General features: G+C 53.1%; 51 protein-coding genes and 1 pseudogene (2 of these 52 only partly in view). 22 read left to right on the plus strand and 30 right to left on the minus strand.

Annotation, left to right across the window (positions count from 1 at the left end; genetic code table 11):
• Nucleotides 1–1270: the 5' portion of a MocR-like pyridoxine biosynthesis transcription factor PdxR gene (gene pdxR / locus AAIG39_RS12705; protein ID WP_343194007.1), read on the minus strand. Its footprint begins 209 nt before the window's first position; the window shows 1270 of its 1479 coding nt (coding positions 1–1270); it begins with the start codon at nt 1268–1270; its stop codon lies beyond the left edge, outside the window.
• 398 nt (nt 1271–1668) lie between these two features.
• Between pdxR and AAIG39_RS12710 the strand changes: the two genes are divergently transcribed.
• The gene (locus AAIG39_RS12710; protein ID WP_343194008.1) at nt 1669–2124 is read left to right on the plus strand and encodes a GNAT family N-acetyltransferase; all 456 of its coding nucleotides are present in this window, start codon (nt 1669–1671) and stop codon (nt 2122–2124) included.
• Nucleotides 2125–2250: 126 nt separating this feature from the next.
• On the opposite strand, the gene AAIG39_RS12715 is transcribed toward AAIG39_RS12710, so the two are convergent.
• The gene (locus AAIG39_RS12715; RefSeq protein WP_343194009.1) at nt 2251–3174 is read right to left on the minus strand and encodes an AraC family transcriptional regulator; all 924 of its coding nucleotides are present in this window, start codon (nt 3172–3174) and stop codon (nt 2251–2253) included.
• A gap of 94 nt (nt 3175–3268) precedes the next feature.
• On the opposite strand from AAIG39_RS12715, the gene AAIG39_RS12720 reads away from it, so the two are divergent.
• From AAIG39_RS12720 to AAIG39_RS12730, 3 genes are all read left to right on the plus strand, one after another.
• Complete coding sequence (locus AAIG39_RS12720) at nt 3269–4039, plus strand: SDR family oxidoreductase (RefSeq protein WP_090084985.1); 771 nt, start codon at nt 3269–3271, stop codon at nt 4037–4039.
• Nucleotides 4040–4178: 139 nt separating this feature from the next.
• A complete protein-coding gene (locus tag AAIG39_RS12725; RefSeq protein WP_343194010.1) occupies nt 4179–4625 on the plus strand; it encodes an SMI1/KNR4 family protein in 447 nt (148 codons plus the stop codon).
• 133 nt (nt 4626–4758) lie between these two features.
• Complete coding sequence (locus tag AAIG39_RS12730; RefSeq protein ID WP_343194011.1) at nt 4759–5145, plus strand: hypothetical protein; 387 nt, start codon at nt 4759–4761, stop codon at nt 5143–5145.
• Nucleotides 5146–5326: 181 nt separating this feature from the next.
• Here the strand turns inward: AAIG39_RS12730 and AAIG39_RS12735 are convergent, their stop codons facing one another.
• The 4 genes from AAIG39_RS12735 to AAIG39_RS12750 form a co-directional block, all read right to left on the minus strand.
• Nucleotides 5327–6283, minus strand: coding sequence for a glutathione S-transferase family protein (locus tag AAIG39_RS12735; RefSeq protein ID WP_343194012.1), 957 nt, complete (start codon nt 6281–6283; stop codon nt 5327–5329).
• Nucleotides 6284–6293: 10 nt separating this feature from the next.
• Entirely contained in the window at nt 6294–6701 is a 408-nt protein-coding gene (locus AAIG39_RS12740; RefSeq protein WP_047370717.1) for a DoxX family protein, read from the minus strand.
• Between the two features lie 108 nt (nt 6702–6809).
• Nucleotides 6810–7703 (minus strand): LysR family transcriptional regulator, encoded by an 894-nt coding sequence (locus tag AAIG39_RS12745; RefSeq protein ID WP_090084976.1) that lies wholly within the window; start codon nt 7701–7703, stop codon nt 6810–6812.
• A 75-nt stretch (nt 7704–7778) separates the two neighbouring features.
• Complete coding sequence (locus tag AAIG39_RS12750; protein ID WP_343194014.1) at nt 7779–8702, minus strand: LysR substrate-binding domain-containing protein; 924 nt, start codon at nt 8700–8702, stop codon at nt 7779–7781.
• Nucleotides 8703–8830: 128 nt separating this feature from the next.
• Here AAIG39_RS12750 and AAIG39_RS12755 point away from each other — a divergent pair, with 128 nt between their 5' ends.
• Complete coding sequence (locus tag AAIG39_RS12755) at nt 8831–10186, plus strand: MFS transporter (RefSeq protein ID WP_343194015.1); 1356 nt, start codon at nt 8831–8833, stop codon at nt 10184–10186.
• Between the two features lie 42 nt (nt 10187–10228).
• On the opposite strand, the gene AAIG39_RS12760 is transcribed toward AAIG39_RS12755, so the two are convergent.
• A complete protein-coding gene (locus AAIG39_RS12760) occupies nt 10229–12982 on the minus strand; it encodes a winged helix-turn-helix domain-containing protein (RefSeq protein ID WP_343194016.1) in 2754 nt (917 codons plus the stop codon).
• 207 nt (nt 12983–13189) lie between these two features.
• On the opposite strand from AAIG39_RS12760, the gene AAIG39_RS12765 reads away from it, so the two are divergent.
• Nucleotides 13190–13969: an acetoin reductase gene (locus AAIG39_RS12765; protein ID WP_090084968.1), complete on the plus strand. Its 780-nt coding sequence runs from the start codon at nt 13190–13192 to the stop codon at nt 13967–13969.
• 60 nt (nt 13970–14029) lie between these two features.
• Here the strand turns inward: AAIG39_RS12765 and AAIG39_RS12770 are convergent, their stop codons facing one another.
• Entirely contained in the window at nt 14030–14578 is a 549-nt protein-coding gene (locus tag AAIG39_RS12770; protein ID WP_090084967.1) for a flavodoxin family protein, read from the minus strand.
• A 415-nt stretch (nt 14579–14993) separates the two neighbouring features.
• Here AAIG39_RS12770 and AAIG39_RS12775 point away from each other — a divergent pair, with 415 nt between their 5' ends.
• Entirely contained in the window at nt 14994–15374 is a 381-nt protein-coding gene (locus AAIG39_RS12775; RefSeq protein WP_090084965.1) for a winged helix-turn-helix transcriptional regulator, read from the plus strand.
• Between the two features lie 159 nt (nt 15375–15533).
• Here the strand turns inward: AAIG39_RS12775 and dhaM are convergent, their stop codons facing one another.
• The 3 genes from dhaM to dhaK are packed head-to-tail and all read right to left on the minus strand — an operon-like array spanning nt 15534 to nt 18678.
• On the minus strand, nt 15534–16949 hold the full coding sequence (dhaM, locus tag AAIG39_RS12780; protein ID WP_343194017.1) for a dihydroxyacetone kinase phosphoryl donor subunit DhaM: 1416 nt from the start codon (nt 16947–16949) through the stop codon (nt 15534–15536).
• Nucleotides 16950–16964: 15 nt separating this feature from the next.
• Nucleotides 16965–17597 carry a dihydroxyacetone kinase subunit DhaL gene (gene dhaL, locus AAIG39_RS12785; protein ID WP_343194018.1) on the minus strand — a complete coding sequence of 211 codons (633 nt, stop codon included), beginning with the start codon at nt 17595–17597 and terminating at the stop codon, nt 16965–16967.
• A gap of 10 nt (nt 17598–17607) precedes the next feature.
• Nucleotides 17608–18678, minus strand: coding sequence for a dihydroxyacetone kinase subunit DhaK (gene dhaK / locus AAIG39_RS12790; RefSeq protein ID WP_343194019.1), 1071 nt, complete (start codon nt 18676–18678; stop codon nt 17608–17610).
• Between the two features lie 459 nt (nt 18679–19137).
• Here dhaK and dhaR point away from each other — a divergent pair, with 459 nt between their 5' ends.
• Nucleotides 19138–21063 (plus strand): dihydroxyacetone kinase operon transcriptional regulator DhaR, encoded by a 1926-nt coding sequence (gene dhaR, locus AAIG39_RS12795; RefSeq protein ID WP_249569023.1) that lies wholly within the window; start codon nt 19138–19140, stop codon nt 21061–21063.
• Here dhaR and AAIG39_RS12800 read toward each other — a convergent pair whose 3' ends face one another.
• The 5 genes from AAIG39_RS12800 to AAIG39_RS12820 all read right to left on the minus strand — a co-directional run bounded on the left by AAIG39_RS12800 (nt 21064) and on the right by AAIG39_RS12820 (nt 28275).
• Nucleotides 21064–21816 carry an alpha/beta fold hydrolase gene (locus AAIG39_RS12800; protein WP_343194020.1) on the minus strand — a complete coding sequence of 251 codons (753 nt, stop codon included), beginning with the start codon at nt 21814–21816 and terminating at the stop codon, nt 21064–21066.
• Between the two features lie 181 nt (nt 21817–21997).
• The gene (locus AAIG39_RS12805) at nt 21998–23683 is read right to left on the minus strand and encodes an NAD-dependent malic enzyme (protein WP_090084955.1); all 1686 of its coding nucleotides are present in this window, start codon (nt 23681–23683) and stop codon (nt 21998–22000) included.
• 185 nt (nt 23684–23868) lie between these two features.
• Complete coding sequence (locus AAIG39_RS12810; protein WP_090084953.1) at nt 23869–24807, minus strand: AEC family transporter; 939 nt, start codon at nt 24805–24807, stop codon at nt 23869–23871.
• Nucleotides 24808–25023: 216 nt separating this feature from the next.
• Nucleotides 25024–26673: a class I fumarate hydratase FumA gene (fumA, locus tag AAIG39_RS12815; protein ID WP_343194021.1), complete on the minus strand. Its 1650-nt coding sequence runs from the start codon at nt 26671–26673 to the stop codon at nt 25024–25026.
• A 90-nt stretch (nt 26674–26763) separates the two neighbouring features.
• Nucleotides 26764–28275 carry an anion permease gene (locus tag AAIG39_RS12820; RefSeq protein WP_090084951.1) on the minus strand — a complete coding sequence of 504 codons (1512 nt, stop codon included), beginning with the start codon at nt 28273–28275 and terminating at the stop codon, nt 26764–26766.
• A gap of 635 nt (nt 28276–28910) precedes the next feature.
• Between AAIG39_RS12820 and AAIG39_RS12825 the strand changes: the two genes are divergently transcribed.
• A complete protein-coding gene (locus AAIG39_RS12825; protein WP_090084949.1) occupies nt 28911–31694 on the plus strand; it encodes a flavocytochrome c in 2784 nt (927 codons plus the stop codon).
• Nucleotides 31695–31738: 44 nt separating this feature from the next.
• A complete protein-coding gene (locus tag AAIG39_RS12830) occupies nt 31739–32707 on the plus strand; it encodes an FAD:protein FMN transferase (protein WP_343194022.1) in 969 nt (322 codons plus the stop codon).
• On the opposite strand, the gene dcuR is transcribed toward AAIG39_RS12830, so the two are convergent.
• Both dcuR and AAIG39_RS12840 read right to left on the minus strand, forming a co-directional pair.
• On the minus strand, nt 32688–33407 hold the full coding sequence (dcuR, locus tag AAIG39_RS12835) for a two-component system response regulator DcuR (protein ID WP_090084945.1): 720 nt from the start codon (nt 33405–33407) through the stop codon (nt 32688–32690). The genes AAIG39_RS12830 and dcuR overlap by 20 nt on opposite strands.
• Nucleotides 33404–34981 (minus strand): sensor histidine kinase, encoded by a 1578-nt coding sequence (locus tag AAIG39_RS12840; RefSeq protein ID WP_090084943.1) that lies wholly within the window; start codon nt 34979–34981, stop codon nt 33404–33406. The genes dcuR and AAIG39_RS12840 overlap by 4 nt, the downstream gene beginning before the upstream one ends.
• 218 nt (nt 34982–35199) lie before the next feature.
• On the opposite strand from AAIG39_RS12840, the gene AAIG39_RS12845 reads away from it, so the two are divergent.
• Nucleotides 35200–36072 carry an N-acetylmuramic acid 6-phosphate etherase gene (locus AAIG39_RS12845; protein WP_343194023.1) on the plus strand — a complete coding sequence of 291 codons (873 nt, stop codon included), beginning with the start codon at nt 35200–35202 and terminating at the stop codon, nt 36070–36072.
• A gap of 122 nt (nt 36073–36194) precedes the next feature.
• On the opposite strand, the gene AAIG39_RS12850 is transcribed toward AAIG39_RS12845, so the two are convergent.
• From AAIG39_RS12850 to AAIG39_RS12865, 4 genes are all read right to left on the minus strand, one after another.
• Nucleotides 36195–37103, minus strand: a complete 909-nt coding sequence (locus AAIG39_RS12850) for an NADP-dependent oxidoreductase (protein WP_343194079.1) — start codon at nt 37101–37103, stop codon at nt 36195–36197.
• A gap of 136 nt (nt 37104–37239) precedes the next feature.
• The gene (locus tag AAIG39_RS12855; protein ID WP_249569013.1) at nt 37240–37380 is read right to left on the minus strand and encodes a hypothetical protein; all 141 of its coding nucleotides are present in this window, start codon (nt 37378–37380) and stop codon (nt 37240–37242) included.
• 63 nt (nt 37381–37443) lie between these two features.
• Nucleotides 37444–37926, minus strand: a complete 483-nt coding sequence (locus tag AAIG39_RS12860; protein ID WP_343194024.1) for an RES family NAD+ phosphorylase — start codon at nt 37924–37926, stop codon at nt 37444–37446.
• A 226-nt stretch (nt 37927–38152) separates the two neighbouring features.
• Nucleotides 38153–38683, minus strand: a complete 531-nt coding sequence (locus AAIG39_RS12865) for a glyoxalase superfamily protein (RefSeq protein WP_343194025.1) — start codon at nt 38681–38683, stop codon at nt 38153–38155.
• A 390-nt stretch (nt 38684–39073) separates the two neighbouring features.
• Here AAIG39_RS12865 and AAIG39_RS12870 point away from each other — a divergent pair, with 390 nt between their 5' ends.
• Nucleotides 39074–39589, plus strand: a complete 516-nt coding sequence (locus AAIG39_RS12870) for a GNAT family N-acetyltransferase (RefSeq protein ID WP_343194026.1) — start codon at nt 39074–39076, stop codon at nt 39587–39589.
• Between the two features lie 154 nt (nt 39590–39743).
• Here the strand turns inward: AAIG39_RS12870 and AAIG39_RS12875 are convergent, their stop codons facing one another.
• Nucleotides 39744–40628 carry a LysR family transcriptional regulator gene (locus AAIG39_RS12875; RefSeq protein ID WP_090084932.1) on the minus strand — a complete coding sequence of 295 codons (885 nt, stop codon included), beginning with the start codon at nt 40626–40628 and terminating at the stop codon, nt 39744–39746.
• Nucleotides 40629–40786: 158 nt separating this feature from the next.
• On the opposite strand from AAIG39_RS12875, the gene attM reads away from it, so the two are divergent.
• Nucleotides 40787–41581: an AttM family quorum-quenching N-acyl homoserine lactonase gene (attM, locus tag AAIG39_RS12880; RefSeq protein ID WP_343194080.1), complete on the plus strand. Its 795-nt coding sequence runs from the start codon at nt 40787–40789 to the stop codon at nt 41579–41581.
• A 237-nt stretch (nt 41582–41818) separates the two neighbouring features.
• Here attM and AAIG39_RS12885 read toward each other — a convergent pair whose 3' ends face one another.
• Nucleotides 41819–42817, minus strand: coding sequence for an NAD-dependent epimerase/dehydratase family protein (locus AAIG39_RS12885; RefSeq protein WP_343194027.1), 999 nt, complete (start codon nt 42815–42817; stop codon nt 41819–41821).
• 93 nt (nt 42818–42910) lie between these two features.
• On the opposite strand from AAIG39_RS12885, the pseudogene AAIG39_RS12890 reads away from it, so the two are divergent.
• Both AAIG39_RS12890 and AAIG39_RS12895 read left to right on the plus strand, forming a co-directional pair.
• A pseudogene (locus AAIG39_RS12890) lies at nt 42911–43801 on the plus strand (LysR family transcriptional regulator); the annotation flags it as partial.
• Between the two features lie 234 nt (nt 43802–44035).
• Nucleotides 44036–45214 (plus strand): CocE/NonD family hydrolase, encoded by a 1179-nt coding sequence (locus AAIG39_RS12895; protein WP_343194028.1) that lies wholly within the window; start codon nt 44036–44038, stop codon nt 45212–45214.
• 118 nt (nt 45215–45332) lie between these two features.
• Here AAIG39_RS12895 and AAIG39_RS12900 read toward each other — a convergent pair whose 3' ends face one another.
• On the minus strand, nt 45333–45806 hold the full coding sequence (locus AAIG39_RS12900; RefSeq protein ID WP_425503309.1) for a GNAT family N-acetyltransferase: 474 nt from the start codon (nt 45804–45806) through the stop codon (nt 45333–45335).
• A gap of 140 nt (nt 45807–45946) precedes the next feature.
• Entirely contained in the window at nt 45947–46372 is a 426-nt protein-coding gene (locus tag AAIG39_RS12905; RefSeq protein WP_090084925.1) for a winged helix-turn-helix transcriptional regulator, read from the minus strand.
• A 128-nt stretch (nt 46373–46500) separates the two neighbouring features.
• On the opposite strand from AAIG39_RS12905, the gene AAIG39_RS12910 reads away from it, so the two are divergent.
• Nucleotides 46501–47412: an NmrA/HSCARG family protein gene (locus tag AAIG39_RS12910; RefSeq protein ID WP_343194030.1), complete on the plus strand. Its 912-nt coding sequence runs from the start codon at nt 46501–46503 to the stop codon at nt 47410–47412.
• A 126-nt stretch (nt 47413–47538) separates the two neighbouring features.
• Here AAIG39_RS12910 and AAIG39_RS12915 read toward each other — a convergent pair whose 3' ends face one another.
• Nucleotides 47539–48375: a MipA/OmpV family protein gene (locus tag AAIG39_RS12915; protein WP_343194031.1), complete on the minus strand. Its 837-nt coding sequence runs from the start codon at nt 48373–48375 to the stop codon at nt 47539–47541.
• A gap of 203 nt (nt 48376–48578) precedes the next feature.
• Between AAIG39_RS12915 and AAIG39_RS12920 the strand changes: the two genes are divergently transcribed.
• From AAIG39_RS12920 to AAIG39_RS12930, 3 genes are read left to right on the plus strand one after another with little or no spacing between them, the layout of a single operon-like run.
• A complete protein-coding gene (locus tag AAIG39_RS12920; RefSeq protein ID WP_090084922.1) occupies nt 48579–49256 on the plus strand; it encodes a response regulator in 678 nt (225 codons plus the stop codon).
• Nucleotides 49256–50644, plus strand: coding sequence for a sensor histidine kinase (locus tag AAIG39_RS12925; RefSeq protein ID WP_343194032.1), 1389 nt, complete (start codon nt 49256–49258; stop codon nt 50642–50644). Before AAIG39_RS12920 ends, AAIG39_RS12925 begins: the two co-directional genes overlap by 1 nt.
• Before the next feature lie 45 nt (nt 50645–50689).
• Nucleotides 50690–51127, plus strand: coding sequence for a hypothetical protein (locus AAIG39_RS12930; RefSeq protein WP_343194081.1), 438 nt, complete (start codon nt 50690–50692; stop codon nt 51125–51127).
• 164 nt (nt 51128–51291) lie between these two features.
• Here the strand turns inward: AAIG39_RS12930 and catA are convergent, their stop codons facing one another.
• Together catA and AAIG39_RS12940 are read right to left on the minus strand one after the other, a co-directional pair.
• Nucleotides 51292–51969, minus strand: a complete 678-nt coding sequence (catA, locus tag AAIG39_RS12935; RefSeq protein WP_343194033.1) for a type A chloramphenicol O-acetyltransferase — start codon at nt 51967–51969, stop codon at nt 51292–51294.
• 229 nt (nt 51970–52198) lie between these two features.
• Nucleotides 52199–52915 (minus strand): class I SAM-dependent methyltransferase, encoded by a 717-nt coding sequence (locus AAIG39_RS12940; protein ID WP_343194034.1) that lies wholly within the window; start codon nt 52913–52915, stop codon nt 52199–52201.
• Between the two features lie 89 nt (nt 52916–53004).
• On the opposite strand from AAIG39_RS12940, the gene AAIG39_RS12945 reads away from it, so the two are divergent.
• Nucleotides 53005–53772, plus strand: a complete 768-nt coding sequence (locus AAIG39_RS12945; protein ID WP_343194035.1) for a helix-turn-helix transcriptional regulator — start codon at nt 53005–53007, stop codon at nt 53770–53772.
• 109 nt (nt 53773–53881) lie between these two features.
• Here the strand turns inward: AAIG39_RS12945 and AAIG39_RS12950 are convergent, their stop codons facing one another.
• On the minus strand, nt 53882–54784 hold the full coding sequence (locus AAIG39_RS12950; protein WP_090084912.1) for a LysR family transcriptional regulator: 903 nt from the start codon (nt 54782–54784) through the stop codon (nt 53882–53884).
• A gap of 90 nt (nt 54785–54874) precedes the next feature.
• Here AAIG39_RS12950 and AAIG39_RS12955 point away from each other — a divergent pair, with 90 nt between their 5' ends.
• Together AAIG39_RS12955 and AAIG39_RS12960 are read left to right on the plus strand one after the other, a co-directional pair.
• The gene (locus AAIG39_RS12955) at nt 54875–55891 is read left to right on the plus strand and encodes an NADP-dependent oxidoreductase (RefSeq protein WP_343194036.1); all 1017 of its coding nucleotides are present in this window, start codon (nt 54875–54877) and stop codon (nt 55889–55891) included.
• 232 nt (nt 55892–56123) lie between these two features.
• Nucleotides 56124–57671: the 5' portion of an ATP-binding protein gene (locus AAIG39_RS12960; RefSeq protein WP_343194037.1), read on the plus strand. Its footprint extends 1200 nt past the window's final position; only the first 1548 of its 2748 coding nucleotides appear in the window; it begins with the start codon at nt 56124–56126; its stop codon lies off the right edge, out of view.

Below are 57671 nucleotides of genomic sequence, written 5' to 3' on the forward strand. Positions count from 1 at the left end.
TTCCCCCCGATGGCGTTATGCCCACGACAAAATCAGCAAGGTACTGTTCTATCAGGCTGGCCAGTTTATCGCGGCGCGCGACATAAACACCGCGCATCATCCGGACATAGGAATTAAAATGGCCGCCCTCCAGAAATTTGGCCACAGTGAGCTGGGTGATGGAGGCGGTATGACCATCCATTAATGTCCTTGCCATTGTAAGCGGCTCTGCAAGTTCTTCGGGAACGATCATATACGCAATACGCAGGCCCGGGAAAAGAGACTTGGTAAAGGTCCCGATATAAATTGTCCGGTTAAAGGCGTCCAGACCCTGCACACAGGCCATCGGTTTGCCTTCATAGTGAAACTCGCTGTCATAATCATCCTCAATGATCCAGGCCTGGTGCTGGTTTGCCCAGTTGATGACAGCCAGCCGTCGGTCGAGAGAGAGTGTGACGCCGGTAGGATACTGATGGGAAGGGGTGAGATAGATAGCTTTCGCCGGCTCTGTCAGAGCATTAAGCGACTCAATACTCAGCCCTTTCTCATCAAGAGGAACCGCAAGGGTGTTCAGCCCGGCCGCCTTAAACGCTTTTTGCGCCCCCTGATAGGTAGGATCTTCAACCACGATGGCGTCCCCGCTGTCCATCAGGACATGCGAACAGAGGGCGAGCGCCTGCTGGGAACTGGTCAAAATAATGATACGTTCTGGCGTGGCATGCGCACCGCGCTCCAGATTGACATATTCAGCGATTGCCCGCCGTAAACGCTCAGTCCCCTGCGGAGGGCTTTGCTCCAGCGCATGGTGGCGATATTCCTTTAGCACCTGTCGCTCGAGCCGCTCCCAGGTGTGAACCGGGAACAGACGTGTCTCGGGGATCCCCGGTGCCAGCGGGCGGGGCAGTGAAAACTCGCGTATCCCCCCGCTTTTATAAATCACATTTCCCCGTTCGCTGAGCGTTGGTTCACGTACCTCTGCGGCTGACTGCCGTTGCCGGGAATGTGATTTCAGAAATCGGGTGCTGGCAGAGACGAAGCTACCCTTACCCGTGTGCCTCTCAATAAACCCCTCCGCGTGCAGACGCGTATAGGCGGCTTCAATGGTATCCCGGGAAACATTGAGTGACGCGGCTAACGCGCGTGAGGCGGGAAGGGGTTTGCCGTGAGATAATACCCCCTCCAGTATCAGTGAGCGTAGCGCTCTCTGGATCCTTTCATGAAGTGGCAGTGAGCCGTTTGCGGGATCAATCATCCATGCCTTTACCGTTTCAAGCTGTGCATGCTTAAACATCCTTTTCTCCATCCTGACGCACCTTATCACCCATTCTATAACAGTCTTGCCTGCTGGCAGAACAAAATTGGTCTGCGCTATTTTGCAAAATTGGTGGGGCTAAACCTGCCATTTAAACCTTATTATTGCTCCCGGAAAAACAGATAACGGATAGGGGGTTATTCACCTGGCTGCAATAAGCGCAACCGCAGGGGCATACCATTCCGCTACCGCGGCATAGCAAAAAAAGATCTGTCTGGGCAGGTCGCTTTAAATCGCGAACGTTGTTCTTGCGGCTATCGGTGTATTAATGGCAGCACCCTCTGCGCTTTCGCGTTTTAAAAAAGCGGGAAGTCAGTAAATCCGCCAGCGTTCTTTGATTATTTACTTACCCCAATACAACAAATAAAGAGGTTATTATGAATACAGTGGCTATTACAATTGAAGCTGCCAGTGAAATGGATTATGAAAACTGGTTGCCATTGTGGAAAAACTATCAAATTTTTTATAACGTCGATATTTCCGACGCTGTCACAAAGCGGACCTGGGAACGTTTTGCCAGCCCTATTGAACCCATATTTTGTGCCGTCGCAAAAAATAATGGTGAGGTCGTCGGCTTCGCACATTATCTTTTTCACCGTTCAACCTGGGCTGAGAACGATTACTGCTATCTTGAGGATTTATATGTCAGTGAAAATATTCGCGGCAAACACATTGGCAAACAGTTAATTGAATATGTTCAGAAAGAGGCCAGAAAACGTCATGCCAGCCATCTTTACTGGCATACCCATGAAGCAAACTATCGTGGACAAAGATTATATGACTGGATTGCCAAAAAAAGCGGCATGATTGAATACCGGATGCAGATAAGATAATTCGCTTTTAACTGACTATCGCCCCCTTAAACAGACACGGTATCAGATGCTTTATTTGAGGGGGATGGATGCTCAAAAAAAAGGCAGTACTTATTTACAGAACGCGTGTTTAAAACGGGCTTTGCATTAGTGAGGCGACTCCAGGGAGAGACCATGGGATTTCTGGCGTCGAAATACCCCCGGCGGCATACCGACATATTTCGTGAAGGCAACGCTGAATGCACTCGCTGACTGATATCCCATTCGAAATGCGATCTGTTCAATTTTATCCGTACTACTTAATAGTGCTTTTCTGGCCAACGACATTCGCCAGAAGAGCAGATATTGCATTGGCGCCATACCGACCGTCTCGTTGAAGATGGCAAAAAAAGAGGAACGGGACATAGCGCAGTGGCGAGCCAGGTGCGCTATTTGCCAGTCAATGTCGGGTTTTTCATGAATGAGATGCAGCGCGATGGCGATCTTTTCGTGTTGTAACCCTTGCAGGATACCTGCCGTTTTCGACAGATCATGGTGACTGCGCAACGACTCAACCAGTAATAGCTGCAAAAGGCGCATCAATACGACTTCACGTCCTGGTCGCCGGGCCTTGCTTTCATCCAACAGGAGCTCAAGCAGCGTGACAAACCTGCGTTGTCCTTTGATCAGAATCTCACCGGGAAGGAGAGCAACAATTAGTTGTTTGTCCGGCGTGTCGAATTCACAGTGTCCCACATTCATCAGAAATTCAGCCGGCCCCGCTGTTGAACCAATTCTTACATGCCCGTCGCCAATAATGGTTGGCGCGGTAATATCAGCTGGTGTTGACGCGCCCGCATTGGTGTTTTCAAAGCTATAGGCTGCGGGTATCAGCACGAAATCGCCGGAAACGAGCAATTTTGGCGCTTTGCCGTTAATACTGATCATGCATTCGCCCTGTAATACCGCGCAGTAAAAAGCCTCTCCGCAAGATTCCCGGACAATACGCCACTGGCCGGCCCCTTCGACGAGTTTGGTATGGGTTGGCCTGGGATTGAGCAGGGTAACAATATCGGTTAACGGATCTGACATTGGACGCTCTCTAAATTTTACTGGATTTTTGATTATATATTGTCCAGACAGCGGCGACTATGATCGTTGCTCTTGCCAACAGAGAGGATTAACCATGTCGACTGCACTGATTACCGGATGCTCATCAGGTTTTGGGCTTGCAACAGCAAAACTCTTTTTAGACAAAGGCTGGAATGTGATTGCCACCATGAGAACGCCAGATCCGAGGCTGTTACCTGAAAGTGACAAACTGACCATTCTGCCGCTGGATATCACGTCCGCGGATAGCATTGAGAATGTGGTGAAAAAGGCAGGGGCGATTGACCTGCTGGTGAACAATGCCGGGGTTGGTGCCCCAGTGCCCGTGGAACTCACGCCCCTGGCAACCGCACAGCAATTAATGAATACGAATGTGCTGGGAACACTGGCATTAACCCAGGCGTTTCTCCCGCTGATGAGAGAGAAAAAATCAGGGATTATCATCAATGTTTCATCGTCAGTGACAACCAAAGCGATGCCGCTGATTGGGCTTTACCGCGCCAGTAAAGCGGCGCTAAATGCATGGAGCGAGTCATTAGCTATCGAAGCCAGGCCCTTTGGTATTCGCGTTCATGTGGTCTTGCCGGGGCGTTCGCCTGAGACAAAGTTTGGCGAAAATGCACGGGCATATTTTGGCGGGCAAGACGATCCGGCGTATGGGGATATGGTGAATGCGTTTATTCAGATGGCGCGCGATACCGACTCGCCGGTGACGCACGCCGGGGATGTCGCGACGGCTATTTTTGCCGTTGCGGACGATCAAAACGCGCCGCTATATACCGCCGCTGGTGAAGATGCCACCCATTTTTTAAAAGAGGCACAGCATCGTTCTCCCTTTTCTTACTGATCTGCGGGGGCGAAAACGTTAATAAATCTACGAGGAGATCATTGTGGCGGGGAGTATAAAACAAGAGAAGCTGTTACTCTTTCTCGCTATTAAGGATGGCTGAGTGGCCATATTCCTGCTTATTGCCAACAGGTAACAAATGATGATTAAACTCGTAGATCCTTCACCTGTCGTCACTGCTGATGAACTTAGCGATATTGAAGCCGCTTTGGGCATCACTCTTCCTGATGTTCTGAAATCGTTATGGCTCGTCAGTAACGGTGGCATGCTGGAGGAGGGGCGACGCGTTTATCAAAGTGAGCAATACGAGAACGATATAAAATACTTCCTGCCAGTTTTGCGTGCTAAAAAGCCAGGTTTGTTAACAGCCGATGATTATTACAGAACGCTGGTTCTCGAAAAGAAGATTCTGTCAGCAAATCTTCTTCCCTTTGCCATTGACGGCGGCGGGTTCCCCTTTTGTATGAAGATGGAAGACGGGGCGGTCTATTTTGCCAGTCTGGAAAGCCAGAAGAATATTTTCCTGGAACAGGACCTTCATAGTTTCATCAGCAATGTTATAACCGAAGATGAAGCCTGGGGATGATAAAACAACCTGCGAGAAATTCGCTTCCCTCGTTTACCTCCATCTATTTCGTTAGAGTACAGGGCTGGCGCGTATTAACCGAAGACAGTAAAACAATTACTCTCCTGAGGTCCCAATAAAAGGAAAGAAAAAGATGTCCACTGAACTGGAATTCTATACCGATGACGAAGGCGCTGCGGTTGAGTTGGTTTTACCGGCATTCGGCTCGAAACCCATCCATTGCATAAATCTGGAGGCGTATTCGGCGGATGACAAAATGAGAACCGATATTCAGTTTCTTATGGAAAAGCAGAACGATTTCTTACAGAAAATCGCAGCCGAAACAGAGGCATACTGCAAACGCCTGTACGGCGCTGAGGCGACAGATCTTGTTCTGGTAAAAATTTATCTTTCACCTGATGAAAAAGATAAATTCGGATTTATGTTTGCAACCGATTTAGACAGTGAACATGCAATAGGGCTTAAATTTGTGGGCCTTGAGCTGAAAAAAGTGGGGAGCAGCGAAACCGCTTTTTTATAAAACGCGACCTGCCGGCAAGGGTAACCTTTGCGCGCTGGCATTGTGAGCTTACAGGGAAAGTTAGTCAGCGCCGGGTAGATAGCGTGAATGGCTGACCAGATTTACCGGGCTTGCCAGCCATTCAGGATATGCGCTTTCAGATAATAAATAACGGGTGATGATCCCGGTTTTGGCGGTTTATTTATAAGCCATATGCGCTGAGATCCGGTCCTTTCGGGACAATCCTGTTCGGGTTGAGCGCCTTGATGGAATAGTAACCCTGCTTGATATGGTCAATATTGACCGTTTCGCGAATGCCCGGAACAGCCAGCATTGTGCGCAGATAGCGGCCCAGGTTCGGGTACTGCGCAAGCTTACGCAGATTGCATTTGAATATGCCATGGTAGGCGGCATCAAAACGCACCAGGGTCACAAACAGGCGAATATCGGCTTCGGTTAACTGCCCGCCGCAGAGAAACTCCCGCGTTGCCAGACGCGCTTCCAGCGTATCAAGCATAGCGAACACATCGCTGACGGCCTCTTCATAACTCACCTGGGTAGTGGCAAAACCGGCCCGATACACACCGTTATTCAGCGTCGGATAGATCGCGGCGTTGAGCTGATCAATCTCTTCACGCAGATCGGCAGGGTAAAGATCAATGTTGCCGCGCGCCAGTTCACCAAAGCCGCTGTTGAACATGCGCACGATATCAGCCGACTCATTATTGACGATGGTGTGGGTTTTCTTATCCCACAGCACCGGGACTGTAGCGCGGCCGGTAAACGTCGGGTCCGCGCGGGTATAAAGCTGATGCAACCACTCGGCGTTATTTACCGTGTCTTTGTCAGCTCCGGGGTAATCGCCAAAATGCCAGCCTTCTTCCAGCAGCCAGGGTTCAACCACGCTGACAGTAATAACCTCTTCCAGCCCCTTTAGCTTACGGGCAATCAGGGTACGGGAGGCCCACGGGCAAATCAGTGCGACATACAGATGGTAGCGACCCGGTTCGGCGATAAAACCGCCTTCGCCCGTGACGCCGGGCGCCCCGTCAGGGGTCACCCAGTGGCGAAAACTGGATGTCTGGCGCACAAATCCGCCTTTTTCATCGGTGGCCTGCACCGGATGCCAGTCCGCCGTCCATTTTCCGTCAATCAGCATGTGTACTCCTTTAACCTTTGAAAGGGGTCGGTTTGAGCGCGTATTTTCCGTCACCGGTCAGCGCCAGAGCCAGCAGGCCAACTATCCAGAATGCCGGGAATTCCCAGCCGCCGTTCGGATTAGTGAAGAAAAACCCAGCCGGACCGTGAACCGTGAAGATGGCACCCAGAAGAATCGGAATCAGCACGATGGCAACAATACGGCTATAGATACCGAGGATCAGCGCAATCGCCCCCACCAGTTCAACCGCCATGGTGAGATACGCCAGCCCGCCGGGCAAACCGAGGGAGGCAAAAAACTTCGCTGTACCTGCCGGCGTAAAAACAAAAAATTTCAGGCTAAAGTGCGCCAGAAACAGAATGCCCAGCGTCAGGCGCAGCAACAGAGATGCATAGGGAGCAGTGCGTGAATCAGTCATGATGATGTCCTCTCAAATAAGTTGATGAGAGGACTATAGAGTGTTTCCAGCGCAATGATTATTGGGTCGAAAAGAGGATGTTTATTTCCATAATGGAAACAATATTCCTCAGGAAAGTGAGGCGTAGGTGGCCGCCAGAAAATCAATTAACACTCGCGATTTCTGCGCCAGGTAGCGGGCAGGGGGATAGACTGCGTATAGCGCCAGCGGCGGCGCTTCAAAGGCGGCAAGAACGGGCACCACGCGCTGTGCATTCAGGGCTTTTTCAGCGATAAACATCGGTACTCTGGCGATCCCAAGTCCGGCGCAGGCGGCTTCAATGCAGGCTTCCGCATTGGAAAATTTGATTCGCCCGCGAACTGGCTGCAAATGCATTTGCTGCCCGGCGTCGCGAAACGGCCAGTGCCAGGGATCGCGAAAATTGGTATCGACAATCAGGGCGTGTTGTTCCAGCTCTGACCAGTGTGCGGGTTCGCCGTGGCGTTCGAGATAGCGTTGCGCGGCGACGACCACGTTGCGAATCGGGCATAAACGGCGGGCAATAAGGCTGCTGTCAGTCAGGCTGCCGATACGCAGGGCCAGATCAAAACCTTCATCCACCACGTTGACCAGCCTGTCGGAGAAGCTGACATCCAGTTCGATATCCGGGTAGCGGCGGGCAAATTCCACCAGATGTGGCGCCAGTTGAGAGACGCCAAATGTAACCGGCGCTGAGATACGCAGCAGCCCGGACGGGGCGTTGGCGCTATTGCGCACTGAATCATTAAGCGCGTCGTATTCGGCCAGTAGCTGACGGATACGTTCGTAGTAGGCCAGTCCCACCTCGGTGGGGGTCAGTGACCGGGTGCTACGGCGCAGCAGGTTAACGCCCAGTTCGCTTTCCAGCCGGGAGATCAATTTCGATGCCTGACCGTGGCTGGTACCACAGCGTTGTGCCGCCGCCGTAAAACTTCCCGTTTCCATCACCGCGACAAACATACGGTCACAATCCAGCCGCTCCATTCGTCCTACCCGCTTCTCATCAGCAAAAAAACACCATAACAAAACCCGGGGGCTACCGCTTACGTTTTCAGTCTGTCACTGTGCAGGTTGAGTGTCTTTTTGTGACAACGTCACGTCATTGAAAGCCTGAAGAAGCCACTGTCTGAACTGTTGCACATCGCGGCGGGTAGCTTTTTCTGCGCTGGTGACAAAATAGTAATTGCCGCCGGGTAGCGCGCCCGGCAGGGCAATCTGTAGCAGCCCCTGTGCCAGCGGATACTGGATAAGCAGCTCGCTCGCCAGCAAAACCCCTTGTCCGGCAATCGCCGCCTGAATCGCATGTGTCTCATCATCAAAACGAATACCTGCCTGCACGGCTAAATCTGCCGGGCCAAAGGCCTCCTTCCAGTGCAGCCAGTCCGGTTCGGGTGTCGGCACATGGCGATTTTCGATATGAAAAAGCGTGAGTCCGGCCAGGTCCTGCGGGCTTTGAAGCCGCAGAGCAGGGCTGGCAACCAGTACAAAACGGTCACGCCAGAGCAACGTGCTTTCCAGCGACTCGTCCGCCTGCATGTTGTAGCGAATGGCACAGTCGGCCATCGCGCCGCGCACATCCACCAGGCTGGTGCTGCTGTGAAAGCGCAGCTCTAAGTCCGGGAGCTGGCGGTGCAAAAGAGGCAGGCGCGGCACCAGCCAGTTAGTCAGGAAGTTCGAGGTGGTGCTGAGCGTCAGCGCATCGGGCGGGGCAGCGGCCTCGATAAGCGTTACTGCCTCACGCAGAGTGGCGAACATATTCTCCGACGCGCGAAAGAGGATCTCTCCACTTGCTGTCAGCGTCACCGCCCGTGCGGAGCGAATGAACAGGCGCTGGCCGAGAGTCTCTTCCAGTTGACGAATCTGGTGGCTGATAGCCGTGGAGGTGACGCCAATTTCTTCGGCGGCCAGTTTAAAACTGGCGTGGCGGGCGACGGCATCAAAAGCGCGGATAGCGCCAAGCGGTGGCAGACGGCGTAATTTCATGGATGAATTTAACTCATCTTTGGCTGAAAACTATGACTTTGATTGCGTCATTCAATGAGGCGTAGCCTGTATGAAGAGCAAGTAATCCGTGAGGATTATTCATCATTACTCAACGAACAGGAAGCCTGATGACGCACATTAATCTGACAACAACGCCACTCTCTTCGCGTTCTCGTCCTCTGCTGGTGCCGGGTATTGCACAAGCGCTGATTGCGTTGGACTACGCCATTGTTTATGTGGCGCTGCCCACGCTGGCGCAGGATTTGGCGCTCACGCCTGGTGAGATGCAATGGGTCGTTTCCCTCTACGGGCTGATCTTTGCCGGGTTGCTGCTGTTGGGCGGAAGCCTCTGCGATCGTCTGGGCGCCCGACGGATATTCACTCTCGGGATGGGACTGTTTTTATTCTCATCCATCATCGGTGGGCTGGCGCACAACGCTGCGCTGCTGTTAATCGCCCGTGGCGGTCAGGGTATGGCGGCGGCGCTGCTACAACCGGCGGTACTGGCGCTGATGGCGCAGCGTTTTCAGGGCGAAGCGCATCGCCGGGCGCTGGCTGTCTGGAGCGCGACTGGCGCACTGGGGCTGGTAGCCGGGGTGATGCTGGGCGGTCTGCTGGCGGAGTTAAGCTGGCGGGCCATCTTCTTTATCAATCTGCCGCCCGGGCTGCTGGCGCTGTGGGCGGTTAGCCGTGACTTTCCGCTGTTACGAACCGAAAAAGAGAACCAGCGAACAGGGCTGGGGGCGCTGGCAGGCTGTGCCACCGCCGGGGCGATAGTCTGGGCGCTGATGCGCTATGCCGAAACCGGGCAGCCTGATTTTCTGGCAAATCGCCTGGCGCTGGGCATGCTGGTGCTCTTTATCGTGCATGAGCGCTTTGCCGCCACGCCGCTGTTGTCGGAACGGCTTCGCACGTTGCCGGGGCTGCAAAGCGGCTGGATCAGTAGTGCCTGCTACATGGCAAGCGTAGGCAGCCAGTTCTATGCCATGACGCTGCTCTGGCAACAGACATTCGGGCTGGGGGCGGTGGTGACCGGGCTGCTGTTTACCCCGCTGGCATTGTTGATTGTGGTCGGCAATGCACTCTTTACCCGTCTGAGCGCACGCTTTAGCGGCGCAGGGGTGTTAACCGTTGGGTTTGCCGCCGCGGCGCTGGGGCTGTGGTTGCTGTCGACGGCGCTCAATATGCCGTTTTCGCTCGCCTTCATGCTGGGCATCGCGCTGAGTGGTTTGGGGCACGGGCTGATTTTTCCGGCGATGTTTGCCATCGGGCTGACGGCGACACCGGTGACGCTTCAGGGGCGGGCCAGTGCGTTGATGGTCACCAGCCAGTACACCGCCGGAGCGATGATGCTGGCCATTATCACCGTGCTGTTGGGGGCGCACCCGTCTCTGGAGACGTGGCGTACTGTATTTCAGTGGCTGACCGGGGCCGCGCTGGTGGGGATGTGCGTGGCATTTTGCGCCCGGCGGCCGATGTGTTGATCATGCATTTTTCGCCTGTCATGGAGGGCAGGCGACAATACGTTAACCTAATAAACCCAATCTTCTCGCCCGGTTCACCGCCTGAATCCGTCCGCTTACCGCAAGCTTTTCATACAACTGCTTAAGGTGCCATTTCACGGTCTCGACTGAGATCCCAAGCGTGCGGGCGATGCCTTTATTGGAGTGTCCCTCGGCGATGAGTTGTAAGGTCTGCTGCTCGCGCTCGGTCAACCGTAGCCCCTCTGACGCCGCTTCGTGTGTCGGCAGGGGTAAAATCCCCTGAGACATCATCATCGCGCCGGCGCTGGCGATAACAGCGTTAAATGTCGTATCGGAATGGGGCTGCTCACGCAACCGGCTGAGCAGGGCCAGTAGCTCCGGCCCGCCATCAAGCAGCGTGCGCTGCATTTTTTGCGCGACGGCGCGCGGGAGGGCGGGAATGCAGGCGGCGATGGCCTGTTTCTCGTCACCGGCTCGCCAGAAGGCAACGGCCTGCTGAATGCGTGAGCGCGTTGCTGCCAGCCATTCGCCACAGCGCTCCTGTTCGTTTATCAGAGACGTGAGTTTTGTCGCGGCCGTCAGCGCATCGCCTTCGGCAAGTAACAAGCGACTCTCGCAGATCCCCCGGTGCCAGCCAACGAACCTATTTTCCACCGCCCTCGGCTCGCTCGCCAGTTGCTGTAATAAGGCGAACTGTCTGCGGGCGTTATCCCGTTTGCCGGTATGAAGGTGGAGGGTTATCTCTTCGGCAAGCAGCGCGATGCGCGCACGCCACCAGCCTCGCTGTATGCACAATTGCCCGGCATGGCGCAAAAGTGCCATAGCCTCATCAGGCTGCGCATTCAGTTGCGCCTGACGCGCAAGAACCACGTAGCACAGGCTAAGACCATCCGGCGGGCAAAAATCGTCAATCATGCCCGGACGCAGATTCAGCAGACTGTTGACCTGCCCGATATCACCGCGCTCCCAGGCAATATCAGCCAGTAACGGAGCCAGCGTTGCGCCACTACTGGAATTTTGTCCGGTATGTTGTTCCGCATGATGCAAGACCCGGGTGGCCTGGCATTCGGCTTCTTGCAGGTTCCCCTGACGCAGTTGGCCGAGTGCCAGTACAAACCCCCGGTAGACCTCAACAAACAGGTTGCGGTTGGTGGCCTGGTTGCCGGAAACGGATTGCTGAACCTCCAGCGCCTGCTGCGGGCGCGCAAGGGCGAGATGGCAATAACTGAGGATGTTGCAGACCAGCCCATCCACCCAGATATCGCCACAGGGAACTTCGCTTAGTAATGGCTCAACAAGCAGCAGACTGGCGGAGATGTTATCGGCGAAGGCTTCACAAATGGCGCGCACCACCCGCAGCTTTACCCCCGTTGAACGTGTCAGATGTTCTGAGCGATTCGCCACCATCGTCTCTATGGCATCAAGCAACTGGCGGGCGTCCGAAAAGCGGAAGTGGTGCGCCAGCGCCCAGGCCAGATTGAGCTGTAGTTCAATGCGCGAAGGGTCCGGTGTGGCAGGCAGATAGTGGATCCAACGCACCATGGTGTCGATGTCACCCTCTTCCGCCAGCGACTGTGCCCCGGCTTCCGCATGTCGGGTGACCGACTTTCCGGCCGCCAGCGCATGTCGTATCGCCTCTGCCCAGAGTTGCTGGGCGGCAAACCAGTTACCCGCGCGCTCGTGAAGCTGACTGATATCAATGGTTGAATCCTGTTGCAGGCGATGGGAGAGGGCATCGCGCATCAGGGGATGGTAGCGAAACCAGAATCCGCCATCATCCAGAGCGCTCAGAAACAAATTGTGTTGTTCAATCCAGGTGAGCATCGCTCTGCCGTTATTTAACCCCGTCACCGCATCACACAGGGCCGGATGCAGGCGATTCAGCACAGAGGTCAACATCAGGAAGTGGAGCGTGCTTGTGGGTAGCGGTGCGAAGATGACCTCTTCAAGATAGCGGCTGATTGAGCGCGAACCGCCGCTGAGCGCTCCTGTAATCCCTGGGGGCGCGTCATGTTTGCGCACAGAGAGGGCGGCAATTTTCATCCCCGCGACCCAGCCTTCCGTCAGGGTCATCAGTTGCGGAACATCGCGCTTGTTGACCGGCGGCGTGACCGTTCGGGCGAAGTAGGCCTGGGCTTCGGCATCGTTAAAGCGCAGTTCGCTGTCTTCGATTTCCGTGTACTGATCCCAAAGCCGCAGGCGGCTGAGTACCAGAGGCAGACGGTTGCGGCTGCCGATAACCAGATGCAATGAGGCCGGGGCATGGTGGAGCAGCCATGTCAGCCCGTCATGGATCTCGCGGTTTTGGATGCTCTGATAATCATCGAGGATCAGATAGAGCGGATGCGAACAGTGGTGGAGTTGATTGACCAGTTCTGCCAGAAACAGCGAAAAGTCGCCAGGATGCGCCCCTTCCGGGTAATCCTGAAAGGTATCGCTCCACCCCGGATAGAGCGGGATCAGAGCGGCCAGCAGGTAGCGCATAAAGAGCAATGGCGTGCTGTCTTCTTCTTCCAGACTAATCCAGGCCAGCGAATCGCCCTGCGCCTGACGATGTTGATACCACTGGGAAAGCAGCGTGGTTTTGCCGAACCCGGCTGCCGCGCAGACCAGCGTCAGGCTACCGCAGGCGGCGTTATCCAGCCGCGTAAGCAAACGGTCGCGTTGCAGCAATATGCCAGGGGTACGCGGCGGCGTAAGTTTTGTGAGGATCAGCGGGAGTTTACGTGTAAAGCGGAAAGGTTCTTCGTCAACGTTCTCTGTGGGCAGGTGACCTGTGGGGGACAAAAATGCCATACAACCGCGACCTCGTTCTGTTCTCTTTCCCCCGAGTGTACTCAATGAGGCAGAGCGGAACCAGCGTTACGCCTGCACGACGCCTGGCTTCGCGTGCTCACCCCCCCATCAGAGGGGGTAGGCCCTGCCTCGGGCGGGCGGTAGTGTAAGGCCTGTCTGCTGCCGTGCTAAGGCAGTGTTTTTTGTCAGGATGAGGTAAATAAAAATATGGCTATCGAAAATAAAGTCGCGCTGGTAACCGGTGCCGGTCAAGGGATTGGGCGAGGCATTGCGTTGCGTCTGGCAAAAGATGGCGCGGCAATCATGCTGGTGGATATGAAGGCAGAAGCGCTTGACGCGGTCGCCGCTGAGGTGCGGGCGTTAGGGCGCAAAGCCGCCACCTTTGTGGCTGATATCTCCGATCGCGAACAGGTCTATGCGGCTATCGCCCAGGCGGAACGCGAACTGGGCGGTTTTGACATCATCGTGAACAACGCCGGTATCGCGCAGGTACAACCGCTCTCCGATGTCACCCCGCAAGAGGTGGACCGCATTATGCGGATTAACGTGCAGGGCACCCTGTGGGGGATTCAGGCCGCGGCGAAGAAATTCGAAGAGCGTAAGCAGAAAGGCAAAATTATTAACGCCTGTTCCATTGCCGGTCATGACGGTTTTGCGATGCTGGGCATTTATTCGGCCACTAAATTTGCCGTCCGCGCGCTGACGCAGGCGGCGGCGAAAGAGTATGCCAGCCGCGGTATTACGGTGAATGCTTATTGTCCGGGTATTGTGGGTACCGGGATGTGGACCGAAATCGACCAGCGTTTCGCGGAGATAACCGGCGCCCCGGTGGGGGAAACGTATAAGAAATATGTGGAAGGGATTGCGCTGGGGCGTGCGGAAACTCCCGACGATGTGGCAAGCCTGGTCTCTTACCTGGCAGGCCCGGATTCAGATTATATAACCGGTCAGTCGATTCTGATTGATGGTGGTATTGTTTACCGTTAAGCCGGTTCTTGCATATAAAAAGGGTCAGCCAGGCTGACCCTTTTTTATGCGTGCAACAACTCAGTTGAAGCGTGCGGTAATGGCCGCAACACGTTCGCCAAATTTCGTCGCTGTTGCGAGGTCGCCGGAAGGAATTTTATCAGCGCCCGCATCGGAAGGAGACTGCACCAGCAGGCCCACAGAACCGCCCAGGTTATTAAGATCCTGACGTGAAGAGGCCAGCGTATTCGCCGGCGGCAAACCAAGGCTCACCCACACACCGCCGTGCTGCGACGCCAGGGTTTGCAGATATTGTAATGTCACCTGTTTGTCACCGTTCAGACTGGCGCTATTGCTGAAACCGGCGAAAATTTTATCCTGCCAGCTACGGGTAAACCACGCCTTAGATGTGGCATCAGCAAACTTTTTAAATTGCCACGGTACGCCGCCCATGTAAGTGGGCGCACCAAAGATAATCGCCTTCGCGTCGTTTAATTTTTGCCAGTCGCTCTCTGTGATTTCGCCATTTTCATTGATAGCAATCAGCTCAGCGTGGGCGCCGGCCGCGACATTTTCTGCAACCAGGGAAGTGTGGCCGTAGCCAGAAAAATAGACAACAACGATACTCATAGGTAATCCCCCAATGATGAATGATTATTCTTTATTACCAGACAGACTCTATTTCCCGGCGACAGGAAACATAATGTACAGGCCTTCGGGGAAATAGAGTGCTTCACGTGCAAGTCTCCATGTCCCGACTGTATCTGCTAAACGCTTCATCAAATTTATTCAACACGATGTCATCGCTTATTTCATCAGTGCCACTGACTGTCGCTTTATTGTGCTAAAGGTGGCCGAATGATCGCAGGTTTATTTTATCGACACAGGGATGAGCAAAGTATGTATAAATACTTTGTCATTCAGAGTGCCTTAGTATCCAATAGATACCTGAAGCGATTTATACACATTATCCTGTGGTCGTGAAAGAAGGCACCTGAAGGCCACTAAGTTTCCCTGAGGAAACCTTGTAAGAGAAACTATCGTTATGAATAAACTGCAATTACCTTACGATGTTTACGACGATCGCTGCCCGACGCGTGATGTGCTCTCAAGGCTGGCCGATAAATGGGCGTTACTGGTTCTGGGCTGTCTGGAAAAAGAGCCGCAGCGTTTTAACAGTTTGCGGCGACATATTCGCGGGATAACACAGAAGATGTTGACGCAGACGCTGCGAAAGCTGGAGCGTGACGGGCTTATCTCGCGGAAAATTTTCCCCACGGTTCCTGTCACGGTGGAATACAGTTTGTCGCCGTTAGGCAAAACGCTAACACATACCATGTCATTTCTGACTCTGTGGGTAGAAGACAATATGGATGCCATGCTGGCAGCCCAGGCAGCATTTGATAAGGCTAATGCCACCAGCTAGCGAGACAGCGGGTGCCGGACACGGGCTTGTGGTCGCTCAGCATATACGCGATGGTGGGTGAATGAGGCGCGGTAAACCCGTCTTGTGCATCGCAGTGAAAACGTCAGGTCATACAGGCGATATAAAAAAACACTCCCCGCCAGGGGGAGTGTCGTCAGTTTATTCAGGCCGGTCGGCATTGAGGGTGAGAGCGTCACCGTTGCGTACTTTTGCCAGGGCGCTGCTTTGTTGATACAGCACGGGGATGCCGGCTTCCCTGGCGATAATCGCGCTGTGTGAGTGCGGACTACCCTGCAACAGAACAATCCCGGCGATATTTTTCTTCTCCAGTTGCAGCATGACGGACGGGTAAAGATCGTTGGCGATAAGAATACTCGGGCGCAGCGGCGTCGGGATGTTTTCCAGCGCCTGCGCCAGATGCAGATGCGTGCGGTGCAGTAAATCTTCAATATCGATATAGCGTGCCTGCAAATAGGCATCATCAAGGTGGCGATACTGACTGCTGAGTTCCATTAATATTTTGTGCCAGGCCCATTCCGCCGTGCATTTTCTCTGGCGCAGCATCTCCCAGGCGCTGTCCATCAGATCCTGATCGTCAATCAGGGTCTGATGACCGGCGAAAATAGCGGCGATATCGGGTGAGAACTTCGCTTGCGCCAGGCCAATCAGGTCACTCAGATCGTCCAGCGTATCCTTGACGGCGCTGTGCAGACGGGCCATTTCCTCTTGCGGTGTTCGCACAGTGGCCTGGGCCAGCGGCAGTTCGACAGGGGTATAGCGCAACGCCTGACCCTTTATCTGTAACGGAACGTCTGGCGGCGGCTCAGGCTGTTGCGCCGCGAGCGCTTCGCCGAAATTCTCCTGTGCCAGCCGTTCAAAGGCGGCCAGTGCCAGTTCAGCCTCCGGGCCACGGGCAATCAGACGCAGGGTGTCATGACAGCGTACCTGTAAAAGCGCTATCTGGTTAATGCTGTCCGGCCTGACGCATTTTCCCTCTTTTTCCAGCAACAGCCGGGCGTCAAAACCGGCCAGCGCAGCGACCAGGCGAGAAGCCGGGCGAACATGCAGACCGTTAGGGTTGTTCACGGTCACCGTGATGGTGCGCGCATCATCTTGTATATCATCGTCCGTTTGCGGTTCCGGGAGCGTCTCCTGTTGCGCGTCGAGACCGAGCTGAAGACGCTTTGCCTGGAGGGCGTTTTGCGCATCGGCAATCACCTTGTCAATGTCAGATCCCGTGGCGGCGCTAACCGTGGCGGCCAGAGTGCCTTCTACCAGTGGCGCGGCGCACAGACGAACTTTTCCGGCAATATCCGGATCAAGCAATTCCAGCGCGGTTTCCGCGCTTAACAGGGCGCTACCGATATCCATCATCACCAGCACATGATCGGTGTCGGCCACCGACTCAATGGCCTCCATCACTTTAATCGGATCGGTGCCGATCGGATTATCGGGATCGTCAATTCCTGCGGCGATGGCTAACTTGCAGCCATCTCCCGTTAACATCTGCCGGGCCAGTTCCCCGACACCCTGGCCCAGTTGGGCGCTATGAGAAACAATTACCAGGTTAACCATCGCCGTTTCCTTCATTTACGCTTTCGCGGCTGCCGCCAGCATCTGCACCATAAACATCACCGAGGTCGCGCCAGGGTCCTGATGACCAACACTGCGCTCGCCCAGATAGCTGGCGCGGCCTTTGCGGGCCTGCATAGTGATGGTCGACTGAACGGCCTGTTCCGCTACCTGACTTGCGGCTTCCAGAGCGGCGGGAATCGACAGGTTTTGCGTGATCGCCTGTTCCAGCGATTCCGCGACGGGCAGCCAGACATCACACATGGTCTTGTCGCCGGGCTCTGCTTTACCACGGCTGATGACCCCTTCGGCGCCTTCACGGATCATCTGATGCAGCTCAACGAGCGTCAGGCTTTGATGGGCCTGTGTCGCCTGCGCCGCGCGCAGAAAAAAGGTGCCGAATAACGGACCGCTGGCCCCCCCGACGTTCGAGAGCAACACCATGCCTGTGTTTTTGAGAATAAAGCCGATGTCTTTGTCTGCAATGGCGGGCAGTTTTTCCACCACTTTGCTAAAGCCGCGATGCATGTTCAGGCCGTGGTCCGCATCACCAATGGCCCTGTCCAGACCGGTGAGGAAATCACTCTCTTTCGTGAAGACCTCGCCGCAGCGGTAGAGCCAGTCAACAATTTGGTTTCTGTTCAGCGACATAAAAATTTCCTTAGTTACCCCAGGTCATAGCAGGTGTGTGGACCGGCGCATCCCACAGCGCGAGGATCTCATCGTCGGCTTTGAGCAAGGTAATGGAGAAGCCGGCCATATCCAGTGAGGTACACCAGCTGCCGACCAGGTTGCGTTCAATGACAATACCGGCTTCCTGACAGCGTGTTTCCAGCCGGTTGTAGACGCCGTACAGTTCAGAAAGCGGCGTTGCACCCAGATTGTTGACCATCGCAATGACGCGATCGCCTCGCTGCAGGGCCTGTTTGCTCTGTTTGACTTCCTGCCAGCTTCCGCTGGTGTGATCCCATTCGCGCAGAGTGCGGCTGTAGTTACCGTTTTCCAGCAGAACGTTAAACATCTCATCGACAGTCGTATCAAGGGAGCTAAACGGGCGGCGGTCGATCCCCGGTTCGCCGTGGATACCGACGCCGAATTCCATCTCGTTATCCGCAAGCGTAAATGAAGGCTGACCGGCCGCAGGAACCGTACAGGCGCTCAAGGCGATACCGATGGAGTGTCCCTGATTGTTGAGTTTGCGGCCCAGTTGCGCGCAGACATCCAGTGAATCTCCGCGCTCGGCGGCAGCACCGACCAGTTTTTCAATCAGTACGGTATTCGCCACCCCACGGCGACCGGCGGTATAGAGACTGTCTTTGACCGCCACGTCGTCATCCACCACTACGGTTGTGACCTTCACGCCGCTGTCGTGCAGCAGCTCAGCGGCGGTTTCGAAATTGAGAATATCGCCCGTGTAGTTTTTGATGATCAGCAGTACGCCTTCACCACCATCAATGGTCATGGCGCACTCGAACATTTTATCCGGCGTGGGAGAGGTAAAGATCTCGCCCGGGCAGGCACCGCTTAACATGCCTTTACCGATATAGCCGCAGTGCATTGGTTCGTGACCGCTGCCACCGCCGGATAACAGGGCTACTTTCCCGGCGACCGGGGCGTCGGCGCGGGTCATATACACCGGGTCCTGGTGCAGCGTCAGTTCAGGGTGCGCTTTTGCCAGGCCAGTTAATTGTTCGCTTAATACATCTTCCACACGGTTAATCAGTTTTTTCATTATGCATACTCCGCAGGAGGTGAATCAGGCCATCCGCAACGCGCAGACCTGATGGTGTAGGGTATCAGCGGCGGATAACCGACATCCGGGTTTCCCTGGCCGATATGCAGATTCTCCACTGACGAGAGAAAAAGAAAATGCCTGAAAATTGAGTTTCATTGTGAAACGCTTCTGTAAAGAAACGTTCCATAGTGGAACGCTTTTGCCGGGAAAAGGGTGAAAATGCGAGCGGTGATCGCCTTTTGAGCCTCTGTGTCAGTGCAGGATATATTTTGTACACGGCGTCAGCGCACCCGGGCAGCGATCTCTGCCAGCCGGTCGGTACGGCGGCCGCTGCGGGGTGGATTGCATTGCGGTTTATCATTGTTGATGCAGGTTCCATAATGGAACGTTTACGTTGATTTCTTTGTCTGGCTGTAGCGACAATAACGTTCTTCACAGGCCCCGACGGAACCGCGCATGACCCAGTATCAGATGACAGAACAGGATGTCGCCTCCTTCATCGCTCACTCCTGGCAGCGTTGCGAAAAGATCATGCAGCGTGAAACCTGGGGAACGCCGCACCAGGCGCAGGGGCTGACCTTTGAAACGATAAGCCGCCGTAAAACCGGGCTGCTGACGATTGGTCAGGCGGCGCTGGAGGATGCCCTGGAATATATGGAAGGGCGTCCCTGCGCGCTGCTTATCCTTGATGAGTCTGCCTGTATTTTGAGTCGCTGCGGTCATCCCGACACGCTCGATGCGCTGGCCCGGCTGGGGTTTCTGCCCGGCAGCTATTGTGCGGAAAGTATTATCGGCAGTTGTGCGCTGTCGCTGGCCGCGATGATGGGCCAGCCGGTAAAAACGCTGGGCAAGCAGCATTTCAAACAGGCGCTGTTCCCGTGGGCCTTTTGTTCAACGCCGGTTTTTGATAACCACGGCCGCCTGTCCGGGTCTATCGCGCTGTGCTGCCGGGCGGAGCATGCGTCATCTGCGGATCTGTCGCTGACGCTGGCAACGGCCAGGGAGATTGGCAACTCACTGCTGACAGACAATTTGCTGGCAGAATCTAACCGCCATCTGAACCAGATGTACGGCCTGCTGGAGAGTATGGATGACGGAGTGATGGCCTGGAACGAGCAGGGGGTGCTGCAGTTTCTCAACGTGCAGGCGGCGCGCATGCTTCATCTCGACGCGCAGGTTAGTCAGGGAAAGAACATTAGCGATCTGGTGACACTTCCCGCACTGCTTCGACGGGCGATCAAGCATGCCCAGGCGGTCAACCATGCAGAGGTGACGTTCGAAAGTCAGCACCAGTTTATTGATGCGGTGGTGACCCTCAAGCCGATAGTCGAAGAGCAGGGCAACAGCTTTATTTTGCTGCTACACCCGGTCGAACAGATGCGTCAGTTAATGACCAGCCAGTTGGGTAAAGTCAGCCACACCTTCGAACAGATGCCCGCTGACGATCCGCAAACCCGCCGTCTGATCCAGTCTGGTCGGCAGGCGGCGCGCGGAGCGTTTCCTGTTCTGCTGTACGGGGAAGAGGGGGTGGGGAAGGAGTTAATGTCTCAGGCCATTCACAATGAAAGCGAACGTGCCGGGGGGCCGTACATCGCCGTTAACTGCCAGTTATATGCCGACAGTGCGCTGGGGCTGGATTTTATGGGCAGCGCGGCGACGGAAAATGAGAAAGGGCGTCTCAGCCGTCTGGAGCTGGCCAACGGCGGTACGCTGTTTCTGGAAAAGATCGAGTATCTGGCCCCCGAGTTGCAATCAACGTTATTGCAGGTGATTAAGCAAGGGGTGTTAACGCGGCTTGAGGCCAGGCGTCTGGTGCCGGTGGATGTCAAAGTCATTGCGGCAACTACGGTCGATTTGGGAAATCTGGTCGAGCAAAACCGCTTTAGCCGCCAGCTTTACTATGCCCTGCGCGCCTTTGAGATAGTCATTCCTCCCCTGCGTGAACGTCGCGACAGTATTCCTTCCCTGGTACAAAACCGTCTGCGTGGGCTTGAGCGCCGTTTTTCTTCGCGTCTTCGCCTGGATGACGATGTGCTGACCCGGCTGGTGGCTTACTCCTGGCCGGGGAATGATTTTGAACTCAATAGCATTATTGAAAATATCGCCATCAGCAGCGAGCAGGGCCATATTCGCCTGAGTCACCTGCCGGACTGGTTGTTTAACGAAGGGGGGGCAGCCCAGGAGCCGGGAGCCAGGCTATCGGCAAATCTCACCTTTTCCGCCGTTGAAAAAGAGGCCATTATCCAGGCCGCGCGGGTGACCAACGGACGAATACAGGAGATGTCGCAGTTGCTCAATATAGGTCGCACCACCCTGTGGCGTAAAATGAAGCAATACGATATCGACGCCCGTCAGTTTAAGCGCCAACTGCCGGGCAAATGATTAACTGTTATCGGCACAAAACGCAGCCAACGCAGCAGCGAAAGCCGAAGGGTTTTCCCACGACATATTGTGCCCGCAGTCGGCAAGTTCCACGGTGCCGATACCCATGGCGCGCAGTTGCGTAAAATCAGCATCAGGAAGGGATTTCTCGCCGAACAGCAGGCAGGTGGGTTTAGTGAGTTCAATAAACATCTCAAGCCAGTGATTGCCGATAATCAGGCTGGATGCCCCACGCCAGACGGCCCAGGGAGCGGCGATCGATAAACTCCCGGTCCATGGGTTGTTATGATTGTGCATCATGAGCGCATGTACACGTGCGATATAGGTCTCTTCATCAAACCGACAGATCTGACGGCTAAAAAATCCGCCATCAGGACGGAAGTTAGGCTCGGAGACTATCAGACCCCGTAAACCGTCCAGTTGAGTTGCGGCTTCAATTGCGATACTCCCGCCCATGCTGTGTCCATACAGAAAGAAATCTTTAAGCTGTAAATGGGCAAGCAGTTCGACGACTACACGGGCTTGTTCACTGATGGAATAGCTAAACGCTTTCGGTTTTTCACTGTAGCCGTAACCCGGCAGGTCAATCAGGATAGCGCGTCGGCCCTGGAAATTTTTATCGCAGACCACGCGCGGATATTCGTAGGAAGAGGCACAGCCAAGTCCGTGCACAAAGACCAGCGGCACACCGTCGCCGGGAAGATCTAACCAGCGGACAACACAACCTGCCTGGGTAGAGAAAAATGCGTTCATCTGTTTTTCCTTGCGATGAAGGTTTTGGCGCGAGCCGACAGCATCCACGCAATAGCGAAAAAAAGCTACCCTCACTCCCCATTTTGGGTATGTCAAAAATTATAAGCGCCTCATCAGGAAAGCCTTTTTTCACGGTTTCCCGTCCTGAAACAGGGGAGATCCTTTCCCCTGTCGGCGCGGGCTAGAATGACGCGCGTTTATAGGAGGCGTATTGCGCTTCCCAGAAGGTGTTCCCGATCGCCGTATTCAGTTCATCGTCGCTGGCCTGCGGAGCCACGCCATCCTGCTGAGCGGCACGTGCAGTGGCCAACGCAATGGCGCGAGAAATCTCACCAATATCTTCTACTGCCGGTAACAGGCCGCCGCGCTCCAGGGTAGCCTGCGGTGAATGTGCGGCCAGCGCCTGGCTTGCGGCCATCAGCATGTTTTCCGTTACCCGCCGGGCTTTGCCAGCGAGGATCCCAAGCCCCAGCCCCGGGAAGATATAGGCGTTGTTACACTGGGCAATCTCGTAGACGGCCCCATCGTAATGCACCGGCGCGAACGGGCTGCCGGTGGCAATCAGCGCCGCACCCTGGGTCCATTCAATCAGGTCGCGTGGCTGCGCTTCCGCCCGTGAGGTCGGGTTGGAGAGCGGCATAATGATCGGGCGCGGACAGTGGCTGTACATCTCTTTTACGATCTCTTCGCTGAACAGCCCCGGCTGACCGGAAACACCGATCATCACCGTTGGGTGGGCGTTACGCACCACATCCAGCAGAGAGAGATTGTCCTGAACCACATCCCAGTGGGCGATAGCCTCGCGCGAGGTGACCAGCTTTTGCTGGAAATCAAGCAGGTTTGGCATGTCGTCCGTCAGCAAGCCAAAGCGGTCGACCATAAAGACGCGGCTGCGAGCCTGTTGTTCGCTAAGACCTGTAGAGACCATATAAGCAATGATTTTTTCCGCTATGCCGCAGCCTGCGGAGCCGCCGCCTAAAAAGACGATCCGCTGATCCTGCAAATTCACGCCTGCGGCACGCGAGGCGGCGATCAGGGTACCCAGCGTCACGGCGGCAGTACCCTGAATGTCATCGTTGAAGCAGCACAGTTTATCCCGGTAACGGTTGAGTAGTTTCGTCGCATTCTTCTGGGCAAAATCTTCGAACTGCAGCAGGACGTCCGGCCAGCGGGCTTTGACCGCATCAATGAACATGTCCATAAATTCCATGTACTGATCATCTGTGATACGCGGGTGGCGCCAGCCCATGTACAGCGGGTCTTCCAGACGTTGGGTATTATTGGTCCCGACGTCAAGCATGATAGGCAGCGTGGTGGCCGGGTTGATCCCGCCGCAGGCGGTATAGAGTGAGAGTTTGCCAATGGGAATGCCCATTCCCCCCACGCCCTGGTCGCCAAGCCCCAGGATGCGCTCACCGTCGGTGACCACAATGACGCGGATATCGTTACGCGAAAATTGTTGCAGCATCTCATCTATCTGGTGACGGTTCGGCCAGGAGATAAACAGACCACGGGCCCGGCGATAGATATCGGAGAAATGCTCGCAGGCTTCGCCCACTGTCGGAGTATAAATGACAGGCAGCATTTCACTTAAATGGGTGCGTACCAGGTTGTAAAATAACGTCTCGTTGGTGTCCTGAATATTTCGTAAATAAACATGTCTGGAAATGTCGCGTTTGAAATGGCAAAACTGTGCCCATGCCCGGTCAGTTTGTTCTTTAATGGTTTCTACCGTGTCAGGGAGCAATCCATTCAAATTCAGCGCCTGGCGTTCTTCCTGGGTAAACGCGAGACCTTTATTTAATAATGGGTTTTCCAGCAATACCGCGCCAGTATAGGGCGTGTACAGCGTCTCTTTTTTTAACATGTTACGACTCCTGAATAAACATATACCTTGCCTGCAAAAACGGCAACGTATTGCCGCTATTAATGAGGTCGCCTGGTGTTGATTAAAGTTACGCCATGCCATTCTAATCGTACATGGCGTTGATTTTGGGTTTGTTTAATTTAAAAAAGATTTAATTAGTTAAATAACATCTGTTGATACTTGATTTATGAAACCAGATAAATCATGAAACCTTCGGTAATTACGCCCAGCGCCGTGCCTAATAATATGGACGATGACGCTGATTCGACATAGGTATCACTACGCAGGGCAAACATCCCGGCGGCAATAGCCGATGGGGTCGCGCCAATAATGACGACTTGCTGCATCAGCGTATGATTAAGGCCGAACGCTAATCCGGCAACGGCCATCATGATAGGCTGAATTAAATTTTTAATACCAATATTGGTACAGGTCTGAATATTGAAAGAAGGACGCTCACCGTAAAACAGCAGACCGAGTGCGAAGAGCGATAAGCCACCGGCGATTTTGCCTACCATCTCAATGGGCGAACTGAGCAGATGCGGCAACTTCACGCCAGCCAGGCTCAGCAGAATGCCGGTTACCGGGATCCAGACGATAGGGTTGCGTGCCGCTTTCCACAGATTTTGCAACACCATTTTCACCGGATTCAGCTCTTCGGTGTGGTTTTTATCGCCCATACGGATAAGGACAATGGTCAGTGGGATCATAAATACGCTGGTCACCACGTTGCCAATCAGCACGCCCAGAAACCCTTCTGGCCCGATTAATACCGCCAGTACCGGCGCGCCAAAATAGGCCATATCCGGGAAGGCACAGACCAGGGACTGAATGGCGCTGGTCTTAATATCGTGGCGAAACACAAAACGGGAAACAAGCAACGTAAATAAATAAGAACCCATCAGGCCAATAACCAGCACTGCCATAAATGACAGGTTTTGTATTTTCTCCGGGTCAGTATTTAATGCGCCAATAAACAGATGAAAAGGCAGAGCGAAGCGGATAACCACCGATGCCATAACATTGGCATCTTCACGTTTGGTATAACCTAATTTTCCACTCAGCCAGCCTAATACCATGATAAAAACTAAAGGGAACAAAGATTGAAGTAAAATTGATTGCATAAATTATCCTGTGCCAATGTTTTATTATATGGGGTACTGACAGTGGATAATTTAGCGATCTCTTCTGTAATAGTGAGTGACGGTAGTCACACTCACTCTGCTTTAAATAATTACAGAATGCTTACTTTAGTTTAATTAGTAAGGGGAGGGGATGTGCTAATAATATTGTTTTTGCAGAAAATCGCAAGCCGGAAAATACCGGCTTGCGTAAGATAATTATTTCATTGCGCAGTTAGCGCATTGTTTATTCTGGATCTGCTGGAAAAAGTCATTGCCTTTGTCATCCACAAGAATGAAAGCCGGGAAATCTTCTACTTCAATTTTCCAGATAGCTTCCATACCCAGTTCAGGATACGCCACACACTCAAGGCTTTTTATACTCTGCTGCGCCAGGACCGCCGCCGGGCCGCCAATACTGCCGAGATAGAAGCCGCCGTGTTTATGGCAGGCATCGGTTACCTGCTGGCTACGGTTGCCTTTCGCCAGCATCACCATGCTTGCGCCCCGGGCCTGTAATTGATCGACATAAGAGTCCATCCGCCCGGCGGTCGTCGGGCCGAGTGAGCCAGAGGCATAGCCTTCCGGTGTTTTCGCCGGACCTGCGTAATAAATCGGATGGTCTTTAACATACTGCGGCAGGGCTTCGTCACGGTCGATAATCTCCTGCAATTTCGCATGGGCGATATCACGGGCAACGATGATCGTACCGGAAAGGGAAAGACGGGTGGAGACCGGGTGTTGCGAGAGCTGTTTAAGGATGTCGGCCATGGGTTGATTGAGGTCGACTTTTACCGCATCGCCTTCACCAGCTTCGCGCAGTGCCTGCGGAATGAATTTGCCCGGATTCGATTCCAGTTTTTCAATCCAGATACCGTCGCGATTAATTTTGGCTTTGATATTGCGGTCTGCTGAGCAGGAGACACCCATGCCCACCGGGCAGGAGGCGCCGTGGCGCGGCAGGCGAATCACCCGGATGTCATGAGCAAAGTATTTCCCGCCAAACTGCGCCCCGAGGCCAAGATTTTGCGCCTCGATCATCAATTCTGCTTCCAGTTGAGTATCGCGGAACGCCTGACCATGTTCATTGCCTTCGGTCGGCAGACCGTCATAGTAATGAGTGGAGGCGAGCTTGACCGTTTTCAGGGTGGATTCGGCAGACGTGCCGCCGATCACAAAGGCGATATGGTACGGCGGGCAGGCGGCAGTACCGAGGGTACGCATTTTTTCCACCAGGTATTTTTTCAGCTTCGCCGGGGTGATCAGCGCTTTGGTTTCCTGGTAAAGGTAAGTTTTGTTCGCAGAACCGCCGCCTTTTGCCATGCACAGGAACTTGTACTCATCGCCGTCAACGCTATAGAGGTCAATCTGTGCTGGCAGGTTGGTGCCGGTATTGACCTCTTTGTACATATCCAGCGGCGCGTTTTGCGAGTAGCGCAGATTCTCTTCGGTATAGGTGTTATAGACGCCGCGCGTTAACGCCGCTTCATCACCGCCGCCGGTCCACACGCGCTGGCCTTTTTTACCCATAATGATGGCCGTGCCGGTGTCCTGACAGGTTGGTAACACGCCTTTGGCGGCAATCTCAGAGTTACGCAGGAATTGCAGGGCCACGTACTTGTCATTTTCGCTGGCATCCGGGTCAGTCAGGATGCTGGCAACCTGCTGCTGGTGCGCCTGACGCAGCATAAAGGCGGCGTCGTGGAAAGCCTGTTGTGCCAGCAGGGTAAGTGCCTGTGGTTCGACTTTCAGTATCTGTTGACCCTCAAACTCGGCAACAGAAACATGCTCGCGACTGAGGAGATAATATTCCGTATCGTCATGCGCCAGCGGGAAGGGTTCCTGATAGAAAAACGGTTTCGTCGACATAGCTCTCTCGCTTTTTTTAAGGTTAGAGCCGCATACATCCATGCGGCAGCGACAAAAAAACGCCGCCGGAGGATCTCCGGCGGCGAGGAATCAGAACATCATGGAAATCCACGGATAACCAATCAGCAGCAGGGCGGCCAGGAAGATGGCACCAAAAATGGTACCCAGGCGCCAGTAGTCTTTGGTAGGCAGGTAGCCGCTACCGTAGTAGATCGGGCTCGGGCCGGTACCGTAGGGGGTAATGATCCCCATTACACCCAGCGAAGTGACCATTACCAGCACAAACACCTGCATGTTCATCCCCGGAATGGTTGACGCGATGGTCAACATGGCTGGCAGCAGTGCGGTGGTGTGCGCCGTGGTACTGGCGAACAGGTAGTGCAGCAGATAAAACGCCAGCAGCAGAACAATGGTCGCCACGCCCGGTGAGACGTTACCCATCAGCGAACCGCCTTCTTTACCTAGCCACGCGATAAATCCGGTGGAGGAGAGACCATCGGCCAGCGCCACCAGCGTGGCAAACCAGACGAAGGTGTTCCATGCGGCTTTGTTGCTGGTGATGTCGTTCCACTCCAGTACGCCGGTCCACAGCATCAGCACGATAATGAGCAGCGCGGCGAGGGCCGGTTCCAGCCAGTTAGCGGCAAAGATCCACATAATTAACGCCGAGCAGACGAACACCAGCAGCAGGATTTCGTTGCGTGACAGTTTGCCCAGTTTTTCCAGTTCACGACTGGCCCACAGCGGGACTTCATCGTTCACTTTTACTTCCGGCGGGTAGAACCAGTAGGCCAACAGCGGCATGGTCAAAATCAGTAAAATACCCAGCGGCAGGAAGGCCAGGAACCAGGTTCCCCAGGAGATGTCGAGCCCGGTGATGCTTTTTACCAGTGCCAGAGAGAGCAGGTTTGGCGCCAGTGCGGACAGAAACATGGAGCTGGTGATACAGGCTGCGGTGATCGCCACCCACATCAGATAGGAGCCGATTTTACGCGCGCTCGGATCGTTGGGTTTTGAACCGTACAGCGGCGGCAGGTTGGCAATGATCGGGAAGATGGTGCCGCCACTGCGCGCGGTATTCGACGGGGTGAACGGTGCCAGCAACAGATCCGCGAAGGTGATGGCATAACCGAGCGTCAGGCTGCGACGGCCAAGATATTTCACCAGAATCAGCGCCAGGCGGCGGCCGAAACGGGTTTTATCATAACCGGCGGCAAACATAAAAGCGCCGAAGATAAGCCACACGGTAGAGTTGCTAAATCCGCTGACCGCCCATTTAAAGGACTGAGCGGCAAGTTTGAATTTCGGATCTACCAGTTGTTCAGGGCTGAACAGCAGCCACTGGCTACACAGCGCAATCACCACCACACCGGTCATACCGATAACTGCGCCAGGCAGAGGTTCAAAGATAAGCCCGACAATCACGCCCACGAAGATGGCGAAATAGTGCCATGCGAACGGTGGCAGACCTTGCGGAACAGGTACGAACAGCAGGAGTACCGCGACAATAACCGGTAGCGCCAGCATCAGTAGCTTGCTCTGGTTACCACTCTTTTTACTACTCACCTGTGAAGGTGCTAAAGCGGATGATTTCTCTTTCATAGTAGCGTTCTAAGGTTGTTAATGATTCTGCTTCCACACCAGGCAAGACGAATTTAATGACTTTAGTTACAAAACTTTTTTTACTTATTAAATTCGAACCTGGCACGTTAAATAATTGGGTGTCTGCCGCAATAAAGCATGCGGAATATTAAAATTCGGGTCTTTTTCTATAATGCTATTTTCGCTTTTCCAGCAATTGATCGCGATCAAGAAAATTATCTGATGGTGTTATTGTGGGCCATTGAAATAAAAAAATAGAGGCGTTTTGTGTTTTTGCTGAATCGATACACTTTTTTCTTGCCTTGCTTCGATTTATGGTGGTTTTTAGTCGGGCATTTTATTTTATAATTATGATTTTATTGTGTTTTTGTCTCTGCGTCTTATTCTGTGATGCCTACTGGTTAGTAACTTGTTGGTTATATTTGTTAGCGTAAATGTTAATTCTGTTTTATTTAAATAATAACACCTTTGAGTTATTAATGTTATTGAAGGGATTAAATAGTTTTTTAACTAAAGTAAGCAATTAAGAAACTAAATAAATTATTATATTAATGGCATGTATTCGGCAAAAACGACAACGAAAATAACGTCCGACAAGAATTCTCAAATTTCACTTCTAAGTTTGGAGTTTATTTATGAGCCATTACTCGCAAATTCTCACCCCCTTTACACTCCCGAATGGTACCGAGCTAAAAAACCGTCTACTGATGGCACCCATGACCACCTGCACAGGCTATTTTGACGGTACGGTCAGCAGCGAGTTGATCGAATATTACCGTGAGCGTGCCGGGGCTATCGGGGCAGTGATTGTCGAATGCTGCTTTGTTGATAATCTGGGCCTCGCGTTCCCTGGCGCCATCGGGATTGATAACGATGCGAAAGTGGCAGGGCTGGCGAAAATCGCTGATGCCATTAAGTCCAAAGGTTCGAAAGCAATCCTGCAGATTTACCACGGTGGCCGTATGGTCGATCCGAAACTGATTGGCGGGCGCACGCCGGTTGGCCCAAGTGCGCTGGCGGCGCCGCGTGACGGTGCGGCCACCCCGGTTGCTCTGACCACGCAGGAAGTGGAGGAGATGGTCGCGAAGTTCGGTGACGCTGTACGTCGCGCCATTCTCGCAGGCTTTGATGGCGTTGAGTTACATGGCGCAAACACCTATCTCATTCAGCAGTTCTATTCGCCAAACTCCAACCAGCGTGATGACGAGTGGGGCGGCAGCCGCGATAACCGCGCGAAATTCCCACTGGCAGTGCTGGATATCACCCATAAAATGGTCCGCCAGTATGCGGATGACGCCTTTATCATCGGTTATCGCTTCTCGCCGGAAGAGATGGAAGTGCCCGGGATTCGCTTTGATGACACCATGTATCTGCTGGAAAAACTGGCCGCTCGTGGCCTGGATTACCTGCACTTTTCCGTTGGCGCAACGCTGCGTCCATCCATTGTTGAGACCACGGATCCCACGCCGCTGATTGAAAAATATGTTGCCCTGCGTTCCGAAACCCTGGCTCAGGTGCCGGTGATGGGCGTGGGCGGTGTGGTAAACGCAGCCGACGCGCAAGAGGCGATTGACCACGGCTATGATCTGATTGCCGTGGGACGCGCCTGCATTGCCTATCCGGACTGGACGGATCGCATCATGCGTGGTGAAACGCTGGAGTTGTTCATCGACAGCACCCGGCGCGAAGCTTTAACCATCCCGGAACCGCTGTGGCGTTTTTCGCTGGTCGAAGCGATGATCCGCGACATGAGCATGGCGGATAAAAAATTCAAACCGGGCGTTTACACTGAAACGGTACAGGATGATACCCGCGAGCTGGTGCTCAATATCAGCCTTGAAACCGACCGTATCGCCGATATCGAACTGCTGTCAGGCACTGACGATGATGTGGATTTTGTCACCAGCTTTGACGAGATTCGTTCACGCATTCTGACCGCCAACAGCCCGCATGTGGATGCGATTTCCGGGGCGACCAGCCAGAGTGAATCGGTGAAAAAAGCTGTCTCGAAAGCGATGGTGAAATCGGGTAAAGCACTGGCGCTGGAAGAGGGGGCGGATGACATCACGCCGAAAAATTATGATGTGGTAGTGGTCGGCAGCGGCGGCGCCGGACTGGCGGCGGCGATCCAGGCGCATGACGAAGGCGCACGCGTACTGATTGTTGAAAAAATGCCAACCTTTGGCGGTAACACCATCAAAGCCTCCGCCGGGATGAATGCCGCAGAAACCCGTTTTCAGCGCGTGAAAGGTATTGAGGACAGCAAAGAACTCTTCTACCAGGAGACGCTGAAAGGCGGCCAAAACCGCAACAATCCTGAGCTGCTGCGCTGTTTCGTGGAACATGCGCCGCAGGCCATCGAATGGCTGGCGAATCGCGGCATCATGCTCAACGACATCACCACCACTGGGGGCATGAGCATTGACCGTACCCACCGCCCGAAAGACGGTTCAGCGGTCGGCGGTTATCTGATTAGCGGTCTGGTGCGCAACGTGACGAAGCGCGGCATCGACGTGATGCTTGACACCTCGGTTGAAGAGATCCTCTGCGAACAAGGTAAAGTGAGCGCGGTACGCTTGATCAATGACGAAAATGAAACCCTTACCATCGCGGTGAAAAGTGTGATTGTTGCTACCGGTGGGTTCAGTGCCAACAGCGAGATGGTGGTGAAATATCGCCCGGATCTCGCGGGGTTCGTCACCACCAACCACAAAGGGGCAACCGGGGGCGGCATTGCGCTGCTTGAACATATCGGCGCAGGCACCGTGGATATGGGTGAAATCCAGATCCACCCGACGGTGGAACAGAACACCTCCTACCTGATTTCCGAATCGATTCGCGGCGGCGGGGCGATCCTCGTTAATCAGCAGGGCAACCGCTTCTTTAATGAAATGGAAACCCGTGACAAAGTCTCCGCACAGATTATCGCCTTGCCGGAACATTACGCTTACATCGTCTTTGATGAACACGTACGGGCAAAAAACAAAGCGGCAGACGAGTATATCGCCCGTGGCTTTGTCACCAGCGCCAGTTCACCGCGTCAGTTAGCGGAGAAACTGGGGATGGATTATCACGCTTTCCTGGCAACGCTTGAGCGTTATAACGGCTTCGTTGAACAGCAATGCGATAGCGATTTTGGCCGTACGACCGCCCTGCGTAACCCGATTAATGAAGGGCCGTTCCATGCGATCCGCATTGCTCCGGGGGTACACCACACAATGGGCGGTGTGACCATTAACACAGAGACAGCGGTGCTGAATAAACAGCAGCAGGTCATTCCGGGGGCGTTCGCCGCAGGCGAAGTGGCCGGGGGGATCCACGGCAGTAACCGTATCGGCGGTAACGCGGTGGCTGATATCATTATTTTTGGTTCACTGGCCGGGCACCATGCGGCAAACTGGGCGAAAGCGCAGGCCTGATGATAAGCCCCGGCAGTGACCGGGGCATTTTTTTAGGAGTGAATATGGAACAGCAAGAAGGTGTCTGGTCATACTCCGCAGTCCTGATGGGATCACCGATCCTGCTCAAATTATTCAGTCACGACCCCTCGCTTGCCGCCCGTACCTTTCGTCTGATTAAACGCTATGAAGATCTCTTCACGGTCAACCGCACGCCTTCGCAAGTGATGGATGTCAATCTGGCCGCCGGGCAGCATCCGGTGGTGGTCAGCCGTCCGGTTTTTGAGTTAATTGCCTGCGCGAAGGCGGCAAGCCTGGTCAGGGGCGGCTGCTTTAATCTGGCGATTGGGCCGCTGGTCAAGCGCTGGCGGATTGGTTTTCGCCACGACAACGCCGTACCACCCGCCGATGAACTGGCGGCACTGCTGGCACTGACCGACCCACAAAAGGTGATACTGGACGAGGCCGCAGGCTCGGTTTATCTGGCGCTGCCGGGCATGGAGATCGATCTGGGGGCGATTGCCAAAGGCTATATTGCTGACCGGGTGCGCGATTTTTTGCGCCGGGAGGGGGTTACGCAGGCGCTGATTAATCTCGGCGGTAATGTGCATACCATCGGCGCACCGCAGGGTGGATGGGGTATCGGACTGAAAAAACCGTTTTCGACGACAGATGCGCTGGTGGGCGTTATCGATGTGGAAGATAAATCGGTGGTCACTTCGGGAACCTACGAGCGCTATTTTGAGGCAAACGGCAAACGTTATCACCACATTCTTAACCCGGCAACGGGATACCCGCTCGACAATGAACTCGACAGTGTGACGGTCATTTCAACCGACTCACTGGATGGCGATATCTGGACCACGCTGTTATACGGAATGGGGGTGGAACAAGGGTGTCAGGCGCTTCGCAACAAGCCGGACATAGAGGCGATTTTCATCACCAAAGACCGGCGGGTGGTGGCCTCATCCACGCGTAATGTCCGTTTTACGCTAATGGATGATAGCTACGTGTTTACTGACAGTACTGCTTAAGCAATCCATACTGCTCTTCCAGCAGCCGATAACGATAGACCGGGCGCCCCGTCACCCCGTAGTGGATGGTAGTAAACAAAATACCAATCTGCGCCAGCCACATCAGATATTTACGGCAGGAGACGCGGGAAATGTTGACCGCGTTTGCCAGCTCATCGGTCGAAAATTCGATATCCGGGTGCGCATCAATCCACTGACAGATGGTGCGCAGCGTCTGCGGGGTAAGCCCTTTTGGCAGGCGCCGGGTATCGGCAACCTCCTGCGGCCCGCCGTGGAGCAGCCGGTCCACATCCGCCTGTTCGTAATACTGCTGCGCGCTCATCAGTTTCTTTTTTTCCTGCCAGTGGGTCAGCGCCTCTTCAAAGCGTGGAAACTGGAACGGTTTGATTAAATAATCCACCACGCCGTAGTGCATCGATGTCTGGATTGTCGCAGCATCGGAGGCGGAGGAGATCATGATGACGTCGATTTTTCGCCCGCTTGCACGGATGACTGGAAGCAGTGACAGGCCGTTATCCTGCTGCATATAGACATCAAGCAGGATCAAATCGATATCCAGCGCCGGGTCGTTAATCATGTTTTCGGCCTGACGCAGAGTGGAGGCAACACCGCAACAGGTAAAGCCAGATAATCGCGTGGTATAGACGCGGTTCAGCTCCGCCACCATAGCGTCATCATCGACAATTAATACATTAATCACACGCTCTTCCTCTCACTGTCCCAGGGGAGTTGTACAAAAAATTGAGTAAATACGCCAGGCTCCGACTCCACCGTAATGCTACCGCCAAGATTTTCGCACTGCTGGCGGGCGAGGAACAGCCCGACGCCGCGGTTTTCGCCTTTGGTTGAGTAACCTTTATGGAAAATGGCATCGATGTGTTCCGGGGCGATACCGGGGCCATCGTCGCTAACCTCGGCGCTTAACCAGCCATTTTGATAGTGCAGCAGCAGGCCAATTTCGCCGTCGGATTGATTGGCCATGGCATCAAGGGCGTTTTCAATGAGATTACCCAGAATGGTCACCAGGGCCGTCACCTGCTGCTGGTTGGGGTTATCCGGCACCAGAGATTCATTCGCAAGGGTAAGGATAACCCCGGCCTCTCTGGCGCGATTGATTTTGCCCAGCAGAAAACCTGCCACAACCGGGGTCTGTATTTGATGCTGGAGGGTACCGATGTCGTTCTGATAACCTTCTGCCGTCTGTAGCACATACTCTTCAAGCGTGTCATAACGCTTCATGTTAAGCAGGCCGAGGATCACGTGCAGCTTGTTCATAAACTCGTGGGAGTGAGCGCGTAGCGCGTCCACATAATTGACCATCCCGTCGAGACGTTGCAGTAACTGACTGATTTCGGTCTTATCCCTGAATGTGCTGACCGCGCCAATGACCCCATCCTGGCCGCGCACAGGAACGCTGTTACACAGGAGCAAATGCCCGTTGCAGCCGATCTCCTGATCGGACAGCGGCTGCCCGCTTTGCAACACGGTTTGCAGGTCGGCAAACAGCGGCGTGTGGCGAATGTCGCTGGTGACGTGGTTATTGGTACTGAGCAACATCTGGCGCGCCGCCTGATTAGCCAGGGTAATGTTTCCCTCGTGGTCAACGGCAATAACCCCTTCTTTAAGGGATTGCAGCATGGCCTGGCGTTGCTCAAAGAGGGTGGATATCTCATAAGGCTCCAGGCCAAAAAGAATACGTTTGAGCACCCGGACCAGCGCCCAGATGCCGAGAGAACCGACCAGCGCGCTAAATACCATTGCAAGCAGCAATCCCCAGCGGCTGTGGCTTATCTGCATATCCACTTTACTCAGCGAGATACCAATGGCGACCACGCCGATTTGCTGATGACGGTCATCAAATACCGGTGTAAACACCCGCAGCGCCTCGGCGAGAACGCCGTGGTTGACCGAGACATTCTCCCGGCCATGCAGGGCCGGGATCAGATCATCACCAATAAAATGTTTACCAACTTCACTGGCTTCGCGGTGTGATAAACGGATGCCGTTCATATCGGTCACCACCACAAAGAGCAGGTCATTTCTGCGTTGTACGGCCTGGGCGAGGTCTTGTACCGTTTCGCTCCCGGCAGGCATAGACAGCGCACGCTTGATCTCGGGCTCATCGGCAAGGGTGCGGGCAACGGCCATCGCAGTGTCCTTTACCCCTTCACGGGTGACACTGGAGATCTGAACAAAATAGAGCGCATAAACCACCAGTAGCACCGAGACAATAACGCTGCACAGCATCAGCGTAACCAGGGTACTGAGTTTCATAGCGCGTTTGCGCGAAGCAGGATGTGGATGCCTTCCGTTCACTGCAGCCTCAAAATCATTCACAGAAAGAGGGTAATTATCGCCGAACGGGCGCGTATCTCAAAGCGGCTAACGGCTTGTCACCTTTGAATTTATCCCCTCATTTACGTGACACGTCTCGCAAGGCAATTATATGAATCGCTTTATAGTAGGGCGGGATAAATAAAAAGGAGGTAATGATGAGCACTTTGTTAACGGTAGCGGCGAAAGCACGACGTAATGACCGGACAACGGAGATAGACAGACTCTCAACAGAGGATGTCCTGCAACTCATTCATCAGGAAGATGTCGCTGCTCACGATGCGGTGGCGCACTGTTTGCCTGATGTAGCGAGGGTTGTTGAGCATGCCGTGGCGGCACTCAGTCGCGGTGGGCGTGTCGTGATGATTGGGGTCGGCGCCTCAGGCGAACTGGCGCAGCAGGCGATTTATGATTTTGCCCCGGACAGCCAGGCGCAGGTGCGCTGCATTGCGGTTAATGATGCCCAGGCAGATGACTACGACGCCGGGATCGGCGCGCTGCAGGCGATAAATTTTAACCACGATGATTTTATGCTGGCGCTAACGCTGAGCGGGAAGACGCCGTGGGTGTGGGGCGCGTTACGCCAGGCTAACGAGACCGGTGCGCTGGTAGCGGTATTAACCTCCGATCAACAAAGCGAAGCTGCGAGCCTCGGCGATATCGTGATTGCGCCGCCAACGGGCGCGGAAGTGGTTGCAGGATACGGTAATCCCAAAGCACGGCGCGCGCAGCAATCCATTCTGACGATGTTAACCACCACGCTCGCCATCCGCAGCGGCCGGGTATACAGCAATCTGCGGGTGGATATTCCGGCGACGAAAAGTAAATGGCAGGAGCGCCAGGTCGCGATCGTGATGGCGGCCTGTGATTGTTCACGTAAAGAGGCGAAAGCGGCGCTGGCAAGCTGTAATCAGCAGTGCAAAACCGCCATTCTGATGCTGCTTACCGGAATGGATGCGTGGGATGCCAGCGAAGCGCTACAGCGCAATAACGGCCATCTGCGCCTGGCGCTGAAAGAGAAGAGAGGGTAGCGGTAGCACGCAGAATATAACGGACTCTTTTAGGGTGGCGTGCCAGGATAAATCAGGTGCGCAGCCAGAATAGGGATTATCAACACGGGCCACAATGCTCAGGCAATGTGGCCCGTGTTCTGTTATGAGCAAACCTTGATAACAAGTTTGCCGGTAACGTGGCCTTCGGCGCTTACCCGATGCGCATCCGCTGTCTGTTCAAAGGCGAACACGCTCTGGATATGCAGCTTAAAATAGCCATCCTTACAGAGACGGGCTGCTTCGGCCAAGATAAGTTCCGGGTGTTCAGGGGGACCATGGGAAAATTTCGCGCCATATTGCTCTGCTGAAAGATCGGCGATAGAAAGCACATGCGTGGGGTTTCCGACGATGGCGAGCAACTCGGGTATAACGCCCGATCCTGCTGCGTCAATGGCTGCATCGATGCCCGTGGGAGCCAACTGAGCTACTCGCTCCCTAAGGCCTGGACCGTAAGTTGTTGGCACCGCGCCTAATGAGGCGAGGTAGTCCTGTTTCGGCGCACTTGCACTACCTATGACAGTTATGCCGCGCAGGCGTGCGAGCTGGACGATAGCTGTTCCTGTACCGCCTGCCGCGCCGCTGACCAGCAGCGTCTGCCCTGAGGCTATTCCCAGTTCGTCAAGTGCCCGGGTGGCGGTATCAAAGATCACCGGCAAGCCTGCTGCCACATCAAAAGAGACGGAGGCGGGGATGGTCGTCCAGTGGGTAAGGATCGCTTTTTCAGCGACGGTGCCGTTGCCGAAACCAAATACCGCATCACCGACGGCAACACCCACAACGCCATCGCCAGTCTCATCAACAACACCGCTGGCCTCCACGCCCACTGTGAGCGGGAGAGTACTCTCTTCGAATGGCTGATACTGGCCTTCTCTGCGTTTCCAGTCCGACGGATTCACCCCCGCATAATGTACGACAATGCGGATCTCGCCCGGCCCGGCGTGCGGAACGGCAATGTTTTCGATTTTTAGCTCATCAGGCCCGCCAAAGGCGTGATAGCGAATCGCCCTCATCGTCTCTCTCTTATCAATGCACAAAGAGTGAGAACCAGCAGGATGGGGACTGGCGGATACAGGGGGAGAAGAAGGTGAATTTGCCACAGATACGCTCCGTTTATCGTATCGCTACATGAAGGGTAGCGATAAGTGCTTACGCCATTTCGGCGGTAAAGCAGTTGATTTCGAAGACGCTGGCCAGTGTGTCGGGAGACAGCATTGACGTGTGCGCGATCAATTCAGCAGCAGAAATGATCGTTTTTCGCGACGTTTCGCTGAGGCTACGCAGACTCAATCAGGCTGTCAAGGCCAGCTATCAGCCTTATGCCCGCAGGGCATAAGTAGCCCGACCAGCAGGTTATTCAATTAGATAGACATGAGAGCGGCTGTCATCATTCCAGCTGAAAAGTACCAGATGCCAGAGGCCAGGCGCTTTTCGTGAAGGGTCAATTAACCCCTTTATTCCAGAAGACTCCAGACGGTTACGCACCGTCCATGATCGTGGAACACCGCCTTCGCGGACAATCTCCTGCCATGGCGCAATGGCATCGTTAAGATCAATACCTGCTGCGCGTAGTGCCTCAGCGTTTCTGAGATCGATAATCTTATCAGTGGCAACGCTAACCCTGACAATTTCAAGCTTCGTGCTCCTGTTATCACTGTGGGATTTCATCGCTGCCTCTACCCCTTCTGGCGAGGAACTGAGGTACAGCGTGGGTTGACTACTGTCGGAATAACGGCCCGGCGCTCTGGAACCCGATAAAGCATAATCCCGGTAAGCGGGATCGATCGCCCGATAGAAAATACCTGATATATCAGTTAAATAGTTCGTTATATCCATAAGTTCTCTCAATTCTTGTCGGCGAAATGTACTTTGCTGCGCGAGCCAGTGACGCGCCTGGTGTAACGGGGCGCCGGGATCATTACGCGCAGTACGATGCTTGTCTTAATGTTGAAAAACTCCGGGTAAAGCGGGGCCTTTACATTCATGGGCTAATGACAAAAGTCATTAAAACGCAGCAATGAAATAAAGGACGCAACAGCAGATGCGTCCCTGACTTAAAAGATTAGCTTTGACAGAAGCGGAGCCGGTTGCCAAACGGATCGTGGACTTCCATGACATCTCCCCAATCTTGTTTAAAGATTTCCGGGCGACCGTATCCGTAATGTTTGTCGTGTAGTTCATTTCTGAGCAACTCGATATTTTTCATCGGGATAAATATGGTTGCGCCGGGGCTCGCATCACCGTGGTGTTCAGAAAGATGCAACTGCAAACCATCGCGGACAATGCCCATATACAGGGGAAGGTGAGGTTCAAACCTGTGCTCAAACTCAACGTGGAATGAGAGAAATTCAAGATAGAACTCCTGCGCTTTTCGGATATCAAAAATTCGCAGGATGGGTATGGGCTTACTGAACTGAATTTGAGACTCGGGGGGCTGCGGACGCAACATGGCAGCCGCTGTATTCCAGTCTCTGAAGCCTAATTGATGCGAAACCATTTCGAGAGCAGCGGAATAAGAAATTTTATGCTCACGTAACTCAAGAGAGGCTTTTAACTTTGCCGCCATTTGTTTGGCTTGTTCGACAGAAAACATATTCACTCCTGTTGTCAGGATATGAGGGTGCTCGCGTTACCACATCCCGACCATCAAGAGTTGTTAAATTAATGAGGTTGAGAACTGGCATGCTTTCACCTTTTCCCATCCGGAAGCGAGCGGCGGGCAGCACGAACCCTGAATGAGAATACCCGGGGCCAGGACATTCCTCAAGCTTTCGGGGGCGAATGAAGCGGGCAACTACCAATCCGGATAGGGAGGATTAACAGGGGTAGATGCAAGAAGTAGAGCGGCGGATCCTCGCTCACAGCAGACAGGGCAAGGCTACTCTCATCCGCTCGGTGCAGGTGGATGATGTTCATTGCATCGTGATATGTTGATTCAGGGAGAGTAAGTCACCGTAACACCTTCACGTAAAAGGAGTCTCAGATGGATTTAGAAACGGCGCGTTTAAGGCTTGAACCTTATGATGACTCACACTTCGAAGGCCTCAGGAGAATGGATAGCGATGCCAGCGTGATGCGTTATATCAACAAGGGTATTGTTAAAACTCCTCAGGAGACCTGGGAAGCTATCAGACGTGTTCAAAGCCGTTGGGAGCAATACGGGTACTCGTGGTGGGTTATCAAAGAGAAAGCGTCCGGAGATATCGTTGGCGCCGCCTGCCTCCAGCACCTGGCAAACGTGGATGGCGCGCCATTAGAGATTGGCTGGCGACTCATCCCTGAGCATCATGGCAAAGGTTATGCCACAGAAGCAGCTAAAGCGATTATTGCTTTCGCAGCAGAACGGGCAGGCGCAACGTATCTGGTTGCGGTTGCCGATCCTGATAATATCCCCTCGCATCGTGTCATGCAGCGATTGGGTATGACGTATAAGGCAATCGAACAGCATTACGATGTGCCATGCGTAGTTTATGAACTTACGCTCCGGCATACTGATTAAGCGTATTGCTTATAGATTCTGTGAAAGCGAGTTGTTGAATAAGGACGTTATACGCGACAGGGCATTTTAACGATTATGGGGATGCGAATAGTGTTTCGCTCCTCGCTGCTGCAGACAAGCTTGCGCTGTGTGCCAGACGCAAAAGTTATTCGTATCACTTCAACTCAAGCAGTGAATCTCTGAGATAACCCTCCAGCAAAGACGCACAAACTCGCGTTTCATATGACATCATGCCCGCCGGTGGATGGAGCAACCAGGCACTAAAAGACGGGAGCTGATAGTGGTTTAAAAGAGGGATTAGCGCTCCCTGTTCAATTTCGTTTCTGCAAACCGGGAATTGCAAAACACCAATGGCATGTCCCGCTAATAAACAGGCAAAGACACTTCGCCAGTGAGTGGACTGAAATTTAACGTTGACGGGGACATTAATCAGTTGGTTTTCGGCGGTGATCAATGGAATACGTTGACTGCTAAATACGCCCGAAACAGCGGCGAACGGATAATCCGCCAGCGCCTGCGGGGAGTGAGGGCAACCCATTTTCGCCAGCAAAGCAGGTGAGGCCAGTAGCATTCTGCGCACGCTACCCAGTGGGCGTGCGACAAAAAAACCTTCTGAGACATCCCCCAGGCGCAATGACAAATCCACACCTTCGGTGACGGGATCGATGACACGGTCATTAAAAATAACATCGACCTGCAGACCTGGATGTTCGTCCAAAAGCCGCAAGAGCGCAGGCATCAGTAAACTTTCCCCGGCAGAATAGGGGGCGGCAATACGGATTTTGCCCTGCAGACCCTGATTTTCTTCATTCACTGAAAGCGCGTGCTCAGCCGCCTGAATTGCCGTTTTACTTCGCTCATAAAACACATTGCCGCTATGAGTCAGAGACATGTTACGCGTGTTGCGCCTTAGCAGGCGCGTACCAAGATGTGCTTCCAGTTTTTCTATTCTTTCACTGACGGCGGGTTGCCCAATGCCGAGATCCCGGGCCGCAGCCGACATGCTGCCCCGCTCGACCACCCTGACGAATATGCGCATTGCGGAGAAGAGATCCATTTAAAGATTATATTGGTTTTACTGATAAATGTAAGTGGAGGCAGGTATCTACTGTTTTTCCGGTAAATGGTGAAAACTCAACGCTCACGTATGGATTAGACCATAACAAAATATTTTTCAGTGAGTTAAGTTGAGGAGTAATTATGTCAGATATCAAGCTTTTCATGTTCCAGTCAGGGACACAGCAGTGTAAATATCAGCATATACGGATGAATCAGGGCATGGGAGAGCATTATGAAATCCCTGTCCCCTGGTTTCTGCTGACACATCCGCAGGGGTGTACCCTGATTGATGGTGGTCTGGCAGTAGAAGGGTTGAAAGACCCCGGTGCCTGGTGGGGAAAGGCTATAGAGCAGTTTAAGCCGGTAATGACAGAAAAAGAGGGCTGCGTAGAACAGCTTAAAAAGGCTGGCATCGCCGCTCAGGATATCCGCTATGTGGTGCTGTCCCACTTGCACTCTGATCATACTGGCGCAATTGGTCGCTTCCCACATGCCACTCATGTGGTACAGAGGCAAGAGTATGAATATGCCTTTGCGCCTGACTGGTTTACCGCTGCAGCCTACTGCCGACAGGATTACGATCGCCCTGAACTTGACTGGCTTTTTCTCAACGGGTTGTCAGATGATAACTACGACCTTTACGGTGATGGCACGTTACAGTGTATTTTTACGCCAGGGCACTCACCGGGGCATCAATCTTTTCTTGTTCGATTACCCGGCGGTACAAATATTACGCTAGCGATTGATGCGGCTTATACCTTAGATCATTACCATGAAAGGGCACTCCCGGGTCTGATGACATCCGCCACTGACGTCGCGCACTCTGTCCGAAAGCTACGCCAGCTTACCGAGCGATATAACGCGGTATTTATACCCGGTCACGACCCGGAAGAGTGGAAAAAAATCAGGCTTGCTCCGGCCTGTTACAGCTGAATCATTGCGTACGTATGCCATTAAAAACGGCCTGAGCGGAACGGAAAAGTAGTGTCAGGCAAGGACACGCACCGCTGGAAAGCGCCAGTGCAGGAACCAGGGGCTCAATGTTCGCGGCCATGAGGAATATTGTAATGTTCGTGTAGTGGCACGCGTTTCGGCCTGATTACGGCCCCCATTTCTCTCGTACTCGTTACGAGCTGTATAGGGAGTCGCTTGCGCTTCGTGGCAGACATGTTACACAGCGTCAGCCGCTGATCCGCTCATGAATGCGGGATTAATACAGCCCTGGCCGATTAACGTGGTACGTACAGCCTCAATAAGCGGGGTATGCGGTTCGTGGCCTAAGAAAGCGGTCAGTCTGGCATTGTCCATCTGTATTGCCTGCTTCCATAAATAGCGCATCTCCAGCATTTCATACAGTGTGGTGTTGAAAGAAGCCATCGCCCTGATGAGCCACCAGGGAAATGGTTTAACCTTCGCGTTAACTCCCGCAAGCTGCGCGACGCGCTGTATGGCCCGGGCCATCTCCGTACCATCGGCATCCCAGTGACCTCGCATATGAAAACAGGCAAAAGGGTCAAGTTGATCCCGCCGCGCCAACAGCGCAGAGAGCGTTTCTGCGACGTCCGGCAAATAGGCCCATTGATGGCCTGTCCCGGCTGTGCCTGGGTTTTTAATTATCCGCGGTTGTTGCCCCGGTTTGATCAATCCCTGCGAAAACCAGTTGTTGCCTGCGTCAGCGCCGAAGAAATCACCGGCTCGCAGAATTAGCACCTTTCCGCCACGCTGCGTCCAGGTGAAGAGCGCCTTTTCCATTTGCACCCGTATTGCCCCTTTTCTGGTGACAGGATTTTGGGGAGAGTCTTCGCGTAAAAGTGGAAAGGCGTCCGGGCCATAGTTGTAAATGGTGCCCGGGAGAACAAGTAATGCCCCATTTCGCTCTGCGGCATTGATTGTGTTCTGTAACATTGGCAACACCAGTTGTTCCCAGTTTCGATAACCTGGTGGATTAACGGCATGAATAATCACATCACATTCTGACGCGGCAGTCGCCACCTGCTCAGCATTCAGCGCATCACCCTTTATCCACGTCATACTTCCGTGCTCTTCATTCTGCGGGGCGTTGCGGCGCAGCGCAGAAACGTCCCATTTTTCGCTGATGAGTTTACGGGCGATTGCGCCGCCGATTCCGCCTGTTGCGCCCAGGATGAGTACCTTATTTTTGCTTTTCATTGTTTTACCTTTGCCGGATGTCTGTTGACATCGTAGTGCCTGTGCGAGCTAAATGTAATTGCATAACATCAGACAGCAGGTATGCATTTTTGTATGAAGCTAAATATTCCATGGGAATGGTATCGAACCTTCCTGGCCGTGATGAAAGAAGGTTCCCTCTCGGGGGCGGCACGCATGCTTGCCATCACCCAGCCCACGGCCGGGCGTCACGTGGCGGCGCTGGAATCCGCTCTGGGTCTGGTTTTGTTTACGCGCGCTCAGAGTGGTCTGCAGCCCACGGATGCGGCAGCCGCGTTGCAAGGCCATGCGCAAGCGATGGAAAACACCGCCAGTATGATTGAGCGTTCGGCTGCCAGCTTCAGTAGTCACCCGGCTGGGTTACATGGCGTGGTTCGCGTCTCTGCGAGCGAGATTATCGGCACTGAAGTGCTGCCATCCCTGATTGCACGTATTAAAGAAGAGTATCCGCAGCTTACTATTGAACTGGTGCTGTCTAACCGAATACAGGATTTATTGAACCGGGAAGCAGATATTGCGGTACGTATGAGCACACCGGTGCAGGAACAGCTCATTGCGCGTCGGTTGGGCAGTATTGAAATTGGTCTGCATGCCTCGCCGTCCTATCTGGCACGCCACGCCGCACCGAAAAGTGTTGATGAGTTGTTCACTCATACGCTCGTGGGCTTTGACAAAACGACGCCTTTTATTTTACAGGCGCTGAAACATTATCCTGAGTTAAATCGTGAACGCTTTACCGTGCGCACTGACAGCGATGTAGCGCAATTGAACCTTATCCGCGCAGGCGCAGGGATAGGCATGTGTCAGGTTCAACTGGCCGATTTTCCTGTTCCGTTAGAGAGGCTGATGCCTGATTTCTTTGCATTTCATCTCGACACCTGGCTGGTGATGCATGAGGATTTGCGCCACAGTAAGGCCTGTAAAACGGTGTTCGATCTTCTCGCAGCAGGCCTGCAGGCTTATATCAATAATGTGGGAGACATGAAGACGACTGGTCAGCCAGTAGGTGATGAAATCTCTGGACTGGCAGGAAGAAATCGCACGTAGCTACCCCCCATAAATGTTTGCTTACGTTAATGTTCTTTATCTCACCTGGTGGATGAAGAATCTTAAGTTATTACTACAGGGGCGCTGTCAGCGTTAGCGCCAGCACGCATCTGCAAAGCGGTATATCTCAAGGCCAATTAAGGATACCTCCTGATGTTCAGCCGTTTCATACTCCACTCAGCCTCTCTCATGTTGTCATTGATAGTCTTCATCATAAGTTTACCGGGGCATGCAGAATCTTTAAGGGACACGGACGAATACCAACAGATAAGCGGGCTTATCAGGGAACCACTGATGCTGTCCGTCACTTTACATAACGGCCAGCCTGCAATACTTGACGCTTTTGTCACACGGCCGGTAAGCAAGAGGCCTTTGCCGGTTGTGTTGATCACCAATGGAACTACCGGTACGGCTGAATTTGACCGCTGGACGCTTAACCCAAACCGCTATTCCTCAACAGCAATCGCGTTTGCACGCCACGGATATGCTGCGGTGGTTGTTCTGCGCCAGGGGTACGGTCAGTCCAGTGGCGCTGCAGAATATACAGGGCACACTTGCCTCGAGCCCTCTCATCTTCAGGCCGGAGAGCAGGACGTTCAAAATATGGTTGCGGCGCTGAACGCTGTACGCCGGAACTCATGGGCATCCGTTGATAATGCGCTGTTGGTTGGTATGTCCGCTGGTGGATTTGCGGTTATCGCAACGGGGGCCACGAACCCGCCAGGCGTTAAGGCGGTTATCAATTTTGATGGTGGCAGAGGGGCTATCGACGGGAAATCCCTTTGTGATAAAACAGGGCTGATGAAATCGTATGCACAATACGGAAAAACAGCGAAGCTCCCTTCGCTGTGGCTTTACGCAGAAAACGATAAGTCGTTTCCCCCGGATACAGGCCGAGAGATGTTTAATGCCTGGCAGCAGGGTAAAAGCCCGGCCCGGTTCATCGTCATGCCTGCTTACGGGAAGGATGGCCACGTCTTTATGGATTCTGCGCCAGAGAGTTTCTGGTGGAATACCGTTGCCACTTTCCTTGAGCAGTACCATCTGCCTTTTAAGGAGATGATCAAGCTTCCGACCGTCAATCTCGTTGAACCGCCAGCCCTGAATGCTGCCGGAAAAAAAGCTTTTTCCGGGTATAAAACAACGCAGCGATATGAAAAAGCATTTGCGACCGATCCGGACGGGGACTGGGGCGCTGCATACTGGGCCAGGAACAGTCAGGAAGCTGCCGCAACGGCACTTAATATCTGTGCAAAGCAACAACGCAAAGGGGCAACTAAATGCACTCTCTACGCTATCAACAATAATTACGCCGCAGAGGAAATGCACTGAAATACGTTGATATAACCGCGGCCCGCGCGCGTACGATATTAGGTTTATTCCTTACGCTGAGCGGATATTGCGCACTCAGGAGTACATAAATCAGTGAAGAACTGAATATGGGCGTAAGTCAGTCTGGCTTTTTTTCATTGGCATAAATATCAGGCCGGGTGATGGTCCATGCATAGTTTTCCTGATTTACGGGCTCGTAGCCAAATTTTTTATAAAGCCAGGGCGCTGTTGTTGTGAACAACATGATCCTGCGTAATTGCTCAAATACGGGATGATCATGTATGCATTCCATTATCCATCTTCCCAACCCCTCTCCCTGATATTCTTCAAGAATATAGACATCGCAAAGGTAAGCGAACGTAGCATAATCTGTTATCAGACGAGCGAAACCTATTTGGGCTTCATCGTGATAAACACCAAAGCAAAGGCTGTTTTCAATTGATGCGCCAACAATAGACTGGTTAATACCTTTAGCCCAGGTGGATCTTGTCAGGTAGCGATGGATAGCCTGCACGTCCAGTTTTTTCCTGTCTGTACTTATCAGGTAGTTATCCTTACGCCATTCATTTTTCTCTGAAATATTCACGTTCATTCCTGCTCATAAAATTCAGGGGGGAGCTAACCTTATCATTTGATGGAAAATTGTATTAACTGAATTATTGTGCATTCATTAAAAATAGCAACGCAGATTCAGGCGTAACAAATAAGCAAGGTTCGTTTTTCGCTCTGAGTTTAACGGGACGATATCGTCTTTTTTTCGGCTGCTTCATCGAAGGCTTTCCGGGAAGCCTCAATATCCTGCCATGTATCCCTGATCCAGTCGGTGAACCCGGCGAGAGGTTTGAGCATCGAAAGGCCACGGTCAGTTAGCTGATATTCCACCCGTGGAGGAAGCTCCGGGTAATAATAACGGTTAACAAGACCATCTCGCTCCAGATTGCGAAGAGTCAGGGTCAACATACGTTGTGAAATATCGGGAATGCCGCGGCGGATGGCGCTAAAACGCAGAGGAATATCAGGCGAAAGAGAGAGCAGCGAAATTACCAGTATGGTCCATTTATCACCCAATCTTTCCAGCACACTCCCCGGCGCACAAGGTGTCAGTTTCGGTCCATCCGCCGTTTCAATAATTGGCCTGCCATTAATCTCACGCGCCATATCTTCTCTCCGCTAAAGGCTCCTGTTAGTTACCTGTATGTAACCAGGGACCAGAAATGTGCCGTCTTGTGGAGGAAATCATAATAGTTCCATACTGTGACTTTCAATAGTTACTATGGAGAACCAAAATGAATCAGCCAGCAGAATTTCTTGTTTTCGGTGCCACCGGACAACAGGGAGGGGCGGTGGCTCATGCGCTACGGGCGAACGGGCGTAAAGTCAGGGGCTTTGTGCGGGACCCGTATAGCGAAAAGGCGAAGGCACTGATGGCCTCAGGGATCACGCTCGCAGTCGGCAATCTTTTTGACAGGGCTTCCATTGACCGGGCGATGGAGGGTATTCAGGGCGTTTTCAGCGTTCAGACCAGCTCGCCGGGGGGAGAGGTAAGCGATGAGCAGGAGATAATCCAGGGAAAAGCCATCGCTGACAGCGCCCTTGCGGCCGGGGTCAGCCATCTTGTCTATTCTTCATCTGGCGCTGCCGGAAAAGGGCCTACAGGTATGGGGCACTTCGACAGTAAGTCGGAGATAGAAAATTATGTCCGTTCTTTACCCGTACCCTCGACCATCACGCGCCCGGCCAGCTTTATGGAGATGCTGATGTTGCCTGGTATGGGACTCAACACCGGCCATTTTTCCTTCTTTATGCAACGTAACCAGCCGATGCAAATGATCGCACTGGAAGATCTCGGACGTATTAACGCCCACATTCTGTGTAACCCTCAACAATTCGCAGGAAAAGTGCTGGAAATCTCCAGCCAGGCATTGACCGGTGAGGATCTGGAATATGCTTTCTCGAACGCCGCAGGTTTCCCCATCCACTACCAGCGCTTTTCTGAGGCACTTTTAACACAAAACAGCTTCCTCCGTCGGCTTACGGAGCTGGTTGACAATGGCATTGTCGCCGGTGTGGCTGACATCCCGGCTCTTGAGGCGATGTTCGGTGAGATGATGAAACTGGAACAATGGCTAACAGGCCCGGGTAAGCACCTGTTCAGCGCTGCGCTTAACGCTCCGCAGGCTGAAATCGCGTTACGGTAAACGTCTGCCGGAAGCCCTCAGGCTCACCGGCAACGTTGTCCTGACCTGACCATGCCTAACGGAACAGACGTGTTTATGCACTCGTTGCAACGGTATATTCTTCCGGCGACACATCTCAGATAATGGTCAGAAGCTATATGTCACCTTCAGGCTGCCTGTGGGTGATGTTTTACGTTGAACAAGGGGGCTATTGCCTGCATCACCCGTCAACTGTGTAAAGCCTGCCTCGGTAATCACGCTCCAGTCCTGATTGATCTTGTATGTCCAGTTAAGATTCGTCGACCAGGCATAAATTCCCGATCCGGCATTATATTGTGTAAACCCCGAGGCGGCTGACTGCGATGCACTTACCCCGTAGTAAGTTTGCATATACTTGCTCGTCCCCCAACTGCCGGTTAGCGCCAGCGTCACGGAATTTTTCGCTGACTTATAGAGCGGGCTGACAATACCAAAATGCAAGGCAGTACCATTGTCGCGCTGAGAAACCGGCACCTCAGCCTGCAATTGCAAATTAAGCCAGTCGGTCACTTCGTACCCCAGGGCAGGCGCAGCGATAGCCGAGCCTTTGATATCGCCCATACCGCGCAAGTAGTCGCTGCCGTCGTTTATCGAGTCGCTGTCCACGTCACGATCTTTACGACCCGCGCGGTAGCTTAGCGCTGCGCTGTAATTAAACTTGCCGATATTATTGCCATAACCGAGACCACGCGTAGAGCTGACGAAAAGACCATTTGCCATAGAATAGTCAAGCACCAGGGCAGTCGTGACGCGATTTTCATCCGATCCAGAATAACGTGGCGCAACATTAACGCCGCCACCCAGAATCAACTCGTTACCCTGTTTCTGTTCTGCCGCCAGTACCGGGGTGGCCAGTAACGCCAGGAGAACCCCCGGCAACAACATCTTCAGACGGCAGCCCAGGAGTGGATGAGGGGACTTATGGTGCAGGTCTATAGTTCTCATTAAAGAAGTCCTTGTAGATTCAACTGGTTACGAGAAAAGCGGTTTTACACGCCAGTACGCTCAGTTTGAATGTCCACCCTAAAGTTCTTATGAGCCAAAAATGAAGAAATACTGAAGCGAGTACCATTGCGGCAAAGCTGATAGATTCCCTGATACCTTTTTTCTTCAGACGATCTTCATTCACTGTTGATACAGTACTTATTGTGAAAATACTCCTAATCGAAGACGACCTGGATCTCGGCAACGGCGTGCGCATTGCGCTTGCAGATCAAGGGTTTGATGTTATATGGGTTCGCCGCAAAGAGGATGCGCTGCATCAAATCGATGCCTGCGTGCCAGAACTTGTGTTGCTCGACCTCGGGCTGCCTGACGGCGATGGCATGAGCCTAATGGCATACATGCGCCAGCAGCTCAAGGGGATCCCCGTCATCATCCTGACAGCCAGAGGTACGCTGCAGGATCGTCTGAGTGGACTGGATGCCGGTGCGGACGACTATCTCGTTAAACCTTTTGTTCTCGCTGAGTTGCTGGCAAGGGTACGGGCACTTGCGCGACGCAGTTACGGTTTTGAAAATGAGATAATAGAAGTTCGGGGCTTATCTCTTCATGTACCGACCCGACGTGTGACCGTAAGCGCACGTAATATTGATCTGACGGCAAGTGAATATGCCCTGCTTGAGATTTTGATGTTGCGGACTGACCGTGTGCTTACACGCAGGTTTCTGGAAGAAAGGATATTCGGCGCAAAAGATAATATGAGCAATGCTCTTGATGTGCACATGGGAAATTTGCGGCGCAAAATCGGCGAAGGCTATGTGCGAACGGTACGGGGCGTAGGTTATGTCATTGATACCGTCCCGATCCAGAAAGGGGACGGTTGATGCGAAATTACTGGCGACAACTGCAGATCCCAACGCTGGTACGGCGAATTATGGTTGCCCAGATGCTACTGCTTACCCTGCTTTGGTGCCTCTTTCTGACCTTTGTTTTATGGGAAGACTTGCGCAGCCCTTCAATACTCACGGGCAGTAAGACTTACGACGCCGTTTTTACCCTGGTTCGAAGTATGGATACGCGCGCGCAGGAGCGAACCGTCGTTCTTGAAGCGTTCAGCAAGGCGTTGCGGGAAGGTTATGGCGGAGGTGAAGATCCTGAACTGTCGATCAGCCTGATTGTTCGCCAGAATAACGCGCTGATTTATGCCTCGGCTGGCGCGCCGACAGGGGTAGTTAATACCCGGTTTGGGGAGATTGAGCGTATTCAAAGTGAAGGGCGCTTCTGGACCAGTCGTACGTTAAAGCCAGAAAACGCGGATCTGGACGTTACGCTCGTTACCCCTGCCGCAGGCTGGAACTTCTTCTTTTACCTGAACTCGCGCGGCTACTACATCTTACCGCTGTTGGTGTGCATTCCTTTTCTTTTGTTTCCAGCGTGGTTATCAATTCGCATAGCAATGCGCCCCTGGAACAAAGTGGTTAATGAAGTTTCCTTACGAACGCCAGACGATCTCTCCCCCTTAAAAGAAGTGCCAAAGCACAGGGAGCTTCGCCATATGGTTGACGCGATTAATGTCTTTCTGGCCAGGGTGCGGGAAAGCACGGAAAGGGAACGGGTTTTTATTGCCGATGCCGCTCACGAACTGCGTACTCCCCTGGCTGCGATGCGTATCAATGTTGAAGCTTTGCAGTCCTATGTAAGCAGCGACAGGCAACAGGAGTTGCTGGCGGGGATAATTCGCAGCAATAGCCGTGCGGCACGTCTCGTCAATCAGTTACTGCTACTGATGCACAGCGAAGCGCGCATTGACGCGGTTATGGAGCCTGTGTCGCTGGCGACGCTTATCCAGGAGCGAATGGCTGTACTGGCACCGCTGGCTGCTGAACGCAGGATTGAGCTTGAGTTTTACTCGCATGATGAAGCCTGGATTACAGGTGTCAGGGAACGCCTGATGTCGCTTATCGACAATGTCATTGAAAATGCCATCAAGTACAGCCCTGAGGGCGGACGGGTCGAGGTTGAGGTACGCGCATCAGATGGCTTCACTCAGCTACGCGTCTCAGATGCCGGGCCGGGTATCCCTGTTGAATTGCGGGAGCGCGTGTTTGACCGGTTTTTTCGCGATCCTAATCAAATGCAAAGCGGGAGTGGCCTGGGGCTTGCGATAGTCAAAGCGGTTGCGCAGCAACACAACAGCAATGTCAGCCTCAGTACGTCAGCAGAAGGCGGGTTGATGGTGACCATTGACTTCCCAAAGCGCAACGCTGTCTGAATGAAAATACAGATCCCCGCCGGGCGGAGGGGCGTAGATAAAATAATGGAGTTGAAAGTGAAATATCTGGCTCTGGCGACGCTATTATTTTCCATTGCAATTAGCGGTTGTGCCATAACCGTTAGCGATTTAAAAAGCAGCCAGGCATCTTATGATGGTAGTTTTACCAGTAAGACGGGGCCTTCCGATACCTATCGAACCTTAAGGCACATGGCGAGGCAGTGCCTGGAATATGAGGCCTATTCAGGCAATCCGGTCATTGTATTAAGCGAGTATGACGGGGAGCGTAAAGAGGGTGAGATCAATCAAAAGTTCCTGGCGGATGGGCTGTTAATTAACAACACATTAATTCAGATAGAAAGTCAGGATGACGACAAAGCGAAGGTAAGCTTATATACCACCAGGAACATCCTGAGTGTCGGCATCAGGTCGCCAAAAATAGGTGATATCAGGCGCTGGAATGGGGGCGACAGAACATGTTAACTCGACAGGCTTGTATATATTCAGGCTCGTAACCTCAGATCAATTCGCGAGTCATTATGCTGCGTTTACTTATTTGATTGCTCAGCCATCCACCGCTGTCTTGACGCATTTAAGCTCAATGGATTCGCCCCCTGCAAAAAGGGGGCTCTGTGACGTCTGGCGTATCAGCCATTGCGCTTGTCTGAAAGTTGCCGCAAATCATCACACATCTCTTGTAATTCGTTGATAAGCCTTGCCACATGGAAACCATCGCAAACGGCATGATGTACCTCGACGGCGAAGGGTAACAGGACTTTTTCACCTTGTTTGTAGTATTTTCCCAGGGTGAACATGGGGGCAAAAAAGTTCTGCATGTTAGCAACGTTGATATTGAAACTGGTAAAACTTACCCAGGGATTAGCCGATACGAAAAATACATTTTCCAGCGATTCTTCCTTTGGCAGATAGGAAAGATTATCGCGATAGCGTTCGACGTCTTCTGAAAAATGATTCAGGAAGTGGTGAATATTACCATCGTACTGACTCCATAATGACGAAAAGGTCTCGGTTTCATCATGGAAAATCGTATAACATGGATGAATCTCATTCCATATAACAAGTTCATTATCTTTTATGGCCATACGAAATTCCGTATGCCTGTTTACTATTCTGGCAATCAGGAAAATCATAGTAGGGTAAAACTTCCATCCAGCTTCCTTTATTTGTTTTAGTAGCGCAGTAATATCTAATTGCACAGTCTGGCTAAATGTACACTGAGCAAAGGACTGAAAGGCTTCAAAATGCTCCTTCCTTGCCCAACGTGATAAGTCGACAGCCGTATATTCTGGAGTTATGTTTTTCATTGTGAACCTTTGCTTACCCATTCTATTTTGAGGGTAGCCTAAGATTTTACAATTATTTAATCAACCTGTTAAGTCCCGAATTGTCTGGCAGCGAGCAAATTTGTTGCGACTAACCGTATTCCCACACACAAAGAAATGATGGGTAAAATATCGGGATAATGACAGTTGGCTGTGCAACCTGGTGATATTTTCGTAACGAGAAAATATCAGCAGAATATCTGCTTCTTATTCATTTCGCCGCAGGCATGCGGCGGGCCAGCCAGGCCCCCCAGAACAGACTCGAAAAGAAGCGAATGGGCGTTTCAAATCCTGCTTCGAAGAGTAAGGCAAAGACATCATCTTCCGACCGGGGGGGCTCTGCGCCCTGCAGTATTTTGTCCATTTTAGACCGGAGCTCTTCCGGTGTCGCACCGTTCATGCGCCAACGATTTGCCCATGCGGCCATCAGCAAGGGCTGCGACGCGTAAGCGCGATAATTTCCGGCAATGACTATCGGGGCGTCTGGTTTCAGACGCATCGCAATCTGGGCCAAAATATCCTGCTTTGCTTCGTCGCCCGGCAAATGGTGCAGTACACCAATCATTATGGCGGCATCGAAGGTCGGGGATACATCCAGATCAGAAACAGCGCCGGACACGATTTCAACCCGCTCAGCTATATCTGCCTGGATTATATTGGCACGGGCAAGCTCCAGCATCGGCTGAGAGGGATCGACGGCGACAAAAGTCCAGGTCGGTTCCAGGGTCGCAGAGGCGATAATCTCACCGGCCGTTCCTCCGGCACCTGCCACCAGCACACGCGCCGGTTTCGCTTCGCCCAGCGCGGCAGAAAGCATACAGGCGGAAAGTTCGTGGCAGGCATCATAACCGGCCAGCGCAATCCGGCTTTGGCGTGCATATTCCCCTGCGCGTGCAGCATCGAATTTAGCAGCAGAATCCTGGGGCATGGTATCTCCGGTTAATCATTCAGGTTATAGGTCATCATGTTTCGTTGAAGTAGAATAAAAGATTAAGGGTAAGAAAGTTTGAGAAAAGCATGATTGAAAGTCTGATTATTCCACGAAGATATGATCGGTTAACGGCCTTCCTGCAAGCGTTCCCGCTTTGTGTGGAACCATGCGATTCGGCAACGTCGGCAAACCTGTTGATTATTGATGTCAACCGTTCAGGCGGGCCGACCCATTTGCTCTACCGTGCCAGAACGTCGGGTGGGCTGCCTGCAGGGGCAACGCTCTGCGCTGCCGCCAGAGTTGACTTTGGCGGCAGTGCTAATCCGCTGGTTGGCGCATTACCGGACGAACTGTGCTTTTCGATGGCAGAGATGCCGCAACTATTTGGCCTGGCTGAACTGATCGTGGCAGAGAACGATGTGAACCGCTGTGGTGGCGGTCTCGTCCAGACCCGGCTGTGCGAAGTTATCGTGGTGCTGGCCATTCGTCGGGCTATCGCGCAGGGAACTGTCGATGCGGGGCTATTCGCGGGACTTGCTCATCCAAAGCTGCATATGAGCCTCGTTGCTATCCACGATGATCCGGCGCGGAAGTGGCAGATCACCGACCTGTCCGCTATTGCGGGAATGTCCCGTGCGCAATTTATCGATGTTTTTAAGAAAACCGTCGGAGAATCTCCGGGAGCCTATTTGACCAGCTGGCGCTTAGCGCTGGGCGCGGCCAAATTACGTTCCGGACGTAGCGTCAAAGCTGTTGCCGCACTCGTTGGCTTTGGAAGCGCTGAGGCATTTTCTCGCGCTTTTTCACGTAAATTTGGCTATTCGCCCGGGAAGTGTAAGTGCCTGAAAATATAAAGGAGGGCTTAAGGTCGTTTATTGAGCAAGTTATTACCCTGCGCGCAGCGCTGCATTCCGCCGACGCGACCTTAACCGTGCATTGTCTGTTATCGCCACAGAGGGTGGCTTAAAAAGAGTGAAGCATATGCTCCAGAAAAGCGCGTACCGCAGGATTGGCGCGTCGGCTTTCATGCCAGACAGCCGAAATATCATGCCGCTCCACCGCAAAATCGCAGAGCAGGGGAATTAATTTTTTATCTCTTACCAGAGACGCGGCCATAAAATTTGACGCCATACCTATACCCGCACCGGCAACAACGGCGGCAATGACGGCTTCGCTGGTATCAGCAATGATTGTTGACGAAGGTACAATTTCTGTCTCGCGTTCCCCGACGCGAAACGGCCAGCGAAAGAGTTGCCCCGTATTTTGATAACGCAGATTGACTGTCGTATGTCCGGACAAGTCATCAGGATGTTGCGGAGGCGCGCAACGGGCTACATATTCAGGCGAGGCATAACAACTTATCTGGTAGGGTGGAAGGCGACGCAGCAGAAGGTTTGAATCAGCGAGTTCGCCAAGTCGAATGGCAATATCAATATTCTCATCAACGAGGTTTACTACCCGATCGCTTAAGCGTAAATCAATCGTCACTTTTGGATAAACGGCGCAAAATGCGGGAAGGAGAGGGGCAATCATATGGATGCCCACCGGTAATGATGCCGCAATGCGTAACACTCCCGCAGGCTCTGCGCGCGAGCGTTTCGCTACCTGTTCGATCTCTTCCGCATCCCGTAACAACCGCAAAGCTCGCTCATGCAGTTCACGCCCTTCGGCAGTCAACACCAGTGAACGTGTTGTTCGGGTGAATAAGGTGATGCCGAGCTGTTTCTCCAGCCGTTGAATACTTTTGCTGATTGCAGAGGGTGATACAGAAAGCGCACGGGCAGCGGCGCTATAGCTACCCAGAGCGCCTGCGCGAGCGAATGCAATGAGACCCGTGAGTCTTTCAAAACCGATTTGTTCCTTCATGGCATAAGTAAAGCGAAATCAGCCCCTATTATCAACCCTGACTAGTAATCATATGCTCTGTCATCTGAGGTTTTTTTGAGCGAGATGATAATGACTGAGATGATGAAAGCGGTACGGTTACATGCGTTTGGCGGGCCAGAAAACCTGATCTATGAAGATGCCCCCCGGCCACGCATGGGCAGCGACGATGTCCTTGTACATATGCAGGCCGCCAGCCTTAACCCGCCAGACTGGTATCTGCGCGACGGCTTTCGGACGCTTCCGCCTGAATGGCGGCCAGAACCCACTTTTCCACTCATTTTGGGGAAGGATATCTCAGGTGTCGTCGCGGCAGTCGGTAAAAATGTGACGGCATTTCGCACCGGGGATGAGGTCTATTCGATGGTGGGCTTTCCTGACAAAGTGATGACGGGCAGCGGCGCCTGTGCCGATTATGTCAGCGTTCCTTCATCAGAGCTGGCGCACAAACCCCGTGGTATTGGGCATGTGGAGGCTGCCGCTGCGCCAATGTCACTGCTCACGGCCTGGCAATTTCTTATCGAAACGGGGCATAACGCGGCAAATCCCTTCCAGCCTTTTGCACATAAGGCGGTGCCATTAAAAGGACGGACGGTGCTGGTCAATGGTGCCGGTGGCGGCGTGGGTCACCTTGCCGTGCAAATTGCCCGCTGGCAAGGGGCGAAGGTGATTGCCGTGGCGTCTTCACGCCATGAGACGCTGTTGCGTGAGCTGGGGGCGGATGAATTTATCGATTACACCAAAACAGCCGCTGAGAATGAAGTCAGAAATGTCGATCTGGTTCTTGATGCGGTGGGTGGGGCAAATATGGAACGTTTTCTGGGCTGCATAAAGCCTGGCGGGGCACTATTTCTGGTTAACCCGTTGGGTTTTACTGCACGGGAAGAGGCGGCGCAAAAAGGGGTGACGGTGTCGTCTACGCAGGTACGCTCCAGCGGCGCGCAATTATATGAAGCAGGCCGTCTTCTGGAAAAGGGGCTTGTCCGGGTCGTTATTGATAGCACCTATCCATTAGCAATGGCATCGGCTGCTCATCAGCGTGCGGCAATGGGGGGGATTCAGGGCAAAATTGTGCTGACAAACTTCTGATAATGGTCACCCCGGTTATGACTCACCGGCTAATACCCGGTGAGTTGATGAATAAATCGCAGGGCTATGCGCAGGTGATGCATGATTCTATAATTATCAACGGCTCCGGTCAGGCTGGTTAAACACAGGGCGAGTGACATCCGCTGTAAAACCAGATACATCGGTACGTTAATAAGGGCTTTGCCGGCATACAGTGAAGGTGTGATGGTTAAGAACAGAAGATCTCAGAACTATGATAACAACCGATGAGATTCGCTTTGCTGAATGGCAAATCTGGCCGCAGCTCAGGATTCTGTTGCACCGGGGTAAGCCGGTAAAAATTTCTGCCAGAGCGTTTGATGTTCTGGTTGTGCTGATAAGGGCTAACGGTAATGCGGTCAGTAAAGCGTCTTTACTGACTCAGGTGTGGGGAAATGAAATCGTCGAAGAGAATAATCTTCAGGCGCAAATTTCAGCTCTGCGCCGCCTGTTGGGTCGCGATCGGCATCTTCTTGTTACGGAATTTGGTTGTGGCTACCGCTTTAACATCAATAGCGTGCCGTTGCAGGCTTCCTCTGACCCGGAAATAACGATCCCGGTAGTCACCCCTTTTTTAAGCTCGATTTTAGGGCGCGATCAGGCGGTGCAGGAGGTCTGTGCCTTATTAAATCACCACCCTCTGGTGACGATAACCGGCCCGGGGGGAGTGGGGAAGACGCGTCTGGCATGGGAAGTTGTTAACAGCCAACACTCGCTTTTTGCGGATGGACTCTGCGTGGCTGAGCTGGCGCATATCACTGACGAAGCCAGCATGCTCTCTGTTTTTTCACAGGCACTACACCTGCCATTATCCGGCGTTCAGCATGATGCCGATTTACGCCAACAGCTTGCGCAGCGTCGGTGTTTGCTGCTGATTGATAACTGTGAGCATGTTACTGGCGAACTGGAACCGCTGATTACGCTGCTTCTGCGGCTGGCTCCCCGGATCAAATTACTGTTGACCAGCCAGGTGGCGTTGCAGATTGCCGGTGAGCAACAATATTTACTCCCGCCATTACAAGTCCCGGAAAAAGAGGCTATCGATAGCCCCGCGTTAATCTCTTTTCCCAGCGTGCGTCTTTTTATTGAGCGTGTGCAGGCCAATCAGCATGATTTCCAGCCCTCTGCCAGTGAACTGGCGCTGATTGGCGAACTATGCCGTCATCTTGATGGTTTGCCGCTGGCCATTGAACTGGCGGCTTCACGTCTGCCATTTATGAGTGTCCGGGAGATTTATAATCGACTGGAGGACCGTTTCCCATTATTGAGCAATACACACCGTTCTCTGGCGCCGAGACATCAGAAAATCGTGACGACCCTGGAGTGGACTTATCAGCTACTCAACGCCCGCGAGCAACGGTTATTCAGGATGCTTGGCATCTTTACCGACACATTCAGTGTGGAGTCAGTGAGTGATTTTCTGCGCACTAAGGACAACCATAGCTGGCAGGTTATTGACGACTTGCAGCGGTTGTTGTCCCTGTCACTGATTCAGGTCAGTAGTCAGACGCCTGTTACGCGTTTTCGCCTGCTGGAAACCATGCGTCAATTCGCATGCGCGAAGCTCAGGGAGGAGGATGAATACTCTGCGCTTGCAGCCGATTTTGCCAGTTACAATAAGGTGCTGGTGGAACAGGCACAAAATGAGTGGCTCAGGTTGCCAACGGAACAGTGGCGGCAACGCTATCGCCATATCCTGAATGACTTGCGAAGTGTATTACAGCAAACCCTGGCCGAGGGGCGTGATTGCGCAACCGGGCTT

Source organism: Phytobacter palmae, from assembly GCF_039409775.1.
GTDB classification, from domain to species: domain Bacteria; phylum Pseudomonadota; class Gammaproteobacteria; order Enterobacterales; family Enterobacteriaceae; genus Phytobacter; species Phytobacter palmae.

Excerpts from the sequence above, each read along its gene's own strand:
- AAIG39_RS12710 (WP_343194008.1), top strand. The coding sequence starts at position 1,669 with ATGAATACAGTGGCTATTACAATTGAAGCTGCCAGTGAAATGGATTAT.
- AAIG39_RS12715 (WP_343194009.1), bottom strand. The coding sequence starts at position 3,174 with ATGTCAGATCCGTTAACCGATATTGTTACCCTGCTCAATCCCAGGCCA.
- AAIG39_RS12720 (WP_090084985.1), top strand. The coding sequence starts at position 3,269 with ATGTCGACTGCACTGATTACCGGATGCTCATCAGGTTTTGGGCTTGCA.
- AAIG39_RS12725 (WP_343194010.1), top strand. The coding sequence starts at position 4,179 with ATGATGATTAAACTCGTAGATCCTTCACCTGTCGTCACTGCTGATGAA.
- AAIG39_RS12730 (WP_343194011.1), top strand. The coding sequence starts at position 4,759 with ATGTCCACTGAACTGGAATTCTATACCGATGACGAAGGCGCTGCGGTT.
- AAIG39_RS12735 (WP_343194012.1), bottom strand. The coding sequence starts at position 6,283 with ATGCTGATTGACGGAAAATGGACGGCGGACTGGCATCCGGTGCAGGCC.
- AAIG39_RS12740 (WP_047370717.1), bottom strand. The coding sequence starts at position 6,701 with ATGACTGATTCACGCACTGCTCCCTATGCATCTCTGTTGCTGCGCCTG.
- AAIG39_RS12745 (WP_090084976.1), bottom strand. The coding sequence starts at position 7,703 with ATGGAGCGGCTGGATTGTGACCGTATGTTTGTCGCGGTGATGGAAACG.
- AAIG39_RS12750 (WP_343194014.1), bottom strand. The coding sequence starts at position 8,702 with ATGAAATTACGCCGTCTGCCACCGCTTGGCGCTATCCGCGCTTTTGAT.
- AAIG39_RS12755 (WP_343194015.1), top strand. The coding sequence starts at position 8,831 with ATGACGCACATTAATCTGACAACAACGCCACTCTCTTCGCGTTCTCGT.
- AAIG39_RS12760 (WP_343194016.1), bottom strand. The coding sequence starts at position 12,982 with ATGGCATTTTTGTCCCCCACAGGTCACCTGCCCACAGAGAACGTTGAC.
- AAIG39_RS12765 (WP_090084968.1), top strand. The coding sequence starts at position 13,190 with ATGGCTATCGAAAATAAAGTCGCGCTGGTAACCGGTGCCGGTCAAGGG.
- AAIG39_RS12770 (WP_090084967.1), bottom strand. The coding sequence starts at position 14,578 with ATGAGTATCGTTGTTGTCTATTTTTCTGGCTACGGCCACACTTCCCTG.
- AAIG39_RS12775 (WP_090084965.1), top strand. The coding sequence starts at position 14,994 with ATGAATAAACTGCAATTACCTTACGATGTTTACGACGATCGCTGCCCG.
- dhaM (WP_343194017.1), bottom strand. The coding sequence starts at position 16,949 with ATGGTTAACCTGGTAATTGTTTCTCATAGCGCCCAACTGGGCCAGGGT.
- dhaL (WP_343194018.1), bottom strand. The coding sequence starts at position 17,597 with ATGTCGCTGAACAGAAACCAAATTGTTGACTGGCTCTACCGCTGCGGC.
- dhaK (WP_343194019.1), bottom strand. The coding sequence starts at position 18,678 with ATGAAAAAACTGATTAACCGTGTGGAAGATGTATTAAGCGAACAATTA.
- dhaR (WP_249569023.1), top strand. The coding sequence starts at position 19,138 with ATGACCCAGTATCAGATGACAGAACAGGATGTCGCCTCCTTCATCGCT.
- AAIG39_RS12800 (WP_343194020.1), bottom strand. The coding sequence starts at position 21,816 with ATGAACGCATTTTTCTCTACCCAGGCAGGTTGTGTTGTCCGCTGGTTA.
- AAIG39_RS12805 (WP_090084955.1), bottom strand. The coding sequence starts at position 23,683 with ATGTTAAAAAAAGAGACGCTGTACACGCCCTATACTGGCGCGGTATTG.
- AAIG39_RS12810 (WP_090084953.1), bottom strand. The coding sequence starts at position 24,807 with ATGCAATCAATTTTACTTCAATCTTTGTTCCCTTTAGTTTTTATCATG.
- fumA (WP_343194021.1), bottom strand. The coding sequence starts at position 26,673 with ATGTCGACGAAACCGTTTTTCTATCAGGAACCCTTCCCGCTGGCGCAT.
- AAIG39_RS12820 (WP_090084951.1), bottom strand. The coding sequence starts at position 28,275 with ATGAAAGAGAAATCATCCGCTTTAGCACCTTCACAGGTGAGTAGTAAA.
- AAIG39_RS12825 (WP_090084949.1), top strand. The coding sequence starts at position 28,911 with ATGAGCCATTACTCGCAAATTCTCACCCCCTTTACACTCCCGAATGGT.
- AAIG39_RS12830 (WP_343194022.1), top strand. The coding sequence starts at position 31,739 with ATGGAACAGCAAGAAGGTGTCTGGTCATACTCCGCAGTCCTGATGGGA.
- AAIG39_RS12840 (WP_090084943.1), bottom strand. The coding sequence starts at position 34,981 with ATGAAACTCAGTACCCTGGTTACGCTGATGCTGTGCAGCGTTATTGTC.
- AAIG39_RS12845 (WP_343194023.1), top strand. The coding sequence starts at position 35,200 with ATGAGCACTTTGTTAACGGTAGCGGCGAAAGCACGACGTAATGACCGG.
- AAIG39_RS12850 (WP_343194079.1), bottom strand. The coding sequence starts at position 37,103 with ATGAGGGCGATTCGCTATCACGCCTTTGGCGGGCCTGATGAGCTAAAA.
- AAIG39_RS12860 (WP_343194024.1), bottom strand. The coding sequence starts at position 37,926 with ATGGATATAACGAACTATTTAACTGATATATCAGGTATTTTCTATCGG.
- AAIG39_RS12865 (WP_343194025.1), bottom strand. The coding sequence starts at position 38,683 with ATGTTTTCTGTCGAACAAGCCAAACAAATGGCGGCAAAGTTAAAAGCC.
- AAIG39_RS12870 (WP_343194026.1), top strand. The coding sequence starts at position 39,074 with ATGGATTTAGAAACGGCGCGTTTAAGGCTTGAACCTTATGATGACTCA.
- AAIG39_RS12875 (WP_090084932.1), bottom strand. The coding sequence starts at position 40,628 with ATGCGCATATTCGTCAGGGTGGTCGAGCGGGGCAGCATGTCGGCTGCG.
- AAIG39_RS12885 (WP_343194027.1), bottom strand. The coding sequence starts at position 42,817 with ATGAAAAGCAAAAATAAGGTACTCATCCTGGGCGCAACAGGCGGAATC.
- AAIG39_RS12895 (WP_343194028.1), top strand. The coding sequence starts at position 44,036 with ATGTTCAGCCGTTTCATACTCCACTCAGCCTCTCTCATGTTGTCATTG.
- AAIG39_RS12900 (WP_425503309.1), bottom strand. The coding sequence starts at position 45,806 with ATGAACGTGAATATTTCAGAGAAAAATGAATGGCGTAAGGATAACTAC.
- AAIG39_RS12905 (WP_090084925.1), bottom strand. The coding sequence starts at position 46,372 with ATGGCGCGTGAGATTAATGGCAGGCCAATTATTGAAACGGCGGATGGA.
- AAIG39_RS12910 (WP_343194030.1), top strand. The coding sequence starts at position 46,501 with ATGAATCAGCCAGCAGAATTTCTTGTTTTCGGTGCCACCGGACAACAG.
- AAIG39_RS12915 (WP_343194031.1), bottom strand. The coding sequence starts at position 48,375 with ATGAGAACTATAGACCTGCACCATAAGTCCCCTCATCCACTCCTGGGC.
- AAIG39_RS12925 (WP_343194032.1), top strand. The coding sequence starts at position 49,256 with ATGCGAAATTACTGGCGACAACTGCAGATCCCAACGCTGGTACGGCGA.
- AAIG39_RS12930 (WP_343194081.1), top strand. The coding sequence starts at position 50,690 with ATGGAGTTGAAAGTGAAATATCTGGCTCTGGCGACGCTATTATTTTCC.
- catA (WP_343194033.1), bottom strand. The coding sequence starts at position 51,969 with ATGAAAAACATAACTCCAGAATATACGGCTGTCGACTTATCACGTTGG.
- AAIG39_RS12940 (WP_343194034.1), bottom strand. The coding sequence starts at position 52,915 with ATGCCCCAGGATTCTGCTGCTAAATTCGATGCTGCACGCGCAGGGGAA.
- AAIG39_RS12945 (WP_343194035.1), top strand. The coding sequence starts at position 53,005 with ATGATTGAAAGTCTGATTATTCCACGAAGATATGATCGGTTAACGGCC.
- AAIG39_RS12950 (WP_090084912.1), bottom strand. The coding sequence starts at position 54,784 with ATGAAGGAACAAATCGGTTTTGAAAGACTCACGGGTCTCATTGCATTC.
- AAIG39_RS12955 (WP_343194036.1), top strand. The coding sequence starts at position 54,875 with ATGACTGAGATGATGAAAGCGGTACGGTTACATGCGTTTGGCGGGCCA.